General features: G+C 46.1%; 45 protein-coding genes (1 of these 45 running past the window's edge). 21 read left to right on the top strand and 24 right to left on the bottom strand.

Annotated elements, in window-relative coordinates; all coding sequences use genetic code 11:
• The 6 genes from ACEW9O_RS17510 to ACEW9O_RS17485 all read left to right on the top strand — a co-directional run.
• On the top strand, window positions 1–457 hold the 3' end of the coding sequence (locus tag ACEW9O_RS17510) for a glycoside hydrolase N-terminal domain-containing protein (RefSeq protein ID WP_373551481.1). The gene continues 2,138 nt to the left of window position 1, outside the view; only the last 457 of its 2,595 coding nucleotides appear in the window; the start codon falls outside the window, past its left edge; the stop codon is at window positions 455–457.
• A gap of 92 nt (window positions 458–549) precedes the next feature.
• Window positions 550–1,515, top strand: coding sequence for a hypothetical protein (locus ACEW9O_RS17505; protein ID WP_373551480.1), 966 nt, complete (start codon window positions 550–552; stop codon window positions 1,513–1,515).
• A gap of 190 nt (window positions 1,516–1,705) precedes the next feature.
• A complete protein-coding gene (locus ACEW9O_RS17500; RefSeq protein WP_373551479.1) occupies window positions 1,706–2,860 on the top strand; it encodes a hypothetical protein in 1,155 nt (384 codons plus the stop codon).
• Window positions 2,860–4,134 (top strand): hypothetical protein, encoded by a 1,275-nt coding sequence (locus ACEW9O_RS17495; protein ID WP_373551478.1) that lies wholly within the window; start codon window positions 2,860–2,862, stop codon window positions 4,132–4,134. Before ACEW9O_RS17500 ends, ACEW9O_RS17495 begins: the two co-directional genes overlap by 1 nt.
• Before the next feature lie 5 nt (window positions 4,135–4,139).
• The gene (locus tag ACEW9O_RS17490; protein WP_373551477.1) at window positions 4,140–4,628 is read left to right on the top strand and encodes a hypothetical protein; all 489 of its coding nucleotides are present in this window, start codon (window positions 4,140–4,142) and stop codon (window positions 4,626–4,628) included.
• 35 nt (window positions 4,629–4,663) lie between these two features.
• Window positions 4,664–5,230, top strand: a complete 567-nt coding sequence (locus ACEW9O_RS17485) for a MarC family protein (protein ID WP_373551476.1) — start codon at window positions 4,664–4,666, stop codon at window positions 5,228–5,230.
• A gap of 37 nt (window positions 5,231–5,267) precedes the next feature.
• Here ACEW9O_RS17485 and ACEW9O_RS17480 read toward each other — a convergent pair whose 3' ends face one another.
• Window positions 5,268–5,840 (bottom strand): LytR/AlgR family response regulator transcription factor, encoded by a 573-nt coding sequence (locus ACEW9O_RS17480; protein ID WP_373551475.1) that lies wholly within the window; start codon window positions 5,838–5,840, stop codon window positions 5,268–5,270.
• Between the two features lie 96 nt (window positions 5,841–5,936).
• Between ACEW9O_RS17480 and ACEW9O_RS17475 the strand changes: the two genes are divergently transcribed.
• Window positions 5,937–6,458, top strand: a complete 522-nt coding sequence (locus ACEW9O_RS17475) for a DinB family protein (protein WP_373551474.1) — start codon at window positions 5,937–5,939, stop codon at window positions 6,456–6,458.
• Between the two features lie 119 nt (window positions 6,459–6,577).
• On the opposite strand, the gene ACEW9O_RS17470 is transcribed toward ACEW9O_RS17475, so the two are convergent.
• Together ACEW9O_RS17470 and ACEW9O_RS17465 are read right to left on the bottom strand one after the other, a co-directional pair.
• A complete protein-coding gene (locus tag ACEW9O_RS17470; protein WP_373551473.1) occupies window positions 6,578–7,813 on the bottom strand; it encodes a DUF418 domain-containing protein in 1,236 nt (411 codons plus the stop codon).
• An 82-nt stretch (window positions 7,814–7,895) separates the two neighbouring features.
• Complete coding sequence (locus tag ACEW9O_RS17465; RefSeq protein ID WP_373551472.1) at window positions 7,896–8,741, bottom strand: aminotransferase class IV; 846 nt, start codon at window positions 8,739–8,741, stop codon at window positions 7,896–7,898.
• A gap of 148 nt (window positions 8,742–8,889) precedes the next feature.
• Between ACEW9O_RS17465 and ACEW9O_RS17460 the strand changes: the two genes are divergently transcribed.
• From ACEW9O_RS17460 to ACEW9O_RS17450, 3 genes are all read left to right on the top strand, one after another.
• The gene (locus ACEW9O_RS17460) at window positions 8,890–9,624 is read left to right on the top strand and encodes a DUF697 domain-containing protein (RefSeq protein ID WP_373551471.1); all 735 of its coding nucleotides are present in this window, start codon (window positions 8,890–8,892) and stop codon (window positions 9,622–9,624) included.
• A gap of 150 nt (window positions 9,625–9,774) precedes the next feature.
• The gene (gene accD, locus ACEW9O_RS17455; RefSeq protein ID WP_373551470.1) at window positions 9,775–10,641 is read left to right on the top strand and encodes an acetyl-CoA carboxylase, carboxyltransferase subunit beta; all 867 of its coding nucleotides are present in this window, start codon (window positions 9,775–9,777) and stop codon (window positions 10,639–10,641) included.
• A 21-nt stretch (window positions 10,642–10,662) separates the two neighbouring features.
• Window positions 10,663–11,682: an XdhC family protein gene (locus ACEW9O_RS17450; RefSeq protein WP_373551469.1), complete on the top strand. Its 1,020-nt coding sequence runs from the start codon at window positions 10,663–10,665 to the stop codon at window positions 11,680–11,682.
• Window positions 11,683–11,760: 78 nt separating this feature from the next.
• Here ACEW9O_RS17450 and ACEW9O_RS17445 read toward each other — a convergent pair whose 3' ends face one another.
• The 4 genes from ACEW9O_RS17445 to ACEW9O_RS17430 all read right to left on the bottom strand — a co-directional run bounded on the left by ACEW9O_RS17445 (window position 11,761) and on the right by ACEW9O_RS17430 (window position 16,756).
• Window positions 11,761–12,807, bottom strand: a complete 1,047-nt coding sequence (locus tag ACEW9O_RS17445) for an isoaspartyl peptidase/L-asparaginase family protein (protein ID WP_373551468.1) — start codon at window positions 12,805–12,807, stop codon at window positions 11,761–11,763.
• Between the two features lie 43 nt (window positions 12,808–12,850).
• Entirely contained in the window at window positions 12,851–14,287 is a 1,437-nt protein-coding gene (locus tag ACEW9O_RS17440; RefSeq protein ID WP_373551467.1) for an alpha-L-fucosidase, read from the bottom strand.
• Window positions 14,288–14,586: 299 nt separating this feature from the next.
• Window positions 14,587–14,757 carry a hypothetical protein gene (locus ACEW9O_RS17435; RefSeq protein WP_373551466.1) on the bottom strand — a complete coding sequence of 57 codons (171 nt, stop codon included), beginning with the start codon at window positions 14,755–14,757 and terminating at the stop codon, window positions 14,587–14,589.
• A gap of 469 nt (window positions 14,758–15,226) precedes the next feature.
• Window positions 15,227–16,756, bottom strand: coding sequence for a TROVE domain-containing protein (locus ACEW9O_RS17430; RefSeq protein WP_373551465.1), 1,530 nt, complete (start codon window positions 16,754–16,756; stop codon window positions 15,227–15,229).
• A gap of 181 nt (window positions 16,757–16,937) precedes the next feature.
• Between ACEW9O_RS17430 and ACEW9O_RS17425 the strand changes: the two genes are divergently transcribed.
• Window positions 16,938–17,984 carry a helix-turn-helix transcriptional regulator gene (locus ACEW9O_RS17425; protein WP_373551464.1) on the top strand — a complete coding sequence of 349 codons (1,047 nt, stop codon included), beginning with the start codon at window positions 16,938–16,940 and terminating at the stop codon, window positions 17,982–17,984.
• Here the strand turns inward: ACEW9O_RS17425 and ACEW9O_RS17420 are convergent.
• The 7 genes from ACEW9O_RS17420 to ACEW9O_RS17390 all read right to left on the bottom strand — a co-directional run bounded on the left by ACEW9O_RS17420 (window position 17,956) and on the right by ACEW9O_RS17390 (window position 28,476).
• A complete protein-coding gene (locus tag ACEW9O_RS17420; protein ID WP_373551463.1) occupies window positions 17,956–18,501 on the bottom strand; it encodes an NADPH-dependent FMN reductase in 546 nt (181 codons plus the stop codon). The two genes, ACEW9O_RS17425 and ACEW9O_RS17420, sit on opposite strands and share 29 nt — an antisense overlap.
• 192 nt (window positions 18,502–18,693) lie before the next feature.
• A complete protein-coding gene (locus ACEW9O_RS17415; protein ID WP_373551462.1) occupies window positions 18,694–18,954 on the bottom strand; it encodes a hypothetical protein in 261 nt (86 codons plus the stop codon).
• A 105-nt stretch (window positions 18,955–19,059) separates the two neighbouring features.
• Window positions 19,060–19,776 carry a DUF2071 domain-containing protein gene (locus ACEW9O_RS17410; protein WP_373551461.1) on the bottom strand — a complete coding sequence of 239 codons (717 nt, stop codon included), beginning with the start codon at window positions 19,774–19,776 and terminating at the stop codon, window positions 19,060–19,062.
• Between the two features lie 132 nt (window positions 19,777–19,908).
• Window positions 19,909–22,443: a DUF5686 family protein gene (locus ACEW9O_RS17405; RefSeq protein WP_373551460.1), complete on the bottom strand. Its 2,535-nt coding sequence runs from the start codon at window positions 22,441–22,443 to the stop codon at window positions 19,909–19,911.
• 79 nt (window positions 22,444–22,522) lie between these two features.
• Window positions 22,523–25,732 (bottom strand): AAA family ATPase, encoded by a 3,210-nt coding sequence (locus ACEW9O_RS17400; RefSeq protein WP_373551459.1) that lies wholly within the window; start codon window positions 25,730–25,732, stop codon window positions 22,523–22,525.
• Between the two features lie 295 nt (window positions 25,733–26,027).
• The gene (locus tag ACEW9O_RS17395) at window positions 26,028–27,359 is read right to left on the bottom strand and encodes a Gfo/Idh/MocA family protein (RefSeq protein ID WP_373551458.1); all 1,332 of its coding nucleotides are present in this window, start codon (window positions 27,357–27,359) and stop codon (window positions 26,028–26,030) included.
• A gap of 172 nt (window positions 27,360–27,531) precedes the next feature.
• Window positions 27,532–28,476 carry a formylglycine-generating enzyme family protein gene (locus ACEW9O_RS17390; protein ID WP_373551457.1) on the bottom strand — a complete coding sequence of 315 codons (945 nt, stop codon included), beginning with the start codon at window positions 28,474–28,476 and terminating at the stop codon, window positions 27,532–27,534.
• A gap of 260 nt (window positions 28,477–28,736) precedes the next feature.
• Between ACEW9O_RS17390 and ACEW9O_RS17385 the strand changes: the two genes are divergently transcribed.
• Window positions 28,737–30,359 carry a CotH kinase family protein gene (locus tag ACEW9O_RS17385; RefSeq protein WP_373551456.1) on the top strand — a complete coding sequence of 541 codons (1,623 nt, stop codon included), beginning with the start codon at window positions 28,737–28,739 and terminating at the stop codon, window positions 30,357–30,359.
• A gap of 1 nt (window position 30,360) precedes the next feature.
• Window positions 30,361–31,914 (top strand): CotH kinase family protein, encoded by a 1,554-nt coding sequence (locus ACEW9O_RS17380; RefSeq protein ID WP_373551455.1) that lies wholly within the window; start codon window positions 30,361–30,363, stop codon window positions 31,912–31,914.
• Window positions 31,915–32,045: 131 nt separating this feature from the next.
• Here the strand turns inward: ACEW9O_RS17380 and ACEW9O_RS17375 are convergent, their stop codons facing one another.
• From ACEW9O_RS17375 to ACEW9O_RS17360, 4 genes are all read right to left on the bottom strand, one after another.
• Window positions 32,046–32,588 carry an NUDIX domain-containing protein gene (locus ACEW9O_RS17375; protein WP_373551454.1) on the bottom strand — a complete coding sequence of 181 codons (543 nt, stop codon included), beginning with the start codon at window positions 32,586–32,588 and terminating at the stop codon, window positions 32,046–32,048.
• A 76-nt stretch (window positions 32,589–32,664) separates the two neighbouring features.
• Entirely contained in the window at window positions 32,665–32,925 is a 261-nt protein-coding gene (gene secG, locus ACEW9O_RS17370) for a preprotein translocase subunit SecG (RefSeq protein WP_013767738.1), read from the bottom strand.
• Entirely contained in the window at window positions 32,922–33,941 is a 1,020-nt protein-coding gene (locus tag ACEW9O_RS17365) for a hypothetical protein (RefSeq protein WP_373551453.1), read from the bottom strand. The genes secG and ACEW9O_RS17365 overlap by 4 nt, the downstream gene beginning before the upstream one ends.
• A 123-nt stretch (window positions 33,942–34,064) precedes the next feature.
• A complete protein-coding gene (locus ACEW9O_RS17360) occupies window positions 34,065–34,814 on the bottom strand; it encodes a PEP-CTERM sorting domain-containing protein (RefSeq protein ID WP_373551452.1) in 750 nt (249 codons plus the stop codon).
• A gap of 199 nt (window positions 34,815–35,013) precedes the next feature.
• On the opposite strand from ACEW9O_RS17360, the gene ACEW9O_RS17355 reads away from it, so the two are divergent.
• The 3 genes from ACEW9O_RS17355 (at window position 35,014) to ACEW9O_RS17345 (ending at window position 41,925) form a co-directional block, all read left to right on the top strand.
• Complete coding sequence (locus ACEW9O_RS17355) at window positions 35,014–39,102, top strand: two-component regulator propeller domain-containing protein (RefSeq protein ID WP_373551451.1); 4,089 nt, start codon at window positions 35,014–35,016, stop codon at window positions 39,100–39,102.
• Window positions 39,103–39,418: 316 nt separating this feature from the next.
• Window positions 39,419–40,555: a helix-turn-helix domain-containing protein gene (locus ACEW9O_RS17350; RefSeq protein WP_373551450.1), complete on the top strand. Its 1,137-nt coding sequence runs from the start codon at window positions 39,419–39,421 to the stop codon at window positions 40,553–40,555.
• Window positions 40,556–40,722: 167 nt separating this feature from the next.
• Window positions 40,723–41,925 carry an alpha/beta hydrolase-fold protein gene (locus ACEW9O_RS17345; protein ID WP_373551449.1) on the top strand — a complete coding sequence of 401 codons (1,203 nt, stop codon included), beginning with the start codon at window positions 40,723–40,725 and terminating at the stop codon, window positions 41,923–41,925.
• 49 nt (window positions 41,926–41,974) lie between these two features.
• On the opposite strand, the gene ACEW9O_RS17340 is transcribed toward ACEW9O_RS17345, so the two are convergent.
• Complete coding sequence (locus ACEW9O_RS17340) at window positions 41,975–42,760, bottom strand: TIGR02757 family protein (RefSeq protein ID WP_373551448.1); 786 nt, start codon at window positions 42,758–42,760, stop codon at window positions 41,975–41,977.
• A gap of 117 nt (window positions 42,761–42,877) precedes the next feature.
• Window positions 42,878–43,339, bottom strand: a complete 462-nt coding sequence (locus ACEW9O_RS17335; RefSeq protein WP_373551447.1) for a regulatory protein RecX — start codon at window positions 43,337–43,339, stop codon at window positions 42,878–42,880.
• Between the two features lie 95 nt (window positions 43,340–43,434).
• Between ACEW9O_RS17335 and ACEW9O_RS17330 the strand changes: the two genes are divergently transcribed.
• On the top strand, window positions 43,435–44,259 hold the full coding sequence (locus tag ACEW9O_RS17330) for a mechanosensitive ion channel family protein (protein WP_373551446.1): 825 nt from the start codon (window positions 43,435–43,437) through the stop codon (window positions 44,257–44,259).
• A gap of 159 nt (window positions 44,260–44,418) precedes the next feature.
• Here the strand turns inward: ACEW9O_RS17330 and ACEW9O_RS17325 are convergent, their stop codons facing one another.
• The 3 genes from ACEW9O_RS17325 to ACEW9O_RS17315 all read right to left on the bottom strand — a co-directional run bounded on the left by ACEW9O_RS17325 (window position 44,419) and on the right by ACEW9O_RS17315 (window position 48,433).
• Window positions 44,419–45,267 carry an NINE protein gene (locus ACEW9O_RS17325; RefSeq protein ID WP_373551445.1) on the bottom strand — a complete coding sequence of 283 codons (849 nt, stop codon included), beginning with the start codon at window positions 45,265–45,267 and terminating at the stop codon, window positions 44,419–44,421.
• Between the two features lie 262 nt (window positions 45,268–45,529).
• Entirely contained in the window at window positions 45,530–47,260 is a 1,731-nt protein-coding gene (locus ACEW9O_RS17320) for a dynamin family protein (protein WP_373551444.1), read from the bottom strand.
• 105 nt (window positions 47,261–47,365) lie between these two features.
• Window positions 47,366–48,433 carry a 3-oxoacyl-ACP synthase III family protein gene (locus ACEW9O_RS17315; protein ID WP_373551443.1) on the bottom strand — a complete coding sequence of 356 codons (1,068 nt, stop codon included), beginning with the start codon at window positions 48,431–48,433 and terminating at the stop codon, window positions 47,366–47,368.
• 211 nt (window positions 48,434–48,644) lie between these two features.
• On the opposite strand from ACEW9O_RS17315, the gene ACEW9O_RS17310 reads away from it, so the two are divergent.
• The 3 genes from ACEW9O_RS17310 (at window position 48,645) to ACEW9O_RS17300 (ending at window position 55,053) form a co-directional block, all read left to right on the top strand.
• On the top strand, window positions 48,645–49,280 hold the full coding sequence (locus tag ACEW9O_RS17310; protein ID WP_373551442.1) for a response regulator: 636 nt from the start codon (window positions 48,645–48,647) through the stop codon (window positions 49,278–49,280).
• Between the two features lie 94 nt (window positions 49,281–49,374).
• Window positions 49,375–52,512: a two-component regulator propeller domain-containing protein gene (locus ACEW9O_RS17305; RefSeq protein ID WP_373551441.1), complete on the top strand. Its 3,138-nt coding sequence runs from the start codon at window positions 49,375–49,377 to the stop codon at window positions 52,510–52,512.
• A 183-nt stretch (window positions 52,513–52,695) separates the two neighbouring features.
• Window positions 52,696–55,053 (top strand): PA domain-containing protein, encoded by a 2,358-nt coding sequence (locus tag ACEW9O_RS17300; protein ID WP_373551440.1) that lies wholly within the window; start codon window positions 52,696–52,698, stop codon window positions 55,051–55,053.
• A gap of 97 nt (window positions 55,054–55,150) precedes the next feature.
• Here the strand turns inward: ACEW9O_RS17300 and icd are convergent, their stop codons facing one another.
• Window positions 55,151–56,416 (bottom strand): NADP-dependent isocitrate dehydrogenase, encoded by a 1,266-nt coding sequence (icd, locus tag ACEW9O_RS17295; RefSeq protein ID WP_373551439.1) that lies wholly within the window; start codon window positions 56,414–56,416, stop codon window positions 55,151–55,153.
• 140 nt (window positions 56,417–56,556) lie between these two features.
• Between icd and ruvB the strand changes: the two genes are divergently transcribed.
• Entirely contained in the window at window positions 56,557–57,585 is a 1,029-nt protein-coding gene (ruvB, locus tag ACEW9O_RS17290) for a Holliday junction branch migration DNA helicase RuvB (protein ID WP_373551438.1), read from the top strand.
• Window positions 57,586–57,671 lie beyond the last annotated feature (86 nt).

Here is a 57,671-nt window from a genome sequence, read left to right as displayed (position 1 = left end):
CACGTATCCGAACCTCTTTGACGCGCATCCTCCTTTTCAAATCGATGGAAATTTTGGGGCTACTGCAGGAATTGCGGAGCTATTGCTGCAGAGTCATGCGGGTGAAATTCACTTGTTGCCCGCCTTGCCGAAGGCCTGGCATACCGGGAAAGTAAAGGGTTTACGAGCCCGGGGCGGCTTTGAGGTGGATATGGAATGGAAGGATGGGGTGCTGCTGCAAGCGACAATCCGCTCGACTTTGGGGGGAAATTGTAGGTTGCGGACAAATACACAGATAGGGGTGCAAAATGTACAAATCGTACAGGCGAACGGGGAGAATGGGAATCAGCTGTTTGGAGTGGTTGCGCCGGGAAAAGCGGTGGTAAAGGAGCCTGGGACAGTGGGGGAAATAATTGTAAATGAAGGCTTTGTGGTGGACTTTCAGACGAAGAGGGGAGGTGTGTATGGGGTGAGGTGAGATTCGTTTTCTTTTTTTGTTTTGCTAAAAAAAAATAACAATAATTTGTTTTTTAATTGAAAACCCTCTATTTTTACCCCTAAATAACACCAATGGAGCCCTCCCCTGACCAATCGAACAAAGAGGCCAAAGCCTATGATAAAATACTGAAAGAGAATTTTAGGTCAATTTTATTGCCCATAATAGCGAAACGTGAAAATATTGAAATTGTGGCTGCAAGACCACTTCCAGAGGAAATCAATACAACAATTAACCGCAATGTCGATTTTCTGATGGAGGTTTTGGATGCAAAAGGAGATCACTTCATACTCCACATCGAATTCCAGACTGAGGCAGAAGCTGAAATGGTCTTTCGGGTCGGTGAATATCATGGATTTTCACAACGGCAGTACAAGTTAGAAATTCGGCATTTTGTGGTTTATCTTGCAAAGGGTAAAACAAAAATGGCTACTAATTTGCCCAAAAATCTCCAATATTCAGGGTATAAGCTGATTCAGCTTAGTCAAATTCCAATAGATCAGTTTATTGAATCAGATCTTCCCGAAGAAATCGTTTTAGCCATCCTTAGCAAATTTCCCAAAACCAAATTGGATGGTATTATCCGCTTGATTTTGCAACGCCTCCAAAAAGTTTGCCAAAATCAAGCTGAGTTGGAAAAATTCATTTATCAGTTGACAATCCTTAGCCAAATTCGTAAATTTGATCTGCAAACACAAAAAATTGTCAAAGCCATGCCAATTACCTTGGATATTACTCAAAATGCTTTTTACAAAGATGCCTTGAAAAAGGGGTGGCAGGAAGGCCATGAACAAGGAATCGAACAAGGAATCGAACAAGGAATCGAACAAGGAATCGAACGTGAAAAGCGTGATTTTACTCAAAAACTCTGGATATTGCAGGAGTTTTCGATTGAAAAAATAGCATTGTTGGTTGATCTTTCCCTGGAAGAAGTTACCACAATTATCGTGGATCATCTAAAAGCAGAAGGAATATCCGAAGTAGACGCTGTACATACAATTGAAATCTATCTTGCAAAATTTGAGGCAATTCAAAAATAGTCTTCAAATACGCAATAGGGTATATTTTAGAGGAAATTGACCTTTATATAAGCGATATTTTGATCATTCTATTCCGCCCACCAGGATCTTTTAAAAAGCAGAAAAAATAGCAGAATAAAAAAGGGGACATTATCTTGCAGTCAGACACTATACCCAGTGCGGTATACGCCCAAGTCATACCCTGCTAAACATGCTACAATTCACCGGCAATACCATCCAACAAAGCACTCCAGGTTTTGAAAAAGACTGGAGCATTCCCGAACTCTTCGAAACCTACGACCCATTCCCTGGCGAAGCCCTCTCCGCCCGCAACGACGCTATGCGCCGCAGTGTAGAAATGGCATCGGAATTATATGGTGAACTTTCCGAAACCGCCCGATTGCGTTACGATTTTTGGAAACAAATCCGCCCCGAAAGAATTGAAGCAGAAGAATTTGTATACTCCGTCAAGATCACCGATACTTACCAATGGGCTCTAACCATCAATGCAGAAGGGCTTTTTTACAAGGATATTTCCGGGCACTTTAGCCCCAGACCCAGTACGGTTTACGAGCAACTGTTCAGCGACTTCTGGTTTTATGGCCCAATCATGCCCTTGCCCGACCTGCATACCCGCAAGTGGATCATTGCCAAAATTCGCAATGCGTTTATACAGGCAGGCAGTCCGGCCTCTTACCAGCATTTTCAGTTTTTTGAATATCCAAACTTTCCAGTTTCACCTTTGCAATGGACCGATGGAGACGATAAGGTGAGTGATTTTGTCACCGTACGGGACTTTGGCATCGAATGGGGGCGCAGCAACTGGCACGCTGGCCTGGTATACCTGAATTTTCTTTCGTTTGAGCATTTTTTAAATGTGCCTCTGCCAGAATATGTTCCCATCACATCCGAGATGCGCTCGGAAATCAATGCCTTGATCCATAATGCCCAAATTGCTGCGGAAAAAGCAGCCACTCCAAGGCCAAATGAAGAAGAACCAACAGCAGGATTGACTTACTCGGGGGAACACTACTCCGAAAAATCGACTATAGCCCAGGTTGTTGACAATGCCGAATCAAAACAGCTTTTTATGGACAATGGGGGCCAAACCCACTACATCTTTCTGGATGGAAATGGTGATCGGTATTCGGCTACCCCGGCTGAAGAAGCCAAATGGCGCAAAGAATTGTTGGAACACTACGCCAAGCGAATTCAAGAAGAAGACAACCCGGCCATACGCGGCCATATCGCCCACATCATGCAATTAAACGGCGCGACCAATATAGAAGCCTTGCTCCTGGCTGCTGCCGAAAATGCTCTACAAAAACCCAATTGTGATAAGGTCACTAAAATCATTAAAAAGTAATGAAAGTAGCAATTCTTTTGGCATTGATCATCGCTTCGGTATTGCTTTATCTGAGATTCAGCAAGCGCTCGGCTGCAAAATCCATAGAAAAAATACTCACTTATGGGCCTTTTACCATTAAAGCAGTTGCCACTACGAGTACTGCTTACAATATGAACTATGGTAAGGTTAAACAAACAAATATCGCTTACTCCATCTTTTATGAGGGACAGCCCATCCGTTTTCCGGGAAGACTGGAAACCAATACTGGCTTGCCTTTTTTATGGAAAGTATATGCTTTGCCAGGGGCACCCAGTCCAAGCCTCATCGCAGGCAGCCAAAGCCTGTACCTCATTTACGTAAAGGATAAAACTGTAGTGGTAGAACCATTGGTCGCACAAGGTTCAGACTTTGCTTCTTTACAGTTTTTGGACAGTGAAAAAGAGCAGCCCGGGCCATTTAGGGAGGTTTTTATGGAAAATGATCCAGCCGAAATGGAAACCCTTGATCAACTGGAAGGTGGGCGCTTTTTGATGATTAGCGAACACGCAGTTTTGGACGTACAGACACGAGAAATCAAAGGATTCAATACTCAGAACCAAAGCCTGGGCAATTACTCCTTTCCCTCCCCTCATGGAGCCCTGGCGTTTTCTCCCGATCAGACCAGCCTGGTTTTTCATGCTGAATTTCAAAGCTGGAATGCTCAGGATGCGGATCTTCCAGAAACAGAGCATGGCCTGGTAGTATACAATTTTTTGAATGACGATGGCTACGTGGTGCCTCATAATGATACTGAAACCCGTATGATCAATGTCCAAAACATTGACATTGAGTGGATAAATACCTTTTTTGAATGGAAACAGGACAAAAGGGGTAAACTACAATTGCAGTTGCGTCAACTCGAAAAAACTCCCCCCTGGAAAGGTACCTACGACCCGCGAGACCATTATTATACCCTTTACCCGGTAAAACCTGGCATGTTACCAGTGTTTTTAAATTTTGTTTTGAGCCAAATGGGGTGGTCAAAGGCCAATATTTTGGAAGATAAAACCGGAGAATACACCGGGAGAACCCTGGTGCTGGCTTCGGGTGAGCTAAAATTGGACATCAACTTTAAGGAAGACGAACAAAAACTGTCCTTTAGCAAACACCTTTACGCCGAAACAAGCCCTGAATACATTAACTTGGTTAAAAAAATAGCCAGCGCATTTGACCATGAACTCAGCGCAGGAAAGCACCAGGAACATTTTGGACGCATCATCAGCCTTACCCGTCAAATTCGTGGAATAAACTAATAACCATGGAAGAACGCAGCAAACATACCTACCAGACCCTCCTCTACCAATTTGCCAAAAACATCCTGGTGGTTTGCCCCCAGTGTTTGGAGCAGGCAATCGTACACACTGGTGATTTTGAAGCCTTGAAAAAATCCCAATACGACATCAAGGTTGTTTGTACAAGCTGTGGCTATAATAAAACCCTGGAGAAGATTTCTCCCCGTCAGGAACCGAAGCAGAAACGGGGCAATGTGCTGATTTTTGGCGGACCTATCGATCCCTTTTTTCACCTGCCCGTATGGTTGCAGGCTGATTTTTCCGGCCAAACCCTCTGGGCCTATAACCTCGAGCACCTGGAATTTTTGGCGGAACACATAGGGGCCAAACTGCGGGAACGAAACACCAGCCCCCGCATGAGCCGGAGCATTGGCGCAAGATTACCCCGCTGGATGACCGCGGCAGACAAGCGGGAGGCCGTGTTGAAGGCGATTGAAAAATTGAAAGGGAAGTAGTATCTTTCCAAAGTAATTTTTCAACACCTGCCCTTATGAACTTTGACCACGTATTTACCGTCACTTTTACCCTTTTTGCCATCATCGACATGTTGGGCAATATCCCTATTCTCATTTCGATCAGCGAGCGCATTGGGCAAATCCAGGCCTGGAAAGCCACCACTTTTGCTGGCTTGTTGATGCTGGTTTTTTTATTTGTCGGTGAAGCATTTTTGCACGTTTTGGGCGTAGATTTAAAATCTTTTGCCGTAGCTGGTTCAATCCTGATTTTCATCATGGGCCTGGAAATGACCCTGGGAATTGACATTTTTAAATCTGAAGACGAGAACCAAACCGGGAGCCTGGTGCCCGTAGCTTTTCCCCTCATCGCAGGTTCCGGCACATTGACTACAATTATTTCACTGAAAACCAATTACGATACCTTGACGATTGTAATCGGTATTTTGCTCAACTTACTGATCATTTACATCGTGCTGCGCTCTTTGCGCTTACTCGAAAGATTGTTGGGTAGGGGAGGTTTATTGGTCATCCGCAAATTTATGGGGGTGATTTTGCTGGCGGTGGCCGTGAAGATTTTTAAATCGAATTTGGGGCTTGAGTAGCCATAATGCATTTGAAATATTAATTGAGGATTTAGGGCTAAGTAGAGACTCGCTCAGATAAGGTTTGTAATGAACTGGAAATAGCGCTGCGGTATTTATTGGATACTGGAATCGGATCATCAACGTTGCGAAGGTAAAGTTTTAAACCCTCAGCATTGCCACCAATAAACCGTACATGGGTGAGATTAACGATGTATGAAAGGTGGCAACGCTGCACGGGTATATCTTCTAGTTGCGCTTCAAAATGTTTCAAGCTACCACGCAGTAATTTTTGTTCTACCTGCCCTTTGTTCAGGTAATGTATGCAGGTGAATTTGTCTTTAGTGCTTAAAAAAAGCAATTGCTCCAAATCAATGCTTAAGCGCTCCAATTGATCTTGTGCCGTAAAATGGATCAATGAGTTGGAATGGCGTCTTGATTTTCGCTTGAGCTGGACATACTCGTACAAACTTAAAAACCCTAACGGGATGACCCCCAATAACCAGGGTTTTCCCAAAAATAGGAGTATAGAGACAGGAAAAAGCGCCATCAGCAGCACAAATGGTGATTTGATCTTTAACTCGTTGCCAACTGTCATCATCCCTAAAAATTGATAAAGCTCTATTGTCAAGGACGGGAAGGATTTGGAAGGGTTGCAGCAACAAACGATAAAGCGCAATAAATAATACATTATTTTAGCCACTCTATGCATGATTAAACTTATAAAATGAACAAGCAGGAAATCATCCAAAGACTACATACACAATACGGCCAATTTTGCGAGCTGGTTCAAAACCTGAGCCCCGAGGCCTTCATTTTTCATCGGGAAGGGAAATGGTCTGCTGCGCAGCAACTTGATCACTTAATCCGCAGTGTGCGGCCAGTAGTATTGGGTCTGAGTTTGCCGAGTTTTTTGTTGCGCTTGATTTTTGGACGTGCTAAACATGCCTCACAGGACTATGACACCTTGGTCAAAACTTATCAAGCTGCGCTAGCAAATGGTGGAAAATCACCTAAGGCCTATGAACCTAAAGTACCTGGAGAAGGCTTTCAAAGTTATGGTGCTGAAAAATTGATGCAAATGATTGCTGGCCTGGATCGATTGTTGGATTCCCTAAGTGAATCGGAACTGGATACCTTGCAAGCGCCCCATCCGCTGCTGGGGAAATTGACTTTGCGGGAATTGATGTATTTCACGATTTACCATGCTCAGCACCATCAGCGGAATGTGGAAATGGGGTTGGCTTAAAGCGACTGAGGTGATTCTTAAGTGTCTTAGGTTTCTTAGGTGGTGAAAAAAAAATTGCTTTACCACCTAAGAAACCTAAGACACTTAAGAATCACCTTAGTAGAGGGACGTATAGAGCGCTAATTCGAAGCAATTTCTATCGTCGTTTCCCGCCGCAAAGGAGCCCAGCGCAGTTGTGTTCCACTCCGCCACAACCACTCCAAAGGCCCGTACTGGTATTTTTTAAGCCACCATTTGCAAAACTGCACTTGCAGGATGTACAAAAGAATGGCCAAGCCAAAGTTGATGCTGGCACCCCAGGCTCCAATTTGCCCCAAGCCCCAACCAAAAAAGATAAAGGTGCCGATCAAAGACTGCATCACATAATTGGTCAGGGCCATTTTGCCGTAAGGTGCCAATGCTCCGATCATGCCCGGTCCTCGTTTGCCCAAACACAACAAGAGAAAAATACTCACTTCAAATAAGGCGATCAAATAGTTGCCAATATCACCCAGCGACATTCCGATCATGGCAGGCAGGCTATTGTAATCTTTAATGTTGTTGAACATAAAAATCAAACCAACCGCCAATACAGCAATCACAATCAAACTGCCCCAAATCAGGCGGATCAACAAACGCCGATTCTCCTCCAGTTTTTCAAAAAAGCCAGTTCGACCTACCCAAATGCCCAGCAAAAAGAGCCCAAAAGTCATGTAACCCCGGCTGTTGGTATCAAACTGGAAAAAGAGTTTCATGCCAAAACCCACCGTGGCGTTGGCTTTAAAGATTTCCCATAGGGAGCCATTTTTTACGGTATTGAAATACCAGGCATTTTGAGGATCGAGGGAGTCCCAATCCATCGGCGGGATGTCGTAGGCTGCCCGGAATGCCCAAAGAATTAACCTGGGGACACCACACATAAAAATGCCTGCAAAAATCAACAAGGTGCGATTCGAAGCACGGTAAAAAAGCACCAATCCCAAACCGACCATCGCGTAAATGCTTAAAATGTCACCGGCATAAAAGAGGCTATGGATAAAACCAATCACAAAAAGCAACAACAAGCGCCAGACAAAACGACCGATAAAAGGCTCTGCTTTGCGGCGGGCGGTTTCCATTTGTAGGAAAAAACTCAGACCAAACAGGAAAGAAAAGATGGCGAAAAACTTGCCCTGCAACAGAATGCCGGAAATTGCCATAAAAACCTGATCAACATCACTGTGTACGGCGTAATTTTGGTGCTCCTTGGGTGCTCCAGAGCCCAGGTATTGCTCAATCATGTGTACGATCATGATGCCCAATAGCGCAAAACCACGCAATGCATCGACGGTCAAAATCCGCTTTGTAGGTGTAGCTGTAGGTATATTTTGGGTCATTAGGTATTGGTTTGCTTCAAAGATGTAAGAATCCCCTAATGACCCCTATTTTTGGAAAAAGGTTACACGGATCAATACATTTTTACAGAGCGGCTAAAGTTTCATTGACCCACTCATGGAGTTTTTTGCCGTTTTGTTTGCCAAAATTGCGGTCGCCAAACAGCTTCACCCAACGAATCCCTCTGACTGCATTGCTCAAAAAAACCTCCTCAGCTTGCCGCAAATCAGCGGGTCGGATGGGTCGTTCTTGGATGTTCCAGCCTGCTTTGGGCATTTCCCGAAGCAAAAACTTGCGGAAAACACCATCCACACAACCCTCCGAAAGGGGAGGGGTGACCACCATTCCTTCGCGCACTAAGTAGATGTTAGAGCTGGAGCTTTCCACCAAACGTTCGTGTTGGTTTAGCAAAAGGCTATCGCCCAACTGGTGCTTGCGGGCAAAAATGGCCCCTAATACATAGGGTAGCGCATTGCAGGTTTTTAAATTGGACAAAAGTGAGCCAGCGTGGATTTGAGCGATGTTGCAAATCGCTACACTCAGTCCATCCTTGTTCCACTGGTATTGTTCTTCCTCCAATTTTTCAGCTTCGATCAAAAATCGGGCATCGTGGTGATTGGGGGTGTACAAGCCCCCTTCGGTTCGAAAAACGGTGATACGGATGCGGGCATGGTGCCACTTGTGACAAACCTTGGCGATTTGCTCCTTCCAAAACTCCATATTCCAATCTACCGGAGGTTTGATCTCCAGTGCGGCCATACCGATGTGCAGGCGCTGCAAGTGTAGTTGAAGCAGAGGAATGTGCTGGTTGATCATACGAATGCTTTCAAATAAGCCATCTCCATAATGGAAGGCTCGGTTGTTCGCACTCAGACAGGCCTGATTGGATTCAATCAGCTTGCCATCTAAATTGATGTATTGCTTGCTCAATTGCTACAGATATTAGGGCACAAAATTAAGGAAGACTTTAGAAATACGTGCTTCATTCTCCGTTTTATCTCAGAACTTTCTCCACTTGTCGATATTTTCGGCACAAGGCTGGAGAAAGCCTTAATTTTGAAAACAAATTTTTACCACTGTGAAAAAGCAATTGTTCGATTTTGCCAAAAACACGCTAAAAAATAGCTTTATGAGTGAACAAAATGTGGAGCGTTCAAAACACGCTGAAACCGTCATTCGTACACACACCTTAGCTGCTGCCGCTGCGGGTGGTTTTGTCCGCCTACCAGTAGCTGACATCCTGGCTATTGGCGCGGTTCAACTGGATATGATTCGGCAACTGTGCCGAGTGTACAATATTGAATTTGCTGAAGCGCAAGGCAAGGCCGTGGTTTCTTCCATCACCAGTGCCACGCTTGGCAAAGCTATTGCTGGAAGCGCCATCAAATTCATTCCGATCCTTAATCTTGTCAGTGCCATCCCCAATGCCATTTTTGCTGGCGCATCTACTTATGGCGTTGGTGAAGTGTTCAAAATTCACTTTGAAAGAGGCGGCACCATCCTGGATTTTGAAATGGAAAGAGCTAAAAAACTCTACAAGGAAAAATTTGAGAAGGGCAAAAAAGTAACCGAGCAGTGGGCGAAGGATGAAAAAATTCGCAAAAAAGGCCCTGAAGAAAGTGCTGATGTGCCACAGGAAGCCAAACAACCCAATGAATCCGCTGCACCCGTAGCTGAAAAAGCCCCACAACAACCCAATGGGCAGGAAATTTTGGCCAAATTGAAAGAATTGGCGGAAATGCGCGATAGTGGGGTGCTTTCTGAAGAGGAATTTTCCACGATGAAAAAGAAATTGATCGATATGTTCGGTTAATCCGTAAGGGCAGCCCTATGTGGCTGCCTTCTGTAGGGGGCGCCACATAGGGCGACCCCTACAATTGCCCCTACAAAAGGAATTGTTCAAACTTGTCCCATTCAATTTTTTTCCTACCTTTACCGCCAGCCAAAAAAGTAACGATCGCTCATGGGTTGGTTCAAACGATTGAAGGACGGTATTCAGACCGCCACCCGCAACAAGAAAGAAGCTCCAGAGGGGCTTTGGCATCAGTGCGTACGCTGCAAAGAAGCCAGTACGATGAAGGAATTGCGGGAGAATTTTCACAAGTGTCCAAAGTGCAATTATCATACTAGGATTGGATCTTACGATTATTTCGATCTGCTCTACGATGAGCAGGAATACGGTTTGCTCTTTGAGGAATTGCGCTCAAAGGACATGCTGCAATTCACCGATTTAAAGCCGTATCCCGATCGCCTTGCCGATGCATACAAAAAAAATCGCGTTACCGATGCCATTACTGTAGCCGTGGGCAAAGTCAATGACTTACCCTTGGTGGTCGCTGCAATGGATTTTAAATTTATCGGAGGTTCGATGGGTTCAGTGGTTGGTGAGCGCATTTCCAAAGCCATCGATTTTTGTATCGAAGAAAAATTTCCTTTCATGATCATTTCCAAAACCGGAGGTGCGCGAATGATGGAAGCCGCTTTTTCTTTGATGCAAATGGCCAAAACTTCGGCTAAACTCACCCGTTTGGCAAGGGCTCAACTGCCCTTCTTTTCCCTGCTTACGGATCCTACTACGGGGGGTGTTACTGCCTCTTTTGCGATGTTGGGCGATGTCAACTTTGCCGAACCTGAAGCCTTGATTGGTTTTGCTGGCCCTAGGGTCATCAAGGAAACCATCAAGCGCGAGTTGCCCGAAGGCTTTCAAACCTCGGAGTTTTTGCTCGAACATGGTTTTCTCGATTTCATTGTTGACCGCAAAGATTTAAAGGATCGAATGGCTGAAATGCTTCAACTATTTGCTGTGGTTCATACACAAAGTCAGGCATAGTAGTGGGCAAAAAAATAGAGCATGCGCGAATACATCACCGAAATCGATCGCTGGATCACGGAAGGCAAAACTTTTAGTGCAGCTACTGTCATCAATACCTGGGGAAGTGCTCCACGTCCCATTGGTACCATGATGTTTATTGGGCCAGAACTGGAAATGTTGGGTTCGGTTTCCGGCGGCTGTGTCGAAGGGGTAGTGCTCAAAGAAGCGGATGAAACCAGTCAAGGTACCAAAATCAAAAACCTCAAATTTGGGGTCTCCGACAACGATGCCTGGTCGGTTGGGTTGACCTGTGGGGGTACAATCGAAATCTTTCTGGAAAAATTTGTCGCTTTTGATTCACCAGCAATCTGGCAAGCCCTGCGCAGCAATCTGTTGGAAAATAAAAGTTGCGTGTTGATTTCTAAATTGTCGGGAGAAAAGGCTCAACACTACTTAGGGCACCCAAATGGTACTACAGTTGGGGAAACACCTGCTGAACTGATAACTGCAGCGGAAAAAGCCTATCAGGAACGCAAAAGCCAATTGGTGGAAGTGGAGGATGAAAAATGGTTCCTCCGCGTTTTTCCTAAAAAACATCAACTTTTTATCATCGGCGCGGCGCATGCTGCCGCTGAATTGGTGCACCTGGCCAAGTATTTTGATTTCGAAACCATTGTCATCGACCCACGGGGAACCTTTGCGCAAAACACCCATTTCCCTACTGCCCCGGATAAAATGTACGAGGATTACCCGGCGGAAATATTGCCCGAATACGAAATCGATGAATATACCTTTGCCGTAGTCATGGCGCATGATCCCAAAATTGACGATCAGGCTTTGCACCTTTTGCTGCGTTCCAAGGTTGCCTACATTGGCGCCTTGTCGAGCAAGGGCTCCAACGAAAAACGCCGGGAAAGACTTTTGGCTGCAGGATACACCGAAGAAGAATTCAAACGCATTCATGCGCCCGTGGGCATTCCCATCAAGTCGAAAACGGCGCCAGAAATTGCTCTTAGCATTTTGGCGCAGATGATTTTGGTGAAAAACCAGTATTTGTGAGCAATCAGCTATGAGCTATGAGCAATCAGCTATGAGCAAATGAGTTGCTCCAAATGCTGATTGCTGATAGCTCATAGCTCACAACAGACTTTCCGCCATATACACCTTCCCACCATCTTCCGCCATTGTCACCGAATAGCTGAAGCCAGGTTGCAGCGAATAAGCACCGTATTCACCCGCCTTATTGATGGCGATGAACCCAACCTGAAAGGTTTTGGCTTTTTCGGGGTTGATTTTTACAATCCTTTCTACGGCTATTTTACAAGCCTCTTTGGGCGTTTTGCCCAGGCGCATCATCTCTACGATTAAGGCTGCACCCGCTACGCGGATCACCTCTTCCCCTTGTCCAGAGCCAGTTACGGCACCCACTTCATTGTCCACAAACAAACCTGCACCAATGATCGGTGAATCACCTACCCGGCCATGCAGCTTGAAGGCCATACCGCTGGTGGTACAAGCACCAGAGAGGTTCCCCGCCGCGTCCAGGGCAATGGTGCCCATGGTATCGTGGTTGGGGCTGCCATCCTCAAACTTATTGGGGGCGAAGGGGCCATTGCCCTTTTTCTTTTTGGCGTTGATTTGTTGCTGTTCTATGTTGATGACAGGCTTGTATTCCGATTTTTTTAGCCATGCTTTGTAAGCCTTTTCCGCATCTTTCGATAATTTTCCCGACTCCTTGGGAAAGCCATTGGCCACTGCAAAGTGCAAAGCGCCTTCACCCACCAGCATTACGTGGGGAGTGGTTTCCATCAATTTACGCGCTACCGAAATGGGGTGTTTGATGTAAGATAAGCCGGCCACTGACCCACAATTGGCCTTTTCGTCCATGATGCAAGCATCGAGGGTGACGATGCCATCGCGGTCGGGGTTGCCGCCCAAGCCTACGCAGCAATTGATGCTGTCTTCAATCGAACGTGCCCCAGCTTCGACTGCATCAAGGGCTCGTCCATTTTGCTCCCGCAAAACTTTCCAGGCTACGGCATTGACGGGCAGTCCGCTGTCCCAGGTCGAGACCACAATGGGCTTTATGGCTGCTGGCCCTTTACTTTTGGCCAGGATTTGGCTAAAAGAAACAAAAGGTAGGCCGAGTGCTGACCACCTCAAAAACTTTCTTCTGGTTTGCATTGGTTAGTATGGTTTTTTGGTACATAACAGGCTAAAGAATGCGCTATAAATTGGTGATCTTAAACACCCAGGCGTAGCTATTGGACACAAGTTTAGCAGTTTTTTCAGGAACCACAATGCTTGTTGTGCCATTTTCAGCATTCCATTTCAACGGTTCTTTAATGCCGAGGAGATTGACGGTGGCTTTTTTGCCCAGTGTCAGGTTTTTAATGTCAATTTTTGTTGGCAAAGCTTCTCCTTCATCCGCTCGGTAAATGGCGTAAACGGTTTTGCCTTTATGGGTAAAAACCAATTTGCCTTGCGGACCCAGATCCTTGTCGCCGGTTGTCCCATAAATCGCTTCGGAATTGACGCCCATCCAATTGCCAATTTCTTTCAAACGGTCGTAAGCCTCGGGATGGAAATCACCTTGGGGGCTAGGCGCAATGTTGAGCAAGAGGTTGCCATTTTTGGAGACCACATCGGCCAGGATATGAATCAATTTACGGGCGGGTTTGAAATTTTCTTTGGGGATATAACTCCAGGAATCGCCCATAGTCAGACAAGTTTCCCAGGGAATCGGCATGTAATGGCTGGGGATTTGTTGCTCCGGTGTTACGTAATTTTCATACGGGCCAGTCACGGTACGGTCGACTACCAACAAACCCGGCTGATGCGTACGCGCCATTGCCGCAATTTTGGGCATATCGATGTCCTGATCAAAGGGGATGGTTTTTTGCCAGGATACCGCAGTGTCGATCGTACTAAAGGGGCGCACCCAGCCACCATCCAGCCAAAGGATGTCCATCTTGCCATAATCCCGCATCAATTCTTCAATCTGGTTGTAGGTGAAGGTTTTGAACTTCTCCCATTTTTCAGGATATTTTTTAGGTGGATAGCTTGAGTTGCGATCCTTGGGTGGAAAGTAGGGCCACCAATAGTCTGGAGTATGCCAATCGGGTTTGGAAAAATAAGCCCCAATCATAAAATCCTGGTCGCGAAAGGACTTAAAGACCTGTTTGGCAATGTTGGCCCGGGGATTTTTGCCAAAAGGACTGTTCATTACACTGTAATCGGTCTGCTTGGTATCAAACATACAAAAGCCATCGTGGTGCTTGGTGGTGAACACCAGGTATTTCATACCCGCTGCTTTGGCGGCAGTGGCCCATTTGTCGGGATTAAAATCGGTCGGATTGAAAGTGGATTGTAAATTTTCGTAGGCTTTTTTGTAGCCGTACCAATCATTGGCGTAAGGCCCACGGCGTTCGCACCAGCCTTCATCTTCGGGGCAGAGGCTCCAACTTTCCACAATGCCCCATTGGCTGTAGGTACCCCAGTGCATCAAGAGGCCGAATTTTACCGTTTGCCATTGTTGCAGTTTTTGTTGCACCTGCGGGTCGCTGGGTGGCACGTATTTGGAGTGGTTTTGTTCCGCGTGTTGTTGGGCCAATAAAACCTGGCCTAAAATTAGACAGAAGCCAAAGCTGAGCAGCTGTTTCATTAGGTGTAAGTAAGTTATAGATTGGATGATTCAGAGCTTGTTTGAACGAGCTCTCAGTGCGGAAAATAGTACAAAAACAGCTCTTTTTCGTTTGATACAAAAAAAAATGCACTGCGGGTAAGCAAAATGCTTTCGCAGTGCATGGACATGCAAATGGGATGGGGCAGTTTTACAAATGAAATAGGGAAGTTTGGGTGTTACTTTGGGATCATGAAAAGGGTAAAAGCAGTGGGATATTGCTGCTTTCATTATAAGGTGTTTTGGGCATTTGGAAACGTTCCAGCAAAATGAAAAAAAAATTATAAAAATTGTTGGTAGGCTTCAATTTTATCGACCAAACGCTGGGCCATGAGCGCATCGGCTGAGGCCAAATGATCGTAAATGACTTGGCCTTCGCTGCGATAAGCGGCGATTTTGGTTTTGTCCCAATAATGAGGTGGGTGGTAGAGGTTGGTGATGCGGTCGGCCATTTTGACCATTTTAAATTATTTGAAAGGCAAAAAGCGAAAAGAGTACGTTATGTGCTCTACCTTTTGAGCTACACGCTGATGATTGTAAGTATTGGTCAGCGTGACGGGACTCGAACCCGCAACCCCATCGTCCCGAAACGAAGTAACTCTATCCTACGGCACTTTCAAATCATAAAAGCAGTAAAAAACGTTCAGCGTTGGGCTTATTTGGATCGAAGTAACGCTGAACTACGACATGCTTTTATTTCTCTTGGGAAAAAATAAACTGGCAAAAAGCGAAAAGAGTACATTATGTGCTCTACCGTTGAGCTACACGCTGGTATAAGTCAGCGTGACGGGAGTCGAACCCGCTTCCCCATCGTTAACAGCGAAGTAACTCTATTCTACGGCACAGTTCATTTTTTCTGGGGGTTAATCTTATACTACCAGAGGCAAACAACTGAGCGCCTGCCCCTGGTAGGTTGACGGTTTACAATTCGATGTTGTTGATGACCTCGATGGCCTGTTGACCACGCTCTAATGCCGCCAAAACATCGAAAATTTTATCGGACCAGCCTGCGATTAGGTAGACACCCAAATCTTGTTTCAGATCAATTGGTGTTGTTCCCAATCCGGCCAAGTCAAACAAATACAATTTGGCGGCTGGCGCGACCGTTTCGCGGTACTGCTGCCACTCTTTGGCGATGTGGTAATCATGGCTGGTAGACCACATTTGGGCATCGGTGAAAATCATCACTTTATCCAGCACCTCGCGGCGTTTGATCAAGTCTCGAATCACCAAATACCCATTGGTGGCATAACCCACTTCCCCTTCGCGGCGGTAAAATTCCTGTACGTTGGCCAAGATGTTTTTGGTCGACACGTTGATTATTTTCCAGGAGTCTCCGAACATACCCGTTTGGACATAGCGGCACTTGGACTGCAGCAACATTCCCAACATCAAACCAATGTCGTAATACAAAATTTTACTTTTTGCCGAGATTGGTTGTTGCATCGATCCCGATACATCACAAGCAATCAAGACACTGGTATCGGTTCCAAACCCGCGCAAGTTCGCCACGCTGGCTTTTACCGCTTTTTCCAAAGCTGCCAAGGCCGAGGAAGTGTATTTGCTTTTTACCAACAACAATTCGCGGTAAGCAGCCAAGAAGCGGAAAGGCAATTGTTTGGCTTTAGCCACCTGCACGGTGTCGGACAAAGTTGAACAAACCAGTTCAAAATGATGCGCCGATACCTCAGCTTCGATGATGTTGCGCAAATTGCGCAGCAAAGCCATGTACCCTACTTTTCCACTCTTGATCAGCTCTTCCCACTTTTGGCGGAAAGCAGCCTGTTTTTGCTTTTCGTCTGCGAATTGGGTTTGACCCAATGCCGACAACTCGGTTTCCCAGGTATAAGGCACGGCCAATTCGTCTTTGGCGATTTGGTTGAAGACCACTTGCTGCGCTTCATCTTTGGCTTTTGGGTGCGTCAAAAACAAGGCATCGCGCAATTTGACTTCCGCTCCAGTGCGGTTGTACTTGCCAAATTGGTAAGCATCAAATTTGTTGAATGCTTTCGCTAAACCTTTTTGCACCTGTTTGGACAAGCGGTTCAATTTTTTGGTTTCTTTGCGCTCATTGGCCAACTGATAATAGGCCAATAATTCGGTGATTTCATCGGCGCGTTGGATGACCCGAGCAACCGTTTTGCTCACCAAATTCAAGCCATAACCCTCGTATTGTTTGGCCAACTCAACCACCAAAACGAGTGGAACGTTCCGCAAATACATATTTTCGCGGGCATAAACGGCCAGTTTAGCCACAAATTCAGGATCAACCTGGGCAATCAACTCGCGGATGCGCTCGATTCGTTTTCCGGTTTTTTCATAAAACTGGTCACTTAAAGCCGCGGTCACCACGCTGCTGTACAATTCCAACTCGGGACTCATTTTCCAAGCCTTTGCCCCTTCGTGGTTGACGGTAGTGTTTTGATTTTGGGTTTTGCGATTGAATAACATGACAAAAGGCTTTGGATGATTAAATCTTGTTTAAGCGTTGTTCGCTTTTGATGACACAAAGTTGGAAGGCTACTGCGCAATCTTTTTGCGTAGTAAAAAAATAGGCTGTATTTTTGTGATAATTTTTTTGACTAATTTTATATTGTGTTGATTTTTAGTTTTTTAGCGTAAAAAAATAATCATGCCCGTAAACCGCAATGCCCTGATCCGCTACAAAACCATCGACGCCTGTTTGCGCAGGCGCAATCGGAAGTGGACGCTCGAAGACCTTGAGGAAGCCTGTTCTGATGCCTTATACGAGTACGAAGGTATCCGCAAGGGGGTCAGCCGGCGTTCGATTCAGTTGGACTTACAAATGATGCGTTCTGAAAAACTGGGCTACAATGCGCCGATCATTGTAGTGGACAAAAAATACTACACCTACGAAGACCCGGACTACAGCATTGCCAACATCCCCTTGACCCAACAAGACCTGGGAACCCTCAACGAGGTGGTGACCATCCTGCGGCAATTCAAAGGTTTCACCCATTTTCGGGAAGTGGACGACATGGTCAATCGACTACAGCATAAGATTCAAATGGGAAAAACCCAGCAACGGGCATTGATCGATTTTGAAAAAAATGAACTACTCCAAGGCCTGGAGCATTTGGAGGGCTTGTACGCCGCGGTTGTCGCAAAAAGGGCTTTGACCATGACTTATCAGTCTTTTAGATCGAAAAATAATCAGGTTTTTACCCTTCATCCCCATTTTTTGAAGGAATTTCGCAACCGTTGGTTTGTCATCGGCCTGCGGGATGAGCAAGAAAAACCGCAGATTTTTGCCCTGGACCGAGTTCAAACTTTTGAGTCGAATGATCAAATCCCTTTTCGCTGGGACCAAAATCTGGATGCCGGGTGGCTAAAGGATACGATTGGGGTGTCCAAAACGAGCGGCCAACAGCGGATGTTGGTCAAGTTTCGGGTCAGTAAAGATCAAGCCCCGTATGTAATGACCAAACCTTTTCATCATTCACAGCACTTGTTGGAGCAGGCTGAAGATGGTTCTGCCATTTTTACCATTGAAGTGGTACACAACCTGGAATTGGAGCGGGAGTTCCTTGGCTTTGGCCAAGACCTTGAAATATTGGAGCCCCGTTTGTTGCGCAAAAGGATTAGGAATCGTTTGGAATGGGCCTGGGCCTTGTATCAGGACAAACCGATTATTCAACAGGATTCACCATCAAGTTGAAAAACGCCTGAATTAAGTTTTTGACTTCGTTCAAAGTATCGGCTTCTGTAATTACTCCTTCGTCGTTGACTTTGGTTCGGATAAAAGGTATGATGAGTTTGCTTTCTTCCACCATCTTGGCTTCAATCACCATTAGTGTTTCCAACAGCGCTTGATGTCCTTTCTGACCAACCGAAGAAGCGGTAATCAGAGCGGTAGGCTTTTGGTGAAATTCCATAGAAGATACTGTCCAATCGATGGCATTTTTTAGGCTGCCGGGCACGCCCATCGCGTATTCAGGGGTGCAAATCAGGATGCCATCCGCCGCCTTCAATTGATTGCGAAAGGCAGTGACTTCAGGTGCAGGGCTTTCCGTGTCCAAATCGGGATTGAAATGGGGAAGTTCTGCCAGTCCTGTAAATATTTCAACTTCGAATACCCCTTTGGCCAATTCGGCAAGGGCTTTGATCAGGTTTAAATTGCTGGACTGAGCGCGGGTACTGCCGCAGATGGCGAGGACGGTTTTGGAAGTAGGCATGGTATTTTTTTGCTTGAAAATTTAGCTTAGGCACGATGAGGAAATAAATTTACATTTTGACTCGGCTATTTTTTGATTTGGCAAGGCGCGAGGAAGGCGCATAGTGAACTACGCAACTGACGAGTAACGCAGCAAAATCAAATAAAGAGTTCAGTCAAAATGTAAATTTATTTTTTCATCGTGCCTAAGGTTCTAATTGGCCTCAGCTTCTTCCCGCCGCTTCAATTCAGCACTAACCTTAGCCCGCATCATATTAACAGGCAATGATGTGGTAATGAGTGCCACCATGACTACGACCAGGACAGTACTTACTTTACCCGTAGAGACAGAATAAAGCATTGCTGCTATGTATACAATGAAGGCTCCAATGTACACTCCTGTGATTATTTTGTAAGTCTTCGCCAATTTTTGCAACTCGGCGGTAGTTTGTTCTTCAATTTTTTTAGCGGCCATGGCAATGGGTTGATTTGTTGAGGAAACTTTAGGCCAAAATACTAGCAAAAAGGAAATAAAATACTTTTTGGGGAAACTTTAGCTGTGGTTAAGATGAGGAGACAATCAGGATTTTGCGATCGATTTTAGCCCAATCCACTCGTGTTCAATGTTTTTCATCAATAAGGCATTGTCAAATTTTACGGAACCTTGGGGGAAAACTTGTTCATTTTCAAAAAAACTGGATTGAACATCCACCACTGCTAATTGATGAACCTTCCAGGCATAGGTTTTGAGTTCAATCCCCTGGAAATTACTGCCGCCGGGTGAATAACCCAAAGCTCCATTTTGAAAAAAGGTGGAAGCACAAGAGAGGTTTTCGAAAATACTTTCCGTAGGCCAGATTTGGGTTTCTTTGGCTTTGATCGACAAGGTCGTGTCATCATCGCTATTGAAGGCTACTTCATAAATTCCAGCTGATTCATTGACTACGAATTGCGCCAAATGGTGCACTCCTGGAAACAAGGTTCCTCCGGCGAAAGCATTTAATTTGGATGAAGTGTCTCTACGAGGGATGTAGACACCTTCTTTCTGTACCCCATTTTCAATCCATTCCACTGCAATGCGATGGGCACCATTTTCTGAAGCTATTCCCAGCTGTTTTGGAAAACCTTTGGGCCGGATTTCCTTTAGTCGGATTAAACAAATACCCGCAATGCCTTTTCCATTGACCAATTTCGCCTTGAAGGGTTTGGGCAAAAAATTGTTCAGTACTTCCTGCTCAACCTGGAAATTGATGAGGATTCTGCGATCGATTGTTCCTTGCAAGGTCGGTATGATCATAACTATATTTAGTAGAGGGGCAAAAATAAGTGTTCATTTTTCCTGAGTCAAAGAATTAGATAAGACACTTAAAATGAACCGTTTACTTATATAATCCTTTGACAAAATGAATTACTTATTTTTTTTCGCCCCTTAGAGGGTGAAATAAAAATTCACCTGATAGGCAAAATTGCGTCGCTCATTTTCCAAACTATAAGGTCCCCAGCGGTAAAAAGCACCTACACCTGCGCTGAACTTTGCTGCTTTCAGGATGGGAATCAACAACAAATTACGCAAATAAACGCCCGTTTCGTAAAAACCTTTGTCCAGGGTTTTGAAATCCACTTCCTGATGCGCCTCGGGATTCATCAAATTTCCCCAGGCGATGTTTTGTGCCAGGGCAATTTCGGGTTGGCTGTATTTGGAATTGATTTTGAGCAGTAGTTTGCCAAAATTGTGTTCAAAAAAGAGGTACGCAAAACGATCCCCGGCGAATTCGTATAGCCCCATTGTTTGAAAAACGTGGTAACTAAAGACGGGGGATCCACCCTCGCGTCGCACACCTGGTGCATTGAACAAATAGGGGTAGGGCACATTGCCCAACATCATTCCACCCATGATGCGGTAGGTGGTTCGGCCCAAAGACTTGGAGGTGCTTTGACCTTCCATGCTCAGGATCAAGCGGGTATAATTGATCGGGTCGAGAACGCCAGTGATTCTCCCTTGGGCCACCTGAAAGTCGAAGACGGGATAAGTAAAGTAATAAATCGTTTCAGTGATGCCGTCTTTGTGCAACCATTCCTTGGGCGCAAAGCGCAGGTTGAAACCCACTTCCTGCATTTGGAACGTGCTATTGGACACACTTTCATCCTGTACAAAAGAGTAGGGATAGGTCGTCTGCCGACTTTCGCGCCGCCAGTAGGGATTGAGTTGCAGGTGCGCGCTGGGGCGGTAGAACAGCTCGGCTCGGAAAGATTCGATGCTGTCCATGCGGTTGCGGATCCAGTTGCGCGGCACAATGCGGCCCAGTAGGGGAGTTTGATCCGAAAGAATGTTGTATGACCCCGGTTCGTTGACGTCACGGCGGTAGGACAAACGCATGCGCAAGTCTTTGTTTTGGCTCAACAGTACCTCCGTTCGCAGCCCATATTTCCAGGCTTCGTCCTTGAGGCCGTAAGCCACATAGCCACGCAGTTGCAACCAGGACCAACCTTTAAAATTGCTGCGCAGCGCCAATCCCAAGCGGTATCCTTCATAACCATTTAGGCCAATCACCTCCCGCAGGGGGATTTCAAATTGACCAATGGGCAACATTCCGGTGTAATAGGCTTTGGCGGTATTGCCCAATGCCCTGAAAAGATTACGTGGTCCCTTCAATTCCGGGATGGAATCCCACATGGAATAGGAGTTTTGCTCCCGCTCGCTGAGGGTGTCCAGGCGCAGGGCTTTCCATTCTTCTTCACTCAATCGTTTGGCGTCCACTTCTTGCTCACGGGTCGCGTAGTTGAACACACTGGCCGGAATTTCTTCATTGACCCTAGGGCCTTTGACCTGGGTGCGGTTGCGGATTTGCAATTCAAAAGAACTGCCCTCGTTGCCGACGGGCATATTGAGCTCAGTTTGCAGGATTTCTGGAAACCAAAATTTACCGTTGAATTTGTATTGCTGCTGTACCCTGAACTGGATGTTGAGGCTGGTATCGGCAGGGCTGGCGATCACATTTTCCATGGCGTAACCATTGGAATTGATGTGCAATACTCCACGCATGCCATCGAAGTTTTTGCCTTTGAAGGGTTGATAAAAAATGACAAAAGTGCTGTCATTACCCTGATAAATCGTGTCCTGAATCCGAAAATCGTAGCGATTAAAAGTGCCGTCGCTGATGGGATTGACAAAATTCAAACTGGCCAGGGTCAGGGACATTACTTCTTTGTAAAAACCAAAGGGTTGGAAATCGCTGGCTGCAAAACCCATGGAAAAATCGCCGGGCAAGGAGGATTTACTGGCAATGATGCGCTCTTTATCCTGGGTAGGTTCTTTGTGGAATACTTCTACAACGGACTCTTTCACCCAGAGGTACATTTTATTCAGGAGTGCATCGCTGATGATGGAGTCGCGGCGGATGGCTTCAGGCGAGCGTTGTTTGGGTTTTTCGCTTTTGTCTTTTTTATCTTTCTTTAGCGACTCTTTAAAACTGCTGAAACTGCCTACCGTGAAAGATGATTTGTTGTAGGAAGTATATTGATAGGTCTTGTATTCTTCGGGATTGTTTTGGGGCCGATTCGCCAATACTTTGCGGATGATGCCCCATGCGGGGTTTTCTTTGGGGCGAATGGTGACTTCGGGCAAACTCAGCACATCTTCACTCAAGGCGATCAACAAAAAAGACCCAGCGTCTTTAAGGGGAACTTCCTTGCTGCTGTAGCCCACATAACTGATGAGCAAAGTAGCTGTGCTGGGCGCGATGATGGAGAAATTCCCATCGAGGTCGGTGGTGGTGCCTTGGGTATTGCCTTTGATGCCTACACTGACAAAAGCGAGCGCTTCCAGGCTTTTGGCATCCTGAATTTTGCCGACATAGGTTTTATTTTGTCCCTCCAGGTTAGATAGGGAAGCCACGAAAATCATTAGGATGGTAAGGGCCTGGACATACTTTCTCCACGCCATCATTTTTAACTCCAATCTCATTGCAATTCTTTTAGATCCAATTCAAATAGGGTGTTCCAGGGTTACGCTAAAACAAATACGAAATTAAGACGCAAAAAGGTCAAAATTGGTTGTCTAAATTCAATTTAAATTGCTGTTCGAGTTGAAAAAGGAGATAGTTGATGTATTGATCTTCGATGATTTGTCGGTTAATCCGCCAAACATTGTCTTTGATTTGTGGAAACTCCAAGGTACGGCGAATGGGCAAACGGCTGAAATAATTTCTCAAATGAATTCCCCGCGGCGGAGTGTTTTTTTGTTCACTGACTTTTATTTCGGCCTGGAACTGTTCCCTGCGTTGAATGTTGTGCCATTTTTGGACTCCTTCTTCGCCACTGAAAAACAATTGCACCGCTGGGCCATTGATTTTAAGGATTAAGCCAACCAGGCGGTCGTTGTACTCAGGGACAAACTGTGCTAAATCTTCCTGTTCGATCAAGAGGTATTGTTCCGATGTTTTACCTTCTTCATTTAGACTAAAATACAAAGATTCACGGAACCAAACTTCAGTGTAGGTCACTTCAAAGTTTTTATCAGCGCAGATTACGGTATAGATTGGCCGCAACTTTTCACAAGCGTCGCCATAAATGCTCAGATAGGCCGTGTTGGCCGAAGGATTGGCTTGCTGATAAATCTCAATTTTGAGGCGGAAAAACTTTTCTTCCCATTGGTCTACCTGTTCCAGTTCTTCTTCGCTGGTCCCTTCACCCAATACCGCCAAACACAGGCGCTGCTCCAGACTTTCCACTTCGCCAACCAGGCTTTCGACCTTGTCTCGAATCTCGATCAACTGCATTTTGCGGATTTCCGCCTGGGCGGAATAAGCCGGGTCTTTGCCCTCTTGTTCTTTGTTTTCTTCCTCCAAGTCATCGTATTCCTGCAACAACAAGGTATACAAATGGCTTTCTTTAAAAGCGATGGCTGAAGCCCGCAAGGCCGAAACCTGATCAGCGGCGTCCTGCAGGTTGAATTCATCGAGTAGTTCTTCCAATGGAGTAGGTTCTGGGTCTACTTCCACCTTTACCTTGCCTTTGCTGCTTTTGACCAGTACTTTGAGTTTATCCGTAGGATCGTGTAAGTTCAGTTGGTTGGCTAGTGGCAGTGCAATCAGTTCCCGGATGGCGCGTTGCAGTTGGCGGCCCCCGTATTTGGGATGAAAACCCTCTTCGGCCAGTTTTTCCAGCGCATTGTCCTGGATGCTCAATTCCAATTTTCGGTAACGGACGCCATCGCGGTTTTTGAACTGCTCCAGTTCCCGGGAAACAATGGCGCGGATGAGTTCTTTGTCCAGGGATTGAAAAGCAATGATTTGATCGATGCGGTTGACCAGTTCTGGGCGAAAATACCGCCGAATGGCTTCCTGATACAATTCCTGGGCCGAGCGGTTGGAATTGCCAAAGCCCAGTTTTGGCCGCATAGAATCTGCCCCGAGGTTGGTGGTCATGATGATGATGGCGCTGCAAAAATCAGCTACCCGACCCCGATTGTCACTGAGGCGTCCTTCCCCGAGTAACTGTAACAAGAGGTCAAAAAAGTTAGAATGTGCCTTCTCAATTTCGTCAAAAAGCAGCACGGAAAAAGGTTGTTTGCGGATGGCTGAAGTCAACAAACCTTCTACGTTGCCAGCTCCCGCCAAGCGAAGCAGTGCACTTGGGTTGCCGTATTCACTCATGTCGAAGCGTACCATGCGGTCTTTGTCTCCAAACATAAAAGTGGTGAGCACCTTGGCCAATTCAGTTTTGCCAACCCCGGTTGGGCCAGCAAAGAGGAAAGTAGCAATGGGTTTATCGGTACGGGCCAGAGCGGTTTTGATGGCAACCATGGCGTCAACCACGGCATCTACCGCCATGTTTTGCCCAAAAACTTGCTGGTTGAAAAAACTGCGTACCTCCATGGGCACGAGGGGGATAGCCGGATCTACAACCATCGGTGGCATGCCACTTTCTGCGCAAAAATAACGAATCACCTCATTCCGATCGATGATCGTGAAATCGTTAGGGGTGCCTTGGGTTTTGGTCATGCGCAGGGTCATGCCTTCCAAAAAACGGATGGGTTTGCCCGGCATACCAGCGTAAGGCATGAAGCGACGATGCAAACGAATGACCTCGCTCACGGCTTCCTCGGAAATAAGTACGTTGGCCTGCTCGGACAGGGCTTTTATTTTGTCCAGAATGATTTGTTCCATGTGCTCGCCCCGCGGTTCCTGCATCTGCAAGACCTGGAAATAAGCGGGGTAGCCCGGGGAGTTGAGTTCAATACGGGCAAATTGATCGCCGCTACATTCGGCAATCATGCGAATTTGACCCTGACTGAGGTAGGGGACCAAAAAATCAGCAATGCTGGAATCGTTGCCCTGGTATTGGCCCACTTCAAAAAGATCCATCAGGTTGCGGAGGTAAAGCACGTGCGGGGTATTGGCGATCTCTTTGAGCAATTCGGAAAAGTTGAACTCCCAGCCACGATCCTGCGATAATTCTTTGATCAGGGTGGAGGCAGTCGTCTCCCAAATGTGCAACTCACCAGGGTTTTGTAACTCCAATTGGCGGGCAGCTTCCCAAATCAAGGCCGTTTTACCCACTCCCGATGGTCCCACCAGGAGTAAATTATTTGGATAACCGCCTTGCAAAATGCGCAGCACCTGGTTGAGTTCTTTTTCACAACCGTAACTTTCCTGCCGGGCGATGCTGAGTTTGCTGGCTACTTTGTCGAGCCAGACAAATTGGCCTAATTCTTTGGTGGGGCGTTTTTCACCGGGGTCGAGGGCCTCCAGGTTGATTTCTTTTTGGATCAACTCTACCCCTTTGTACCAAATGGTGGAAATGATGTCTTGTACCGAAAGTAAACGTTCCTGCCGGCGAAAGTCGATGCGCACCAGTTCACGAAGGTTTTCTTCTAAATCTTCGGATTGGGTAGTGGAGGTCTCCAGACCCAGGGCGGGTAAAATGGCCCGCCAGGCATGTTCTTGTTGTTGGAAAAAATAATCAAAACTCAAATTAAAGGCAGGTGTACCTGCGCCTGTCGCTCCAGCGGGAAAATCTACTTCTAGGGCAGCGGCATAATAAGTGCTGGGCCGCAGCAAATCCATCAAAGGCAAAAGGGGAGTACTATTGTACAGTTGCTCTTGCAGGGCATGTTGGTATTCTTCGGCTACCTCGCTCAAGGTTTTTCCCAAACGAATGGCCTGAGCATCGGTCATTGGGTTCAGCAAGCTGATGTTGTTGCTGAAATTGAGGCGAAAGGCGAAGAAGGGGATGGAGATTGGAAGCGGCATAAATGGGGTATATGACTAAACTAACTTTTTCAAAAAAGACGAGATTGCTTGCTTCTAGCGCCAACCCCGAAGGGGTGAAATGATTATAGAAAAAATGCACGAAAGCTTCATTGGAACCCCGAAGGGGTGACATTTTTGATTGACTTCCTTCAATTCACAAAAAAATGCCACCCCTTCAGGGTTTTAATCAATTATTCCCTGATGAATTTCTATAATCATTTCACCCCTTCGGGGTTGACGCCAGAACCAAACAACCCTTATATTAAGCTTAGATCGAGAAAAAATTTGGTTCTTCCTAGATCACCACCGATTTGCCTGGCATAGCAATGGGATAAAATCCATCTTTGTCTGGCAGTACTTTCGGCAGCGCATCCCAGGCCAATTTGTCGGGGAACAAACTGATGTTGGAATTCAGTGCTTTGTCCCATTCAACAACTTGACCAGAGTAGGTAGCCATCCGGCCCAAGATCGCGGTCATGGTTGCATGGGCACCATTTTCGGCATCGGCGAATTTGTATTCACCTTTGGCAATGGCAGCAAACAAAACATCGTGCTCGACCTGGTAGGGATCTGGATCATCTTTGCCGCTGATGCGCATGATGTTTTTGCCCGTATGATCCTGGATGATTCCTGGTTTTGGTGCCTTGCCTTTGGTGCCTACAAACGCTTCAGTTACCTTACTTGGGGTACCTGGTTGGTGGCGGCACTGGCTGTACATCATTGAGCCATCAGCATATTCATATTCTACGAAGTGGTGGTCAAAAATCTCACCATATTCTTTACCCGTACGTACCTGGCGGCCACCCATCCCGGAAGCTTTTACCGGATGACCTTTTTTCACCCAGTTGCCCACGTCCAGGTTGTGGATGTGTTGCTCTACGATGTGGTCGCCACAAAGCCAATTGAAGTAGTACCAGTTGCGCATTTGGTACTCCATCTCGGTTTGTTTTTCTTCCCGTTTTTTCACCCAAACACCTTCGTTGTTCCAATACACGCTGCCCATGGTGATGTCACCAATGGCACCTTCGTGCAGTTTTTCAACCCACTGTTGGTAAACGTTTTCGTAGTGGCGTTGCAAACCAACGACCACATTGAGTTTTTTCTGCTTGGCAATTTCGGCGGCTTCTAACACTTTACGAACACCAACTGCATCTGTGGCGACTGGTTTTTCCATAAAGATCTGTTTGCCTGCTGCCACAGCTGCGGTAAAGTGATCAGGGCGGAAACCCGGAGGGGTTGCCAAAATCACCACATCGCACAATGGAATGACCTTTTGAAAGGCATCAAAACCGACAAAACGGCGCTCTTTGGGTACATCCAGCCTGTCAGTTTTTTGCTTGGCCGTCATTGCCTTTTCGATCTGCTTGTAGCTGCTTTCTACCCGATCGGAGAAAGCGTCGCCCATGGCGACCAATTTTACGTTTTGGGAAGTGGAGAGTGCTTGCACTGTGGCGCCAGTGCCACGGCCACCGCAGCCAATCACGCCAACTTTAATGGCATCATCAACACTGTTGAAAGCTTTAGCCCTGAGTAATTCAGGTACTAACAGTAGTCCGCCAGTTACGGCTGCCGAAGTCCTTACGAAACTGCGGCGATCGAAACTCGTCTTTTTGTTTTTTGTACTCATGCTATGTAGCGATTGATGTTTGTAATTATGTAAAGATAGGTAAAGTTGAAATGTTGAAGAGTTGAAATGTTGAAAATAAGTTGACAAGTTTAGAAGTAAATGAGATCAATCGTCTTTTATACTAACCAACTTTCAAACTTCATTTCAACGCTTCAACATTTCAACATTTCAACTAATCCACGATTGCGTCTTTGAAGTAAGTTTCGATCGCCGCCGCCGTAGGCTGTTTGACTGGACGTACCACGCGGAAACCCAACCAGGAAGAATCAGTATTCCACCAGCGGCTTCTAGGAATTTGTGGATCCCTTTTTTGCAAGCTGGGCAAGGATTTTACCCGTTTGGAGCAGGAGCAATCTTCGGGGTTGTCGTCGAAAGAGCCCCCTTTGATGGTATGAGGGTATTTGGCAGTTGGTTTGTGCCAAGGATTAACTGGATTTTTGCTGCTTTCGCCAAAATAGTCGTCCACGTAGGAATCGGCAGTCCATTCGGCTACATTGCCGAGCATGTCAAAAAGGCCCCAAGCGTTGGCTTTTTTCTTGGCAGTTGGGTGGTATTTTTCGGTACTGTTGTCGTAATGCCAGGCATAATCGCCCAGATTGTCTTCGGTTACCCCTTCTGGCTGAGGGCCTTTGGCACCCGCACGGCAAGCGTATTCCCATTCAGCTTCGGTAGGCAAGCGGAAAAATTGCCCAGTTTTTTGGTACAACCACTGGCAGTAACGGAGGGCACCCTGTTGGGTCATCGCCACCGCTGGTACGCCATCCAGGGTACCCATGCCCCAGGTGTAATCCATGTATTGGGGCGTAGGGCGGGTAACGGCATCGGCGCTGTATTTGCCATCTTTCCAGTTGCTGCTGTTGTTGTCGTTTCTGCGGTATTGGAATTGGATGAACTCGTCGTAGGTGACCTCGCGAGTGCCCATCCAGAAAGCACCCAACTGGATATCGAGGCTTTTGCCGTCAGCAGACTGGAGGTTGAGTTGCCCGGCTGGAATGTAACTCAGGCTAAACTCAGCCTTAGCACCAGGAATGGTGACCTTGTTGATTTCACCCACATTTTGGGCGTGTACAATTTGAAATAGACCAAGACTGGCTAAAAAAAGGAAACAATTTTTCATGGTAGCGTAGGATAGAATTTACAGAGGACAGAACGGTTAGCATTTGTATTCAAAAAGTCCAGCTATCCGGCTGCTAAAAACGGATAAAAATTGGAAAATAGTACCATTACACCCCAGCTATTTTTGGCATTTGGTTAAAAAACTATGCCGCTTGATTAACAACTTTCCCTTTTTTTCACGTTAATGCGATAGGAATGCTGATTTCGCGCTTCATAAATTTATTTTGCTAATATTGCAAGGAATTTGATCTCTTAGCCATCATGAACAGAACCTTTACATTTATCATTATTTGGGTTTTGCTGGGTATACTCACTCATTTGTATGCACAATCCAGTACCAACAAGGATTTTTTTGATCCACAGTCCATTCAGGAAATCAACCTCACTTTCAAGGCCAATAACTGGCGCTTCTTGCTGGATTCCCTCCGTTTCAACGGGGATAAAATGCTGGCGGCTGATCTGAAAGTGAACGGCGCTTCACTTGGACGAGTAGGCGTACGCATCCGCGAAAGTGGCGGTTTTCAGCCTGGAAACCAACGCAACAACCTCCACATTCAACTGGATTACGCTTCGGCAAATCAACAATTACAAGGCTATCGCACCCTTCGATTGTCCAGTGCGCTGCGGGACCCGAGTATGGTGCGTGAAGTATTGGCTACCGACATTGCCCGCAAGTTTATGCCTACACCCAAGGCCAATTATGCAAATGTCAGTGTGAATGGCCAATATTATGGCCTGATGGTCAACATGGAGCCCTTTGAAGCACCATTTTTTGAGCGGTATTTTGAGTCCAGTGCGGGTAGTTTTTATTACTGCCCTGCTATTCGGAAAGATACACTCACCAAATCGGGTTGTCTGAACGGTGGTTTTGGTACGCTGCAATTGGAAAAATCGGAATCTTGCTATGGCGACAATTTCGTGGTGGTACAAGGCGCTGGTTTGCGGGATTTGGCCGAATTGTCGCGGGTACTCAATCAGGCACCTGCTCAAATTGAATCAATTCTGGATGTGGATCGCACCTTGTGGATGTTGGCTTTCAACAACGTTGTTATCAATTTGTACAGTTATAGTGGCGGCAAAAGTACCGGTTATTATTTGTACCGGGATGCGGATGGCCGTTTTACACCATTGATAGGTGACTACAATTTTACTTTTGGTTCCTACAAATACACGGGGAGGGGTTCAGATTTGAGCCTCTTGCAATTGCAACAAATGGATCCCATGCTGAATGCTGATAACCCGCTAAAGCCGCTGGTCAATAAACTATTGAGCAATCCACATTACACCAAGGTATACCTGGCGCATCTGCGCTCCATCCTGTTTGCTGAATTGCTGACGGGGACTTATGAAACCAAAGCCAAGCAGTGGCAAGAACTGATCAAAACCTCCCTGCTCAACGATGCCAATAAGGCCTACTCGGGTACGGATTTTGAACGCAGTTTGATTGCCACCATTGGTCGTACCATTCAGGTGCCGGGCATTGTGGAGTTGATGAACGAAAGGGTGCGTTTTCTCAAGCGGCACCCCGCACTGGCCGTACTACCTCCAACGATTTCGGAAGTAAAGGCCAGACACCGCGATAAATACGCCGCCACTGCTTTGGAAGATTTCCAAATCAATACTAAAATTAGTGAGTTTGCCAACAAAGTTATGGTGTATTACCGCTTCGGCCCTCGTGAAGCGTTCAAATCTGCGATGATGTTCGACGATGGTCAGCACCAGGATGAAAAAGCGGGAGACTCCATCTACGGAGTGAGTTTGAAAGCTGGAGGCAACCGCATCGAATACTACATTCAAGCCGAAAATGTTAAAGCCATTGCTTATTCACCCGAACGCTACATGTTCGAGCGGCACGCCGCTACTATGGAAGAAATCAATAAATAACATGAGGTTGAATTTAACGCTCCTTGTTCTGCTTGCATTGCTGCCTTATTGTATCGAAGCGCAGGACATTTACGATCCCAAAAAACTGGTGGAGATCAAATTGTACTTTAAAAATCCAAAGTGGAAAAGCACCATGGATTCTTTGAAGGACGAAAAACAGGAAGAACGCCTGATGGCCGATATGGTACTGAATGGCGTGAAGTATCCTGGCGTAGGTGTACGCTACAAAGGCAATAGTTCCTACGCCAATGCCCGCAAGAGTGGCCAAGTCAAACTTCCGCTCAACATCAAAGTGAACCACACCGATCGCTTGAAAAAATTGCCGGGTGGTTATACTACCTTAAAACTGTCTAACGGTTTTCGGGATCCGAGTATGGTCCGGGAAGTGCTGGCTTACGAAATTGCCCGGAACTATATGCCTGCACCCAAGGCCAATTTTGCCAAGGTGTATGTCAACGATGAACTACTGGGGATTTACACCAATGCAGAGTCGATTGATGGGCCATTTTTAGACCGCTTTTTTGGGGATCACGATGGATCAACCATCAAAGCAGACCCAAACTGGACCGTATCCAAACCACCCAAGTGCCCGGATGGTGACAAGTGTTCCCTCAATTACCTGGGCGAGGATACTCTGTGCTACCGCTACCTGTATGAATACAGTTCGCCGCAAGCTGCGCAAGAACTGATCAAATTGACCCGCACTTTGCAGAACAAACCTACCGACATCCCTCAAATGATGGATGTGGATCAGGCCCTATGGCTGCTGGCTTTCAACAACGTGATGCTCAATTTAGACAGTTACATCGGTGCTTTTTCCCAAAATTATTACCTCTATCTCGACTCCTTGGGCGGCTTTCACCCAGTGATATGGGATTTGAATCTGGCCTTCGGGGGCTTCCGCTTGATGAATGGGAACAAACGTTATAGCAATGAGGACATGCGCAACCTGCACTTGTTTGTCCATTATAAGGAGTCGAATGAAAAACGACCGCTAGTAACCAAACTCCTGGCGAATAACCTCTACCGCAAAATGTACCTGGCGCATTGCCGCACCCTTTACCGCGATTACCTGGAGAATGGATTGTACTTGCAAAGGGCGAAGGAATGGCAGGCTTTCATTGCCCCACACCTGAAGCAAGACAAGTACAAGTTGTATCCTGAAAAAGCTTTCACCAACTCATTAACCGAATCTTTTGACGCGAGTGGCGAGTCGATACCAGGTATTCAGCCTTTGATGGATGGCCGCCGTGATGCGCTGAAAGCGATACCTTATCTGTTTGTGGAAGAGGCGGTAATCAGCAAGGTACAGCACCAAAAAACGGCGAATAAGGTCAAAATCAACATCCAGGCTACGGGTGCCCAGCAGGTCTGGGTGTTTTGGCGTAAAGGCAGTGTCGGTATATTCAAGGAACAAGCCGCCACCAAAACGGCGGAGGGCGTGTATGAACTCGAACTCGATGCAGGGATACACTATTACGTGGTGGCCGAGGGCGAGCGCTCGGCAACAGTATCGCCAGTGAAGGGGGGAATGGAGCTGTATAAGGCAATGTAACGAAAGTGAAGAGTGAAGAGTGATGAGTGAAAAGCAGGTACACCATTGGAGTTCCACCGCTTAATTTTTCACTCTTCACTCTTCACTCTTCACTCTTCACTCTTCACTCTTCACTTTTCACTCTTCACTTTTCACTTTTCACTCTTCATTATCTTCACTTTCATCAGCGCCATCATCGACAATGCATCGGTGATTTCTCCGCGCAGAACCATGTCAATCGCTTCCTGCAAGGGCACTTTTTTGACCTGTAACTCCTCCGTTTCTTCGGGTTCCGCTTCGCCATAGCTCAATCCAGTGGCCAGGTAAGCAATGCCGTATTCGTCGGTGACCGAGTTGGAGGTATGGAAATCGATGATTTGTTCCCAGTGTTCGGCTTGCATGCCTGTTTCTTCTTTTAGCTCCCGTTTGGCCGTCTCCAAAGGGTCGGTGCCTTCAGGGCAACCACCTTCCGGAATTTCCCAGCAATATTGATCGAGGGTATAGCGGTATTGACCAACCAGCCAGGTATAACCTTCGTCATCAATGGGTACAATGCCAATGGCGACATTTTTAAAATGGACCACACCATATATGCCTGGCGTGCCTGCTGGCGTGAGGACTTCGCGGTGGGTGACTTTGATCCAGCGGTTGTCGTACACTTCTTTGATGGAAAGGGTTTTCCAAGGGTTTTCCATTGCTTTGTTTTTGTCAAAAAAAAACGGGCAACAGTTTTCACTATTGCCCGTTTTGGTGCAAATGTATTTGCGAAAATTATTGCGAAAGCAGTTGTTCGCCAGCACCGCCGATGTTGCTTACCATCAAAGATGCTACGATACAAAGGATAAACAAGGCAGCAGCGAGGCCCCAGGTAATCTTTTCCACAATTTCAGTCGACCCAGAGGCACCAAACAGTTGATTGGCCTGGCTTCCGCCAAAAGTTGAGTCGATACCACCACCCTTAGGGTTTTGGATCAAAATGAAAAACATCAACGCGAAACTGACCAGTGCGATGATTATAGTAATGAAAGTCATGTTGATAAACTTTTTTTGATCGATTCAATTTGAGCTGCAAAGAAAGAACTTTTTTCTGGAATTAGCAACATCAAACGTTCATATACTTCAATCGCTTTGTGGTATTGTTTTTGGGCAACCAACAATTGGGCCCAGGTTTCGGAGGCCATACTGTCCCCATCCACGATGCTTTTCCAGGCTTTTTTGTTCACTTCGTTTTTGCTGTCGACGCTGTCGAGGTGTTTGTTTTTCTTGGAATCGTGGTGCTCATCCTGTAATAATTGCTGGATAGAGCTTTGTAAATAAGCGTTTTGGGCGGATTTGCTCCAACTGCTAAATGATTTTTTAGGGGTGGGGAAGATAGGGTTTGGGTGTGAAGGTGTGAGTGTGGGTGTGAGGGGCTCTGGGTCTGGAGTTAGGGATGGAGGTTGAATATCGGAATTGTCATTTAAAGGGGTATCGATATCTACAGAAGTATCGGATGGAGCGCTTGGCGTTGGATTGGCGATGGGGTTCCGGGTAAAATCGAGGGAATCGATTTGTAGGCTGATATCTTCGTCCAAGTCATCGTTAGCACCATCCCAGGATCCATTCCAGGAGGAGTTGAGGCTGGGTTCGGAAGCAGTCGGGATCTCGCTAGAGGGAGGTTCAGGCTCAATGGCCATGGTTTGGCTGGTCGAGGGATCCTCGTAAGTGCCCAGGGCGATTTTTTCAAGATCTGCTTGGACGGCAGTGAGGTCCTTCAGTTCCAGGAAGTCTTCCCCGAGGTGGTAGGCTTCGGCTTTGGGTTCGGCCCGTTTTTCCCGCATCAATTTCAGCCGTTTGAACAATTGCTTGCGGTCGATGGCATATGTAGCGGCCTTGGCAAGGGTTTTTTCGCGGTCGGGATGTTGGTCGAGCTCCGCTTTTTCCTGGAGTAACACTTGCAAGTTGTGACAATAGGGGTATTGCATGACCATGGTACGCAGTTCCTCCATGGGCAATTGGTACAAGTGCGCATATTCCTTTAGCAGACTTGCAAAGCTTTCTGCATTCATGTGTCGAAGTAGTGGTTTTCTAAAAAAAACAACGTTGTAGGGACGATTTTTAAACATCCCTACAACGTGTATTCACATGCAATGTAAACAAAAATTTAACAAAAAACACGAATTAGGTATTGCCTATTTTGACTGTGGTGTAAAGACCACACCCACCCGGTCGTAGTACAGACGGGTCAATCCTTCAAAACCAGAGTCGGTTCCCAGCACAATCCAGCAGGCACCCTGAGCATCGGATTTGACGCTGATGGGCTTGTTGGTGTTCTTGCGATTGATGATGGTGAAGGGTGCTGAACCCGTACCACTGGCAGGTTTGCCGTTGGCAATGTCTCCCAAAACCTTCATGTCCCGGCCACCAGTGGCTTGCTGCCCCTTGTCGATGTTCATGCGGTAGTGGTTGTCCACTGGGTCGAGTACGGCCAAAGGTTCTTTGTCGACCACTCCAGCTTTGAAGTACACACTCTCGCCCGGTGCGCCACCGATGCCCACCGCACCCGTAGGCGCTTCGCTGGCCAGGTCGATGTCAAAATCAACCAGATAAGTGGTGTTGGGCAGAAGTCCAGTCACTTTGCGCTTCACGAACATGAACAAATCGTCACTGCGGTTGTGGCCAATGATCTGTAAGGCACCCACGCGGTTGCCACCTACCTCGGCTGGCAAGGCCGCCCACTTGTAACTCAACTCGTAAATGGAGGAGTCTTGCTGATTGTCCAACTTGGGTAAATCGGCAAAGGCACCCACCCAGCCTTCAGTAGCGCTGGTAAACTCAAATTTGAAGGTGTTTTTGTCGGGGGTGCCGTTGTTGTCGTCTTCACAGGCGAAGGCGAACAGGGCCAGGGCAAATACCCCCAGGAACATTTTGGATAGTCTCATGGTGTAAAACAGTTGGGTAAAACAAAAATGCTTTGTCGAGAGGGATAAGACTGGAGTGGGGGTGGGAGGGTTGGGAGTTTAACGGTTTTTAACAGATGGGGCCACGCGACCAATTGATTCGATTTGAATTTGTATTTTGGAATTTGCAATTTTACAGGATGCTTATGTCAAGTTTGAACGTGTTGCAAAACAATAGTACATGCAAAAAATGTCTACTATTTATCCTAGGTTTTTCGCACTGTTTTTAACGATGCTCGTTCTTTTTTTGCAGCTTATCCCCCAAATCACTTTTGCACAAGAAAAATACATTCGGTTTGAACGCTTGGGTGCTGATCAGAAATTTTCAGCATCTGCTACCACTTGTATTTTTCAGGACTCAAAAGGATTGATTTGGGTTGGGGGGTATGCAGGATTGACCTGCTACGATGGAAAAGAATCGACGGTTTACAATTATGACCCTCGTGATTCTTTTAGCATCAGTGACAATAAAGTATCCTGTATTGCTGAGGATGACAAAACCAATTTGTGGATTAGCACCCAAAATGGGCTGAATTATTTTGAGCGAAAAACGGGGAAATTTTACCATTTCCTGGATAACCCTAAAACTCCACAGGGTATTTTTGAACAGGATATTGCGGCAGTGTTAGTAGATAAAAAAGGGCAGGTTTGGTTGAGAACAGAGCGATTTCAATTGATTAGATATGATCCAAGTGCGAAAAATTTTACCAGATATAGCCATCCCGGCACTAGGAAAAACCAATTCCACGATGAACAAGTGAACGAAATTTATCAGGATAAAAATGGTAAAATCTGGATTGGAACCGATCATGGGTTGAGCTTTTACAAATCTTCGAATGATTCTTTTCAAAAAACCTCCTTTAATTCTAAATTGCTTAATGCCAATGTTTCCGTTTTATCCATTGGTGAAAATTCCCAAGGTGAACTTTGGTTGGGTTCAACAAATGGACTCTTTCGCTTTGATCCCAAAACTGGTAAGCTTAACCGTTATTCATTGGGAAGCCAAAACAGTCCTGAAAATGTGGTTAGGAAAATGATTGTTCTTGAGGACGGTAACCTTTGGCTTGCTGGCCCAGTTGGGTTGGTGTTTTTTCATTCAAAAACGGGCAATTACCAACGTTTTTTACATGATCCTTTTGATCCCAACACCATCAATCAAAATAATATTTTTTGCCTCACGAAAGACAACTCAGGGATAATCTGGATTGGCACCATTTTAGGGGCTTGCAAGTTCAATCCTCTCGCTGATCGATTCCATAAAATTAAAAGCACTTCATTTAGTAGCATCCGAATAGTGGCTGGCTTAAGGTCTTTTCATGAGCTTTCACCGGGTAAGTTGCTGGCCTGGGGGACGAATGGATTGGAGGTGTTGGATTGGCGTACTCAACTGAGAAACCCTTTTCCTTATCGTCCTGATCGCGATCTAACTGATTGGAACACTGGGGTGCATTGTTTTTTTGAAGACGCCCAAAAAAGAATTTGGATGGGAACCCTTGCTGGCGTTTTTGTTTTTGATCCCATCTCGAAAAAATTTGCCCATTACAAACATAACCCAGCAGATGAATTTTCATTGAGTCATGATTACGTCAGAGACATCATTCAGGATAAAGCAGGAAAAATCTGGATCGCGACGTGGAGCAATGGAGTCAACCAGTTTGACGAAAAAAGCCAAAGCTTCAAAAGGTATTTAACTGACGATAAAGTAAATTGTCTCACCCGGAATTTATACAATGATCGCAGCGGAAACTTATGGGTGGGAACTCGGGGTGGTCTAAATAGATACGACCATGAACGGGATCGATTTATTCGCTATCAACACGATTCCTCCGATCCGAACAGCATGAGTGAAAGTACTGCTTTTGACATCTACGAAGACGAACAAAACAACTTTTGGATTGGAACTTACGGTGGTGGGCTCAACAAATTCAATCAAAAAACCAAAAAATTCACCCACTACACTACGCGTAATGGATTGATTGACAATGCTATTTTTAGCGTGCTTCCAGATAAAAAAGGCAATTTATGGCTTTCCACATTTCGGGGCATTGTCAAGTTTAACCCAGCAAGCGAAAAATTCTACAGCTATACCCAAAAAGATGGCCTGCTCAATGAAAGTTACAATGCCTTCAGTTATTACCAAAGCCCTTACACCGGACACTTGTTTTTTGAGGGACTTCACGGATTGGATATTTTTCATCCCGATAGCATTCGCCCAGACCTTGTTTTGCCAAAAATAGTATTCACTGATTTTTTGATTTCCAACAAACCGGTGAACATAAAAAGAGATGATAAACATGCCAATAGTGAATATCAGCTACCTGAATCGATATCAACCATCAAAAAAATTGTACTTCCTTATCGATTCAAGATTTTTGCTTTTAAATACGCGGCAACCCATTATGCCAATCCCGAAAAGAACCAATACGCGTATAAACTGGAAGGTTTTGATGAAGATTGGCAATATGTAGGCAATCAAAGACAGGCTACCTTTACCAACTTGGCACCAGGAAAATATACACTTCGGGTCAAAGCATCCAATGCCGATGGCATCTGGAATGAAAAAGGGAGCTCCATTCAAATTACCATTACTCCGCCTTGGTGGAGTACCTGGTGGGCTTATCTACTCTATTTTTTGACTGTTGTAGCAGCACTTGTCGGTGCTTTTAGGTACCAGCGGGAGCGCTGGCTTTTGCAAGCCAGATTGCAAATGGAACAACGCGAAGCAGAACGGCTTAAAGAGGTAGATACCCTTAAAACCAACTTGTACGCCAACATCACCCACGAATTTCGAACCCCCTTGACCGCAATTTTAGGTGCAAATGACCAAATTCGCATCGACCCCGAAAAATGGCTGGAACCAGGCACAGCAATGATTCGGCGCAATGGCCAACAATTATTGGACTTAATCAATCAAATGCTGGATTTGAGCAAGTTAGAAACAGGCAAGATGAATAGCCATTGGATACAAGGAGACGTAGTAGCTTACCTCCGGTACATTTTTGATTCCTTTCATTCTTTGGCGGCCAACAAAGCATTGGAAATGCATTTTTTGGCCAAAAAAGAATCCGTTGTAATGGACTACGACCCAGAAAAACTCTTGCGGATCATGAATAACTTGTTGGCCAATGCCATCAAATTTACACATCAAGCAGGCCAAATTTATTTGCAGGTAGACCAAGTGTCTGATTTAGGAGGGGCCGTGGAGATCAAACTGCGGGATACTGGCATTGGTATTGCTGAGGATCAGTTGCCTCATATTTTTGATCGCTTTTATCAGGTGGATGATTCTGCTACCCGTGGGGCCGAGGGTACCGGAATTGGCCTGGCACTGGTGCGGGAAATGGTTAAACATTTGCAGGGCACCTTGGTAGTAGAAAGTGAGCCCGGCATGGGCACGGTTTTTACAGTCCAACTTCCGATTCAAAATACTGCCAAATTTTTAGACCCCCCATCTATTTCAAGGCCTGAATTGAGCAATCCTGAGCTTGTGATTGTAGAACAGGAACGATCAGATAATCCTTGGGTGCTGATCATTGAAGACAACCCGGATGTGGTGCAATACCTACAAGCATGTTTGGCCGATCGTTACCAAGTGCTAGTGGCAATTAATGGTGAAGAGGGTATTCAAAAAGCCATTGAAATGGTACCTGATGCCATCATCAGCGATGTGATGATGCCAATTAAGGATGGTTTTTCGGTAACCGCCGAACTCAAGGAGCACGAAATCACCAGCCATATTCCTATCATCTTGCTTACGGCTAAAACGGACGTTGAATCGCGGATTCAAGGTTTGCGCAGAGGAGCAGATGATTACCTCGCCAAGCCATTTCACAAAGAGGAGCTTTTGGTGCGGCTAGAAAACCTGATTGCGACAAGGGCAAAACTGCAAAAACGCTATGCCTCAATTGTCCAATTACCTGAGCCTTCTGAGGACATTAACTTACAAAAAGAAGATGAGTTCATCCAAAAGGTGCGGCAGGTGTTGGAACAATACTATACGGAAGCAGAATTTAAATCGCAGCAATTTCAAAGAGCGATGGGCATGGGTCGAACCCAATTGCACAACAAGCTCAAAGCGCTGACCAACTTGTCGACTACGGAGGTGATCAATCAATTCCGAGTACAGAAGGGCAGAGTGCTGCTTCAAACAACAAGTATGAATGTATCGGAAGTGGCTTATGCGGTGGGGTACAATGGACCGAATTACTTTTCAGATCGGTATCTGGAAGCGTTTGGAGAAAGGCCAAGCGAAGTGATAAATAGAAGATAATCAGTTTTTTATATTCTTTGTAGCAATAATAGAACAATAGAAGTGATTTATTGAACAATAGTGGATATCGATTTTCAAAAGCACTCATACCTTTAGATATGAAAATAAATCAACTTTAACCTAAGCATTACGGGTCCCCCTATAAACGCCCCAATGGTTGGATACAACCGACTAAACCTCAGTCTGGGCCGGTAAGGCCTAAACTACCCCAACTCTGCCTGCCTTCCTCCCTCGTCGACAATGACGGGGTGAGGGAGTGCCATGGCTTCCGGTGCGACAGTAACCTTTATAAAAACATAGTCAATAATGGTGTACTATGGAAATGATCTCCTTTTTTACCATTTGTTTGTTGACTTTGCTTTTGTTTTGCTCATATGTTGCTTATGCGCAGTGGCGCAATACTCGGGATGATGCAACGCCGTTGTACATTGGTTATTTGTTGGCAGCCGATTTGCATTACCTAAGGCAATTTTGGATCGACCTGGCCCGAGATCACGGTTATCCTTATCCACCAGATTTACCGCTGCGCTGGGATTCGCCCTTGAGTTACCTCAGCTTAATCTGTTATATCCTTTTTATAGCCAAGATTCTGGACTTTCAACAACAAGCACCACGGCTGAATCGTCTGTTTAAAAGTTTTGCACTTGGGTATCTGATTTTACTGGTTACTCATATAGTTATGCAGCTGCTATGGGGATATTCAGCCGCTAATGGCTTATATCAAGGCGCAAGAATATTGATGTTTCCGGTGATGGTACTGGCCATTGTTTTTCTATATCGGCATGCCGTACAATTTTACCAAAAACTCATCTTACTAGGTTGCCTCTTTTTAGTGGGAGGAATGATTTCAGCTATCCTCACTGAGTTTGCTCCCTGGCAAGACCCACTTCTAGATATCATACGTGCATTCCAAACGCCCTGGGGTACTTTCTATTTCTACCACATGAAGGTGGGGATTTTCCTGGATGTTATTTGTTTTTCCTGGGCTTTGACTTTGTTGCAGAAGCGCAAGATGATGGCTGGTGCAAAAACAGATCCGATGATTATCCAGCCCAATGTGGCGCGGTTCGTGGCGGTTGAACCCTTGTTGCAATTCAAAAAAAAGGAACAGGAAATCTTCATGCAGCAAGTGGATGATTTCCTGAGCAAAAACTACGCCGACGAAGCAATGGGTGTGCAGAACCTGGCCAAACAAATTTACCTGAGCCCTTCTCAAACTACTCGGCGCATCAAAGAAATCACCGGACTTACTACCGAACAATACATCCGGCACTACCGCTTAACCCGTGCCTACACTCTTTTGAAAGACCCAAACAAAAGTATCACGGACATTGCGCTGGATGTGGGTTTTAAAGACGTGTCCCATTTTTCTACCTGTTTTAAGCGGCAATTTGGGAAAAGCCCGAGTGAAATGCGGAAAAATGCGGGTAAAGTGAAAGAGGATGCGGGTTAGGTGAAAGGATAGACGCTATAAATGAAGGTAAATTTGGAAGATAATCTTTATGAATAAATTGGTTTTTAACCTAAAATTAATTGACAATGAAATGTTTATTCTTGTGCGTGTCTTCTAGCTTGATGCTAACCTCATTATTCGCTCAAAGCACACTAACAACGGACTCATTGTATAGCCCAGCCCTAGGTAAAACTGAAAAATACCAGATCTACTTACCCGATGGCTATGCCCAAAATATCAGCCGACGCTACCCAGTAGTCTACTTTCTGCATGGTGCTTTATCTGATCATGAGGGGTATGATTTTATCAAAATTGTGCTGGATAACCTAATTGCAACAAAAAAAATTCAGCCCATGATTGTGGTAAAACCCAATGGGGGACAAGGCAATTATGGGGGAAGTATGTTTGCCAATTCTGCACTGTATGGTAAAGTAGAAGATTTCATTGTCAAAGACCTAGTTGCACGTGTGGATCAAAAATACCAAACGATAAGCACACGGAATGCACGCGCGGTAATGGGGCACTCTATGGGTGCCGATGGAGCAGCTCGTTTCGGCATACTGCACCCGGACGTATTTTGTGGCTTTGCAGCGCACAGCGGGTCGCTCGATTTTAGTTTTGCCCGTATCTTCTTCAGTTTTGCCATTCAGGAGCAGATGCAACAAAAGGACTCGATTCCTTATGAGTTCCAACCCAATGATGGTTTTGCAACTGGAGCCCTATTTCGTGCAGCAGGTGCGGCTTCACCCAATCTAACCAAGCCTCCCTATTTTGTTGATTTTCCAGTCGATCCACAAGGAAAACAAATTGATACTGTTTTTCAAAAATGGTTCTCAATTAGCGCAGCCAGTGTCGTCAGACATAAGCCACCCACGAAGGAAATAGGTATGTTCTTCGACTGTGGTCTTCAGGATGAGTTCGGCTTTTTGCTGTTCAACAACGGGTTTCGGGATTCTCTTTTGAAATCTGGGTTGAAATTTACATACCAAAATTTCACGGGGGGACATGGCGATAAGTTGCTGGATCGATTGGCCATCTCTTTGCCTTATCTGGATTCTTTAATGAGCAAATTGAGCACTTCGGTCTATTCCCCTGAAAAATGGCAAGACAAAATAGCCCTGAAAGTATATCCCAATCCTGGAAGTGACACGGTTACGCTGGAATTGTCAACGCCCGAAAATACCACTGCGGGTGTGATACTCCAAAACACCGCTGGCCAAGTACTACGGGTGCTACGGAAAGATTGGCAAATCAATAAAGGTAGCAATCAGCTGCAGTTTGATTTGGGGGATTTGGGTGCAGGGATGTACTGGATTGTGGTGCAAGGGGAGGGATTTGTGGCGAGTAGTCCTTTGCAGCGGGTTAAGTGAGGGGATGGGTTGATTTGTGGTTATGTGAATTTTTTATGTTATGTCTCGCTTAAGGCTCTTCACCCTCCCCCAATACCCCCATCCCAAACAACGCAAAATCATACTTCACCGGATCCCCCGCATCAAAGCCCCGCAAAACCTCACTCAATTCCAGCACCGCCCCCCAATCCGTTTGCTTCCGTTCCAACAGCCCCAAATGCCTGGCCACCCGATCCACATGCACATCCAGCGGAATCAACAACTGCCCCGGCGAAATCCGCTCCCAAATTCCAAAGTCCACCCCCTTGTTGTCCTTGCGCACCATCCAGCGCAGGAACATATTCAGGCGCTTGCAGGTGGAGCCGCGCAGGGGCGTAGGAATGTGTTTGCGGGTGCGATGAGGCGCATCGGGCAAGGCAAAAAACAATTGCTGAAAACCCGCCAGCGCAGCCTCTGTGTGAGGAGCAGTAGGGGAGAGGTGCCGCGCAAAAGCATCCTCGAGGGAATCGTGATGGCGGTAATAGTGCTGGAAAAATTCCAGAAAATACAAGGTATCCGTAGCCTGGAAGGTGCGGTGTTTGAAGTCGAGGAAAGCCCGGCGGTCTTCTTCCTGGTGATTCAGGATAAAATCGTAGGGCGCGCCATCCATCAGTTCCACCAATTTATGGGCATTGTTGATGATGGTTTTGCGTTGGCCCCAGGCGAGCATGGCCGTCCAGAAGCCCATGATTTCGCGGTCTTGTTTGAGACTGAACTGGTGGGGAATGGAAATGGGATCGGACTCAATAAAGCCGGGGCGGTTGTATTGATCTACGGCGGCTTCGAGTAATTGGTATAGGTCTTCGTGTAGGTTCATGCTTTGTTTAGGTTGAGAGAGGTTGAGGGAGGTTGAGAAAGTTGAGGCTGCCGCGAGTGACTTATACACAAACATTGTCTAAGTCGCTCGCGGCAGCCTCAACCTTCTCAACTTTCCTCAACTTTTTATGGCTCTCCAAATCAATTCCGATTCATACCCCTTGCGCATGGCGTACTGAGCCGTTTTTTGTTGAGCGGTAAAATTATCCTCTCCCTGCAGTTCTGCCAGTTTTTTGGCGATGATTTTTTCGAGGGTGGCCAGATAATCCGCCTCATCAATTTCCTCCAAACCTTTGCGGATACAATAAGCGGAGACTTTGCGCATGTTGAGTTCCATTTGAATGCGAATGCGGCCCCAGGCTTTGGTGCGGAATTTGCCGCGGGCGTAGGCGCGGGCGAACCGTTCTTCGTTCAGGTAGTTCTCCGAGATCAGCTCGGCAATGATCTCCTCCAGCGTATCGCCATATACGGAGATTTCCAGCAGTTTTTGGCGGACTTCACTGTGACAGCGTTCCTGAAAAGCGCAGTAGCGTTGCATTTTTTGTAGCGCCACTTCTTTGCCGGGAAAAGGTTTTTGCAAAATTAAAGGTTTTTTAATGTGTAAATTTTTTGCCTCGAATTATACGCCTTATTTTAGCCAAAGCTAAAACACGCTTAAAAAATCAAAATTTAAAAATGGAACCAACACAAGTTACAGAAAAGGCGAGCAAATTTATGGAATTCGCCACGAATTTTGCCCCAAAATTAGCCGGTGCCCTCCTCGTTTTGCTGATCGGACTTTGGATTTGCAACTGGATTGTGGGAATCATGAGCCGCCGAATGGAAAAGACCAAAGTGGATCAAAGTTTACGCCCCTTTTTGCTCAGTTTGGTCAGTGTATTGCTTAAAGTGATGGTGGTGTTCAGTGCCGCTGGAATCGTCGGCATTCAAACTACTTCTTTTGTAGCCATTTTGGGCGCAGCGGGTTTGGCAATAGGTTTGGCACTGCAAGGCAGCTTAAGCAATTTTGCTTCTGGGGTGTTGATTTTATTGTTCCGGCCTTACCGGGTGGGCGATTTGATCACTGTACAAGGTTTCAATGGAGTGGTCAAAGAAATTCAAATATTCACTACCATACTGACCACGCCCGACAACCGGACCATCATCATCCCCAATTCGGCGATCACCAGCGGGGCGATTGAAAACTTGAGTTTAGCCGGGACGCGGGTTTTGGAAACCCTGGTGCCGATTGATCCTACTGAAGACATGGTTAAAGTGCGGCGGATTTTTGAAGAGGTGGCAAAACAGTCACCTGGCTATTTGGCGGAACTGCCGATTACTTCACCAGTCGTGGATTTGTCGCCAATGGCTACAACTCTGGCTTTTCGCTATAGTGTGGTGCCCGATATTTATCTGGATGCCCAAGCTTATGCCAAAGAAGCGGTGCGCAAGCGTTTCCAGGCCGAGGGTATTTCAGGTGAGCATGAGCCGGTGATGCAGGTAAACTTGGTACAGCAGTAACACCAGGAAAGAACTAAAGCGCCTCTGGCACATCATTTCTTAGGTGATTCCTTAAGTGTCTTAGGTTTCTTAAGTGGTAAAAAAGAAAAACCTGCGTAGCAGGGTATTCTTTCACCACCTAAGAAACCTAAGACACCACAGACTCACCTCAGCAGCAACTTAACCCAGTAACTTCCGCTTCTGCGCCACAAACTCCTCCTCCGAAATCAACCCCTTTTCCCGCAAATCACCCAAATGCAGCACTTCATCCAGCACATCTTTGGTGTCATTGCTCGAACTGGGTGCATTCACTTGAGCATCCAAAAAATTAGGTTGGGCCTGGGGCAATTGTTTGACAATGCGGTACCCATTGGCTACAAAGGACTCAAATTCGGGTTGTTTACGCACATAAGCCAAGGCCTGATGCGATTGTATTTTGGAGATGTCGCTGAAGCCATTTTCGATGGCTTTTTCCAGATTTTGCAGGGCTTTATCGGTATTTTCAATCATCGAATAACAACAAGCCAAGTTGAAATGTACGCTGGGTGAAGTGATGTTGTCTTCGAGCGCTTTCATAAACGATTCAATCGCACCTTCAAAATCCATACTGCGGAACTGCTCGATCCCGATGCGTTTGAAAAAATCTTCCTTTTTGTTTTCTTTTTTCCCGGCTTTGGAGCCTTGGGGAGATTTAGCAGTCCGCTGTGGTTTTTCCATCAAAGCGGCAGGATCGGCCTCACTCTCGGCTTCGTCGTAGTAGGTTTCACGCTGGGTTTGTTGCAGGCGATTTTTGTTGTATTTTTCATCAAAATCCTCCGTTGGCATCACGAAGAACAACAAAGCATCAACCAAGCCCAATACCATCGGGATGAGGAAGGCAGGCCCCTCACCATCAGCCGTAATCATGATGGTAATGAAAGCGAGGGCCATGTACATCACTCCCTGCCACCAGCGTTGCAAATAAAAGCGGTGGACGCCAAACATGCCTGCAAACAAGGCCAAAAATGCAGCTACAATTTTATTTTTCATACCAAACGGGTGAAGGCTAAGACCAAATGGTCGGGTCTACGTTATCAATGTCAATGCTTGTAAAGTTAAGTTTTTTTCGATTGAAGGTAAAAAAAGATTAGTCCAAATGGCGATTTGGATAGAAGTTTAGAAGGTTTAGGGAGGTTGAGAAGGTTTAGGCTACCGCAAGAAAGGTTTTGTGTGTGATGTGTGTGTGAAGGTGTGTATGTCGCTGCGGTAGCCTCAACCATCTCAACCTCCCTCAACTATCCTAAACCTTGCTTTACATCCTAGCCAACATTGCCTGAATTTCCGTATCCAAAGTGCCAAATTGATTGCTTATCACTGCCTGTTCTTGATTGAGAACGGCGAGTTGTTCCTTTTCTTTGTCGAGCATCAGGTCGAAAGGATCAAAATTGCTGTCGATGCGTTCCTTGAGGCGCTTGATGTATACTTTCAATTGTGCGCTTACATCAATTTCAATTTTTTCCCGGCCTTTGACAATTTCATCCTGGAAACCTTCGATGATTTTACGGCGTTTCCCGCTGGTGGCGAAGCCTGCAAAAAGAATCCCCACGGTGGTGAGCACTCCACCTGTGATGTCAAATACCGCTCCCTGAGTGATGGCGGCCAGGATCAAACCAATGACGGCGATGCCACTTCCGGTAGCAAAAGAACTCGGCAGCGGCGTTTTGTCTGGAAATAAACTTTGATCTGTAAAACTTTCACTCTTTTTGATGAAGTCTTCAAATTTTTCCTGCAACTCCCGAAAGATGTTGTGCCGGCGTTCAGCAATGGCGCTGAATATTTCGTGGTCGTTTTGCAACAAACTTTTACTGGTGTGAATTTTCAGGTCGATCAGTTTGGCCATTTGTTGTACGTTATCGGCTAGATCGTTGATGCCGTCGTGCAGTTTTTCGCGCAGGGTGGTATTCAGGCTTTGTTCCAATTCCTTAGCCAGGGTTTCCAACCACTCTTTAGCCGAGGTTTTTTTGGTGAAAATGGAAGAAATGGAGCGCCGAACCAGCGAAAAGAAGGACAAACCATCGCGCAACTCGCGCTCTTTGGCTTGAGTGGTGCGGTCGTAACCCGCCAGGATGTTTTCTACCAGTTGATCGACTTGCTTGTAAGATTTTAATTCCTGGTTGTCGAGGGTGTTTTTGATGTCTTTGCGAAACTCCATATCGGCTTCCCACTGGCGTTGGCGCAAATCCAGACCCTCGCGGATGCTGTCATTGATGCGCAGACAGGTACTGACGCTATTGCCCAGCTTGAGTACTGGCGCTTTTCCACCCGTGATGTTTTCCAGAATGTAATGGCGGACGGGGATGAATCCACTTTCGGTTTTGTTGCCATCTTTTTCCAATTTGGCGGAGGTGGCAAAAATGACTGGATTGTTGATGCCTTGTTTTTCAGCGTAATCGTGTACCCCTTTGGTATTCACTTCCAGGTCTTCAGCCGACATCAAGTCCTTTTGTTGCAACACGAAAATGATCTTTTTGCGCCATTCCTCGTGGATGAATTTGAAAAAATCCCAGGCCGATTGGCGGTAGGGATTTTTGGCTTCAAAAACAAATACAATCAGGTCCGAAGCAGGAATGAAGGACTCGGTGATCTCCTGGTGGTGCTCCACGATGGTATTGGTACCTGGAGTGTCAACTATGGCTATTTCTTTAAGGATCTCAACCGGGATCAGGATTTTTTTCAGGTAAGGATTGATGACGATCACTTCTTCTTTTTCCCCATATACAATTTGCTGAATGGTATCGGTCATCGGCTGGGGTGCCACCTTGGTGATCTCCCGGTCGGTTTGTAGCAAGGCATTGATGAAGCTACTTTTGCCAGCCTTTACCTCTCCAACGATCACAAACATGAAGGGATCGTTGATTCGGTTGCGCAGATCGCTGACCGTTTTGGCCAAATCATTGTGATTGATGCGAATGGTCAGTTCGTGCAGGTCTTTTACGGCTTCGTCAATACGCGCCCGGAGGGCTACGGTACTTGGGTTAATCATGCTTTTAATGTGCTAATTTGCTAATGTGCTGATGGGCTAGCCGCACAAATATAGTGGTTATTTTTTTAACAGTTCATGACATTACCCCATTAGCACATTGGTCAATTACCAGCGAATTAAAGCCGAACCCCAGGTGAAGCCACTGCCGAAGGCAGCCAGGCACACCAGATCTCCCTCTTTGACCTTCCCTGCTTCCCAGGCTTCACAGAGCGCAATGGGGATGGAAGCAGCGGTGGTGTTGCCGTAACGTTGGATGTTGTTCCATACCTGGTCATCACTCAAGCCAAGTTTGCCCTGTACAAACTGGCTGATGCGCAGGTTGGCCTGGTGGGGAATGAGCATATTGATGTCGCTGGGTTTGAGCCCCGTTTTGGCCAGGGCTTCCATGATCACTTCCGGGAACTTTTGCACCGCCATTTTGAACACAAACTGCCCTTCCATTACCGGATAAGTGTAGGCATTGTCGATCATGGTTTGGTTGACAAATACTTCCCCGAATTCCACATCTGGAAAACCAAAATCACATTCAATCGCCATTTTATTGAAATGGTAGGCACCATGAGAACCCGGGCTGATCAGTGCCAGTTTTTCCGCATAAGTACCATCGGAGTGCAAATGGGTGGTGAGCACTCCTTTGTTTTCTTCCGAGGTGGGTTGTAGTAAAACGGCCCCAGCACCATCGCCAAAAATCACGGTTACATTGCGGCCACGGGTAGAATAATCGAGCCCCATGGAGTGCATTTCGGCGCCTACCAGCAGTACATTTTTGTACATACCCGTTTTTACAAACTGATCGGCAACCGACAGGCCATATACAAAACCAGAGCATTGATTGCGGATATCCAAAGCGCCAATTTCGGTTTTGGTGATGCCCAACTCTCGCTGGAGCAACACGCCACAACCGGGAAAATAATAATCAGGGCTCAGGGTAGCAAAAATGATAAAGTCGATGTCTTCCTTCTGGATTCCAGCCCGTTCTATGGCAATTTTGGCCGCATGAACAGCCATGGTCGTGGGGGTTTCTTCAAATTTTTTGCCGTAGCGCCGCTCCTGAATTCCGGTTCTTTCCTGAATCCATTCGTCCGTTGTGTCCATGACTCGGGTCAGGTCTTGGTTGGTGACCACGTGTTCCGGGACGTAGTATCCAATACCAGCGATTTTTGACTTTAACATACCCATGTGTATTTTCGAAAACAATGATTGTAAACTTGAACATTACGCGAAAAAAAAGCCCAAAATGGACTCAATTCCAAATTATCATTGGTAAAGTAACAATGTCGCCTGCAAAGTTATCTTTTCGAATAAGTTTTAGGCAGATTTACATTTTTTTTTTACTTTTCTTTGTTTAAAATCGAATCATCACTAGTGTAACATCTTGAACCCAATGGCCAGTATCCATCTAAGCATCATTGAAGACGAGGCGTTGGTACGCGAAAGTTTAGCTGACTTTCTGAGTTCCCAAGCCGATTTTGAAATCCATTCCACAGCAGATTCTGTAGAAAAATTTTTGGCGCTTCAAAAAACTGATGCTCCGCAGATACTACTATTGGACATCAATCTTCCCGGGATCTCTGGCCTGGAAGGCATCCATTTGCTCCAAAAAAAATACCCAAATATGGAGATCATCATGCTGACTTCATACGAAGAGGAAGAGCATGTTTTTGAAGCCTTGCGCAGAGGGGCGGTTGGGTATTTGTCGAAAAGATCTCCTTTGTTGATGGTTCAGGAAGCAATTTTGACCGTAGCGGCAGGAGGCTCATTTATGTCGCCTTCGATTGCGCGGCATGTGGTTAATTTTTTCCGCTTCCGGCAAAGGGTAAACAATCCCGAGGTAGAGTTAACCGATCGACAAAAAGAAATACTAAGGGAGCTGGTAGATGGCAAAAGTTACAAAATGATTGCCGATGCTTGTGGGATAACCTTGGAAACGGTTCGTGATCACATCAAAAAGATTTACAAAAAATTACAAATCAATAGCCGGGGCGAATTGGTTTCGATGTTGTTGGACAAAAGAATTTAATCACTTTTCTACAACATGTAATTTTGTTGAAATTATTTCTCCGCTAAAACTAAAATTCGTTCTATTTTGGAACCTGAATTATTTTGGGGACTTCATGTTTAAAACTTATTTCCAACTGCCTGTACAAAGATTCAGCCTGGTGCTGTTCCTGTCTTTGCATGTACTTTTGCTCGATGCGCAGCAAGGTGATATCCCTTTTCGGTATTTTTCCTTGCGAGATGGCCTGTCGGATTGGACCGTTACTTCTCTCCAAAAAGACCCTTCTGGTTTGCTCTGGATCGGCACGGCACACGGTTTGCAACGTTTTGATGGGTATAATTTTTTGACTTTTAATACCAACCCCAATAATACCTATGCCATTTCGGACCATTATGTGCAAGCTACCCGCTTATTGCAAGACAGTTTATTGTTGGTCGTTTATTTGCGCAACAATGAATTTTTCGATTTAATTGATTATAAAAGTTTTAAGAAAAAAACCATCCACCTCAAACGCAGCGGAATCAGATCCAATGAACAAGTACAAGGCATTCGTGCAGATGAGGACGGAAATGTACTGGTTTTCACCCGTTTTCAAAATCGCCAAAATAAAATCATCGCCTTATATGAATTTGACCTGGCAACAACTCGCTTTAATCGGATTGCAGAATTTAGCTCCACCTTTACGGGGGAACCCAACGATCAACTTTTTGAAGCCATCAAAGTAGGTAAAAACGAGTGGATTTTTGGCAACAACAAAGATGGCATTTTGAGTTTGGTGACCCGACAAGGAGTTGTCAAGCAGTTTGGCATTGGTGATTTTGAAGGAAAAACCTTACCTACTAAGGCATTCAACCAACGAATTTCCATCCTGAAACGTGATCACAGCGGCCAGGTTTGGTTGGCTTTTGCCCGCACCCATTACCTGTTTAAGTACAACACGCAGAAAAAGACTTTCAAAGCTGTTGCTGGTCTTCCTGAAGATGGTGAATTTTCACTGTGGTGGCAAGACAAAAAAGGGAACGTTCTGGTTTCTAAAACGGATGGCAATTTGCGTTTTGCGATCAGTAAAAATCTTTATTGCATTCAAAAAAGTGGGCGGGTTGAAGATTTTAGCAAATTCATCAGTGTGAGCAAACAAATCATCGCTGTGTACAGCGACGATTTTTACGGCACTATCTTTTTTGGGGTGGATACGGGTTTAAAAGTATTCAAGAACAACCAGGGGATCGTTCAGCGTTACCTCCAAAAAAACATTGCTGAAGATGATTTTGGGCGAATCATGCGGGGCATGGCCAGTGATGGCCGGGGCAATATTTTTTTTGCAAATGAAAACAGCAATTGGTACCGCTTGAACAAAAATGAACTGCAAAAAGGCATGGATACCATTCGCATCATTGAGGAAAAAACGGACACGGTGCTGCGTTTCAATTGCTGTTTTGACCTCAAATACCAGGAACCCAACTACCTCTGGGGGATTGCCTGCCAAGGAAGGGACAAAGGGCTCTTGATCCGCTACAATATCAATACTCAAAGGGCTACAATTTACCGCTACCCAGCCCGGTTTCGAGCTTTTTCAGTTGACGCTGAAGGCCAGTTTTGGCTCTTAACTGAATATCCCAATGGCCATTATAAATTGTTGATTTTTAACCGGGAAACCGCAGAGTTTCGCCCATTTTATACGGCGGAAGACCCCTCACCGCTAAACAACCTTTTTCCTTATTACATTACCAGCAGTAAGAACAATACTTTTTGGGTAACTACCAATAGGGGTTTGTACAAAATTGTGTCGGGAAAAACCCTACAAGACAACCATTTTGAAACCTACCTAGATCGCAGCGAATTGGGTTCCCAATTGATTTATTGCGTGTACGAAGACCAGCAGGGGATTTTGTGGCTGGGCTCTTCCCAAGGTTTAATTCGCTTTAATCCGAAAAGTTTAAAAGCCAAATACTACACCCAGTCTGATGGTCTCGCCAGCAACACCATCTCGGGCATTTTGGAAGACCATTTGGGCAATTTATGGATCAGCACCCACAGCGGTATTTCTTGTTTTGATCGAAAAGATGAAAAGTTTACCAATTTTTATGACCTGGATGGGTTTTCACATAGTTCATTTACCCGCTATTCATTCTTTAGAGACGAGGACAACATCATGTACTTCGGTACGATCAATGGGGTAAATTCTTTCCGACCGGAACGTTTGTTGCGCAGGGACACGGTGCCCCAGGTATGCCTGACTAGGGTAAGCAAGTACAATTGGGTGGAAGATACCTTATGGGATTTTACCCGCAATTTGCAACGATTGCGCAAACTACAACTTCGCGCTTATGAGCAAAACCTGGAACTGGAGTTCACTCTCCCCGTGTATTGGAATGTGGACAAAATCAAATACCGCTACAAGCTCGAAGGATTGGATCATGATTGGACCGAGCTGGAGGGGCTCAATCAAATCAAGTACCACCAACTCCCCGCTGGTCGATACCGCTTGCGCATCCAGGGAGCCGACCCCCGGGGAAATTGGTCTAAAAGTTTAATCCTGGAGGTACAGGTCTTCACTTATGTCTACAAATATTGGTGGTTCTGGGCTTTACTTGCGCTGGCATTTGGAGTGGGAGTGTATTATGCTTTGCGCTCGCGACTGATGCAAAAGTTAAAAATCGAACGCCTACGCACCAAAATAGCGGCAGACATTCATGATGAAGTAAGTGGACTGCTGGCGGGAATTGCGATGCAAGCTGAGGTGTTGCAGCACTTGGGCACGAATAGTGTGGATGCTGCCAAACTGAATAAAATTGCTGAAATCGCCCGCAAAGCCATGTCGCGCTTGCACGACGTGATCTGGTCTATCGATTCCCGCAAAGACCACATCGAGGACCTGTTGTTTCGCATGCAGGAACATGCCAATGATGTGCTGAGCCCCCTCAATGTGCAATACCAGGTAACTTTAAAAAACCTGGACACCAAAACGGGCATTCCCATCCAAATTCGCCAGGATTTGTACTACATCTTTAAAGAAGCCATCAACAATGTGGCCAAACATGCCCAGGCGAAGCAAGTCAACATCCGCCTGAGCCAACAAGGCCGCTTTTTTGAAATGGAAATAGCCAACGATGGCCAGATAAGCCCCATTTCCAAAACCGGTTCTGGCAACGGTATCCAAAACATGAAAATGCGGGCACAGCGGATTGGGGCTGAAATCCACTTTGTCCAGGATGCAGGGTATCGGGTTTTTTTGCGGATGAAGCGGCTTTAACTCCTTACTCCAAGTCTTGCAAAGTTGTCTATTTTGTAACCCTTCCTACAAAAAACCGCTTAGAATTTGATCTTTTACATTATAACCGTAATTTTCGGGTTATTACCTTTGCATTCAAACCCTTCATTCTTCAGATCATCGCAAATTTTGGTTACATTTCATCACTTAAATAAATATTCGCTTATGCGGAGTTTTACGCACTCTTGTTCAGTAGTCTATTCCCTTTTGGCGGGATTGTTCCTACTGATCTTCACTTCCCAAATTACTGCTCAAAGCCACGTGCTGACGGTAACCGAGCCAGCTGCTATCGCTGGTGATTACGCCGCAGAAATGGCCACTTTTGGTCGCAATTTTTGTACGCTCTCTGGAGAATTGATCCAGGCTAAAGATGCAGCGAATGGAACATTGGGCTGTACCGCTGCGCCAATTGTAACCGATTTAACTGGAAAAATTGCGGTTATCGATCGGGGAACTTGTAATTTTTCAGAAAAGGTACTCAATGCCCAAAAAAAGGGAGCCATTGCCGTAATTGTAATCAATAATACTGCCACAGCTCCGGTCATTTTTTCAATGGCTACTGGAGTAGGTGCAGACCAGGTAACGATTCCTAGCTTTATGGTGTCTTTGGCGACTGGCAATAAAATCAAACCATTGTTGACCAGCGCAGTGAAAGTAACCATCAAGTCGAATACCCCGGATTTTGTCGATCCAAATTTGGTAGTATGGGGTAAAAATGCCAAAGAAGGCGATTTTGATGGAGGCCTGAACGGCTGGAAAAGCAACACCATTTCTTGCTCTGGCAAACCCAATACTGCGCTTGCCTGGTCTTGGATTCCTGCCAATGCCTTTCCTTCTCCTTGTTTGGTAGCCTCTCCGGGTCAGTTGGTGTTCTTCTCGCCTACCCGTTGCAACGGAGCGATGATCATGAATGCTGCAACGCTGGATTTGGCAAGTGCGGCATCGTGTACCAATTTTGCACAAGGTCCTTGTCCAGCTCCACACAGTGCTGAATTGATCTCACCAACCATCAAGGTGACCAAAGGTACCGCATTGAATGTGTCGTTTTATCAGTCGCTGACGCACTTTTTTGACAGTGAATATTTCGTTGATTGGTCAAGAGATGGAGGCAAAACCTGGGTTTCTACTCAAATCAACGAAGAAGTTAGACCATTTGAAGAGAATGACGACCCCTATAAATCTGTCCGCTTGCTGGGTAGTGAAACCGCGGATAGCATCAAAATCAAATTCCGCTACGATGGTAATTACTACCACTGGGCAATTGATGACGTTAAACTGGTGAAGCGTGAGGCCAACAACCTGGCGTTGACGCAGTTTTATGCCTTGTCTCCCAATATGCAACAACCTGCGGCTCAGGCAGAAACCATTCCATATGGCGCAGCAGTTGAAAACATTGGTGCCAAAGCGCAAACTGGCCTGAAGTTGTACATCTCTGCCATTGACTCTACCAACAATGCACGCATTTTCCGGGATTCGGTAACCTCGACTTCTATTGCACCGAACCAGATTGATACGGCTATTTTTGCCCCTAAGTTCCTTCCCAATAGAAAAGGAACCTACGCCATGATTTATCAGGCGGCAGCTGATTCAGCCGATTACGACCGTTTCGACAACTTGGAAGGTTTCTTCTTCCGCGTTACCGATACTACGTTTGCCAAGGAATTGGGTGCTTCCACTTGGACCCTTCCTGGCGACAACTGGGATGTAAACGAGCCCCACTCAGCTGCTTATGGCAACAGTTATTACATCGTCAAAGGAAAAGGCAATTATTTGCGCAGTGTTTCTTTTGGGGTAAACAATGGTGCAGACCTCCAGGGGATTGCCTTGTTGGTGAGCTTGTACACCTGGGATGACCGCAATCAAAATGCATTGGTAGAAGCAACCGAACGCGATTTGATCGCTGACAATTTCTACGACATCAAAGGAACTGAAACGGGGGCTAGATTGATTACTGTACCTTTCCCCGAAGATGGTGAACCAGCCGTAGAATTAGCGGACACTACCACCTATTTGGTCATGATTGAATATTTCACTGGCGATGACACCGACATTGAATTGCTGTTGAACGACACTTACGATCGCCGTCCGATGTTGTTGACTGGATTTGCTGCCGACAAACCACGTTACGCCAGTTTTACGGCACTTGATTCAGACTTGGGTACGGTTACCTACAGCCCTACTGGTTACGGTTTGGAAAATGTGTACGTGGTACGCATGAACGTAGGCCCATTGGTGATCAGCAGCGATCGCGATGTGCCTTCCATCTCCAATGAATTTGCGATTAGCCCTAACCCGGCACGTGAAGACATTTATTTGCAATTGGCACTGAATAAAGTATCCAAACAAGCCAATGTACGGATCATGGATATGGCTGGTCGCCAAATTATGGAAAAAGTATACACGAACGTGAAGCGGGATCAATTCCAGATTTCGGTGGATGGACTTCCAGCGGGTACCTACCTGATGCAGGTCACTACGGAGAATGGAACGGGAACGAAGAAGTTTGTGAAAAGCGGAGAATAGAGATGAAAGATAAGAGATGAAAGAGGCTACCGCAGAGACTTAGACAAGATTATCGTCAAAAACGCTGCGGCAGCCTCTTTCATCTTTCATCTTTAATTTACATGTTCGCAATGATCTCATCACCAAATTCAGAGCACTTCAACAGCGTAGCTCCTTCCATCAGGCGGTGGAAATCATAAGTAACTCGTTTTTTGTTGATGGCACCCTCAACACCTTTGATGATCAGGTCAGCAGCCTCTTTCCAGCCCATGTAGCGGAACATCATCTCACCAGACAAGATCACCGAACTTGGGTTCACCTTATCCTGTCCTGCATATTTTGGAGCAGTACCGTGGGTAGCTTCAAAAATGGCTTTGCCACTGATGTAGTTGATGTTGGCACCTGGAGCGATCCCGATTCCACCTACTTCCGCCGCCAGTGCGTCGGAGATGTAGTCACCGTTAAGGTTCAAAGTTGCAATCACTGAATATTCAGCAGGGCGCAGCAGAATTTGTTGCAGGAAGGCATCCGCGATGGCATCCTTGATCAGAATTTTACCAGCAGCCAGGGCATCAGCTTGAGTTTTGTCGGCCACAGCTTTGCCATCCACGGCAGCAATGCGGTCATATTGAGCCCAGGTGAACACCTTGTCACCAAACTCGCGCTCCAACAAAGCATAGCCCCAGTCCTTAAATTTACCTTCGGTATACTTCATGATGTTGCCCTTGTGTACCAGGGTCAACGAAGGCAGGTTGTTCTCAATGGTGTACTCGATGGCCGAACGAACCAAACGCTCGGTACCTTCCTGTGAAACAGGTTTAATCCCCAGGGAAACGGTATCAGGGAAACGAATCCCGGTAACGCCCATTTCTTCAATCAGGAATTTTTTGAGTTTTTCCAACTCCGGAGTACCAGCCAGGTATTCAATACCAGCGTAAATGTCCTCGGTGTTTTCACGGAAAATCACCATTTCTACCAGTTCCGGCTCTTTAACCGGGCTAGGTACACCCTTGAAATAATGCACCGGACGAACGCAGGCATACAAGTCGAGTATCTGGCGCAAGGCAACGTTCAAAGAGCGGATACCACCACCAACCGGGGTAGTTAAAGGACCTTTGATGGCAATGCGGTACTCGTCAATAATTTGCAGCGTTTCATCAGGTAGCCAGCTGCCAGTAAGGTTGAAGGCTTTTTCACCAGCCAACACTTCCTTCCAATGAATTTTGCGTGTACCATTGTACGCTTTTTCCACTGCGGCGTCCAAAACGCGAACTGAGGCCGCCCAAATATCGGCTCCAGTACCATCTCCTTCAATGAAAGGGATGATCGGATCGTTTGGCACCGTTAATTTTCCATTTTCAATGGTTACTTTTGATCCACTCATTGTTGTATTATTGTATTTTCAATGCTGAAAAAATGTAGAGACGCGAATTTCGCGTCTTTAGCAGCAGTAATTTAGGCCAAAAAAACAGGAAAATGAATTGGCCTCAAATTTTGCTGCGCAAATTTAAAAACAATATTTAAATGGCAAATCCTATATTGGATGCTTCTGGCAAGCAGATTGGTACGGAGGAACAGCAAATAGAGCGCGCTTTGCGTCCGAAGGCACTGGAAGACTTCAGTGGACAGCCCCGAATTGTGGATAATCTCAAGATTTTCATCACTGCGGCCAAACAAAGAGGAGAAGCCCTGGATCACGTTTTGCTGCACGGCCCACCGGGTTTGGGCAAAACCACACTATCGCACATCATCTCTAACGAACTGGAAACGGGTTTAAAAATGAGCTCGGGCCCCGTGCTGGAAAAACCGGGTGATTTGGCGGGTTTACTCACCAACCTCAACGAAGGGGACGTTTTATTCATTGACGAAATTCACCGCCTCAATACCGTAGTTGAAGAATATTTGTACTCCGCCATGGAGGATTACCGCATCGACATCATGATCGACAGCGGCCCCAATGCCCGGAGTATTCAAATTACGCTCAATCCTTTTACCCTCGTAGGCGCCACCACCCGGATGGGCTTGTTGACGGCACCAATGCGGGCGCGTTTTGGCATCAACTGTCACCTGGATTATTATGATGTAGAAACCCTAAAGCGCATCATCCACCGTTCTGCCAGCATCCTAAACCTGGAGATTCTGGATGATGGTGCCTCCGAAATTGCTCGACGGAGCCGGGGCACCCCACGGATTGCCAATGCCTTGCTGCGCAGGGTACGCGATTTTGCCCAGGTCAAGGGCGATGGGCGGATTACGCTAGAAATTGCCAAAATTGCCCTGGAAGCCCTGAATGTGGACGAATACGGCCTGGATGAAATGGACAACAAAATTTTGTCGACCATCATCCAAAAATTCAAAGGTGGCCCAGTGGGTATTTCTACCATTGCGACGGCTATCGGCGAAGAAGCAGGCACAATTGAAGAGGTACACGAACCGTTTTTAATCATGGAAGGTTTTTTACATAGAACACCCCGTGGTCGGGAAGCCACCGAAAAAGCTTACCAACACCTGGGGATTGTACCTCCCGCTCAGCAAAGAACATTGTTTGAATAGTGGAGAAGTTGAGAGAGGTTGAGGAAGGTTGAGGAAGGTTGAGGCTACCGCAGCGACATTGACTACGTCGCTGCGGTAGCCTCAAC

The sequence above is a fragment of the Haliscomenobacter sp. genome, from assembly GCF_041740695.1.
Taxonomy (GTDB): domain Bacteria; phylum Bacteroidota; class Bacteroidia; order Chitinophagales; family Saprospiraceae; genus Haliscomenobacter.
The sequence above is the reverse complement of the archived record's forward strand: the minus strand, read 5'-3'. Positions and strand labels throughout refer to the sequence as shown.

Excerpts from the sequence above, each read along its gene's own strand:
- ACEW9O_RS17365 (WP_373551453.1), bottom strand. The coding sequence starts at position 33,941 with ATGAATGCAGAAAGCTTTGCAAGTCTGCTAAAGGAATATGCGCACTTG.
- ACEW9O_RS17315 (WP_373551443.1), bottom strand. The coding sequence starts at position 48,433 with ATGTTAAAGTCAAAAATCGCTGGTATTGGATACTACGTCCCGGAACAC.
- ACEW9O_RS17360 (WP_373551452.1), bottom strand. The coding sequence starts at position 34,814 with ATGAGACTATCCAAAATGTTCCTGGGGGTATTTGCCCTGGCCCTGTTC.
- ACEW9O_RS17340 (WP_373551448.1), bottom strand. The coding sequence starts at position 42,760 with ATGAACCTACACGAAGACCTATACCAATTACTCGAAGCCGCCGTAGAT.
- ACEW9O_RS17355 (WP_373551451.1), top strand. The coding sequence starts at position 35,014 with ATGCAAAAAATGTCTACTATTTATCCTAGGTTTTTCGCACTGTTTTTA.
- ACEW9O_RS17390 (WP_373551457.1), bottom strand. The coding sequence starts at position 28,476 with ATGAAAAATTGTTTCCTTTTTTTAGCCAGTCTTGGTCTATTTCAAATT.
- ACEW9O_RS17305 (WP_373551441.1), top strand. The coding sequence starts at position 49,375 with ATGTTTAAAACTTATTTCCAACTGCCTGTACAAAGATTCAGCCTGGTG.
- ACEW9O_RS17420 (WP_373551463.1), bottom strand. The coding sequence starts at position 18,501 with ATGCCTACTTCCAAAACCGTCCTCGCCATCTGCGGCAGTACCCGCGCT.
- icd (WP_373551439.1), bottom strand. The coding sequence starts at position 56,416 with ATGAGTGGATCAAAAGTAACCATTGAAAATGGAAAATTAACGGTGCCA.
- ACEW9O_RS17330 (WP_373551446.1), top strand. The coding sequence starts at position 43,435 with ATGGAACCAACACAAGTTACAGAAAAGGCGAGCAAATTTATGGAATTC.
- ACEW9O_RS17490 (WP_373551477.1), top strand. The coding sequence starts at position 4,140 with ATGGAAGAACGCAGCAAACATACCTACCAGACCCTCCTCTACCAATTT.
- ACEW9O_RS17430 (WP_373551465.1), bottom strand. The coding sequence starts at position 16,756 with ATGTTATTCAATCGCAAAACCCAAAATCAAAACACTACCGTCAACCAC.
- ACEW9O_RS17385 (WP_373551456.1), top strand. The coding sequence starts at position 28,737 with ATGAACAGAACCTTTACATTTATCATTATTTGGGTTTTGCTGGGTATA.
- ACEW9O_RS17445 (WP_373551468.1), bottom strand. The coding sequence starts at position 12,807 with ATGCAAACCAGAAGAAAGTTTTTGAGGTGGTCAGCACTCGGCCTACCT.
- ACEW9O_RS17470 (WP_373551473.1), bottom strand. The coding sequence starts at position 7,813 with ATGACCCAAAATATACCTACAGCTACACCTACAAAGCGGATTTTGACC.
- ACEW9O_RS17475 (WP_373551474.1), top strand. The coding sequence starts at position 5,937 with ATGAACAAGCAGGAAATCATCCAAAGACTACATACACAATACGGCCAA.
- ACEW9O_RS17505 (WP_373551480.1), top strand. The coding sequence starts at position 550 with ATGGAGCCCTCCCCTGACCAATCGAACAAAGAGGCCAAAGCCTATGAT.
- ACEW9O_RS17375 (WP_373551454.1), bottom strand. The coding sequence starts at position 32,588 with ATGGAAAACCCTTGGAAAACCCTTTCCATCAAAGAAGTGTACGACAAC.
- accD (WP_373551470.1), top strand. The coding sequence starts at position 9,775 with ATGGGTTGGTTCAAACGATTGAAGGACGGTATTCAGACCGCCACCCGC.
- ACEW9O_RS17410 (WP_373551461.1), bottom strand. The coding sequence starts at position 19,776 with ATGATCATACCGACCTTGCAAGGAACAATCGATCGCAGAATCCTCATC.
- ACEW9O_RS17485 (WP_373551476.1), top strand. The coding sequence starts at position 4,664 with ATGAACTTTGACCACGTATTTACCGTCACTTTTACCCTTTTTGCCATC.
- ACEW9O_RS17325 (WP_373551445.1), bottom strand. The coding sequence starts at position 45,267 with ATGAAAAATAAAATTGTAGCTGCATTTTTGGCCTTGTTTGCAGGCATG.
- ACEW9O_RS17300 (WP_373551440.1), top strand. The coding sequence starts at position 52,696 with ATGCGGAGTTTTACGCACTCTTGTTCAGTAGTCTATTCCCTTTTGGCG.
- ACEW9O_RS17380 (WP_373551455.1), top strand. The coding sequence starts at position 30,361 with ATGAGGTTGAATTTAACGCTCCTTGTTCTGCTTGCATTGCTGCCTTAT.
- ACEW9O_RS17320 (WP_373551444.1), bottom strand. The coding sequence starts at position 47,260 with ATGATTAACCCAAGTACCGTAGCCCTCCGGGCGCGTATTGACGAAGCC.
- ACEW9O_RS17440 (WP_373551467.1), bottom strand. The coding sequence starts at position 14,287 with ATGAAACAGCTGCTCAGCTTTGGCTTCTGTCTAATTTTAGGCCAGGTT.
- ACEW9O_RS17395 (WP_373551458.1), bottom strand. The coding sequence starts at position 27,359 with ATGAGTACAAAAAACAAAAAGACGAGTTTCGATCGCCGCAGTTTCGTA.
- ruvB (WP_373551438.1), top strand. The coding sequence starts at position 56,557 with ATGGCAAATCCTATATTGGATGCTTCTGGCAAGCAGATTGGTACGGAG.
- ACEW9O_RS17400 (WP_373551459.1), bottom strand. The coding sequence starts at position 25,732 with ATGCCGCTTCCAATCTCCATCCCCTTCTTCGCCTTTCGCCTCAATTTC.
- ACEW9O_RS17405 (WP_373551460.1), bottom strand. The coding sequence starts at position 22,443 with ATGAGATTGGAGTTAAAAATGATGGCGTGGAGAAAGTATGTCCAGGCC.
- ACEW9O_RS17450 (WP_373551469.1), top strand. The coding sequence starts at position 10,663 with ATGCGCGAATACATCACCGAAATCGATCGCTGGATCACGGAAGGCAAA.
- ACEW9O_RS17435 (WP_373551466.1), bottom strand. The coding sequence starts at position 14,757 with ATGGCCGACCGCATCACCAACCTCTACCACCCACCTCATTATTGGGAC.
- ACEW9O_RS17415 (WP_373551462.1), bottom strand. The coding sequence starts at position 18,954 with ATGGCCGCTAAAAAAATTGAAGAACAAACTACCGCCGAGTTGCAAAAA.
- ACEW9O_RS17425 (WP_373551464.1), top strand. The coding sequence starts at position 16,938 with ATGCCCGTAAACCGCAATGCCCTGATCCGCTACAAAACCATCGACGCC.
- ACEW9O_RS17310 (WP_373551442.1), top strand. The coding sequence starts at position 48,645 with ATGGCCAGTATCCATCTAAGCATCATTGAAGACGAGGCGTTGGTACGC.
- ACEW9O_RS17350 (WP_373551450.1), top strand. The coding sequence starts at position 39,419 with ATGGAAATGATCTCCTTTTTTACCATTTGTTTGTTGACTTTGCTTTTG.
- ACEW9O_RS17495 (WP_373551478.1), top strand. The coding sequence starts at position 2,860 with ATGAAAGTAGCAATTCTTTTGGCATTGATCATCGCTTCGGTATTGCTT.
- ACEW9O_RS17500 (WP_373551479.1), top strand. The coding sequence starts at position 1,706 with ATGCTACAATTCACCGGCAATACCATCCAACAAAGCACTCCAGGTTTT.
- secG (WP_013767738.1), bottom strand. The coding sequence starts at position 32,925 with ATGACTTTCATTACTATAATCATCGCACTGGTCAGTTTCGCGTTGATG.